At 70.2% G+C, this 57126-nt stretch carries 58 protein-coding genes and 1 pseudogene (2 of these 59 only partly in view); 43 read left to right on the forward strand and 16 right to left on the reverse strand.

The window, feature by feature from the left end; all coding sequences use genetic code 11:
* From NCG93_RS02060 to NCG93_RS02070, 3 genes and pseudogenes are all read left to right on the forward strand, one after another.
* On the forward strand, positions 1–257 hold the final stretch of the coding sequence (locus tag NCG93_RS02060) for a DivIVA domain-containing protein (protein ID WP_194415796.1). Its footprint begins 316 nt before the window's first position; the window shows 257 of its 573 coding nt (coding positions 317–573); its start codon lies off the left edge, out of view; its stop codon occupies positions 255–257.
* 3 nt (positions 258–260) lie between these two features.
* A pseudogene (gene lspA, locus NCG93_RS02065) lies at positions 261–788 on the forward strand (signal peptidase II); the annotation flags it as partial.
* A gap of 277 nt (positions 789–1065) precedes the next feature.
* On the forward strand, positions 1066–1986 hold the full coding sequence (locus tag NCG93_RS02070; protein ID WP_194415795.1) for an RluA family pseudouridine synthase: 921 nt from the start codon (positions 1066–1068) through the stop codon (positions 1984–1986).
* Positions 1987–2025: 39 nt separating this feature from the next.
* Here NCG93_RS02070 and NCG93_RS02075 read toward each other — a convergent pair whose 3' ends face one another.
* Positions 2026–2502 (reverse strand): NUDIX hydrolase, encoded by a 477-nt coding sequence (locus tag NCG93_RS02075; RefSeq protein WP_194415793.1) that lies wholly within the window; start codon positions 2500–2502, stop codon positions 2026–2028.
* Between the two features lie 103 nt (positions 2503–2605).
* Between NCG93_RS02075 and NCG93_RS02080 the strand changes: the two genes are divergently transcribed.
* From NCG93_RS02080 to NCG93_RS02110, 7 genes are all read left to right on the forward strand, one after another.
* Positions 2606–3175, forward strand: coding sequence for a GNAT family N-acetyltransferase (locus NCG93_RS02080; RefSeq protein WP_194415791.1), 570 nt, complete (start codon positions 2606–2608; stop codon positions 3173–3175).
* 9 nt (positions 3176–3184) lie between these two features.
* Positions 3185–3634: a DinB family protein gene (locus NCG93_RS02085; protein ID WP_194415789.1), complete on the forward strand. Its 450-nt coding sequence runs from the start codon at positions 3185–3187 to the stop codon at positions 3632–3634.
* Positions 3635–3823: 189 nt separating this feature from the next.
* Positions 3824–7294: a DNA polymerase III subunit alpha gene (gene dnaE / locus NCG93_RS02090; protein ID WP_206687974.1), complete on the forward strand. Its 3471-nt coding sequence runs from the start codon at positions 3824–3826 to the stop codon at positions 7292–7294.
* 119 nt (positions 7295–7413) lie between these two features.
* Positions 7414–8559, forward strand: coding sequence for an MFS transporter (locus NCG93_RS02095; RefSeq protein ID WP_241742209.1), 1146 nt, complete (start codon positions 7414–7416; stop codon positions 8557–8559).
* 30 nt (positions 8560–8589) lie between these two features.
* Positions 8590–9891 (forward strand): histidinol dehydrogenase, encoded by a 1302-nt coding sequence (hisD, locus tag NCG93_RS02100; RefSeq protein ID WP_194415785.1) that lies wholly within the window; start codon positions 8590–8592, stop codon positions 9889–9891.
* Positions 9892–9922: 31 nt separating this feature from the next.
* Entirely contained in the window at positions 9923–10414 is a 492-nt protein-coding gene (gene nrdR / locus NCG93_RS02105; protein ID WP_194415784.1) for a transcriptional regulator NrdR, read from the forward strand.
* 18 nt (positions 10415–10432) lie between these two features.
* The gene (locus NCG93_RS02110; protein WP_194415782.1) at positions 10433–11458 is read left to right on the forward strand and encodes a quinone-dependent dihydroorotate dehydrogenase; all 1026 of its coding nucleotides are present in this window, start codon (positions 10433–10435) and stop codon (positions 11456–11458) included.
* 21 nt (positions 11459–11479) lie between these two features.
* On the opposite strand, the gene NCG93_RS02115 is transcribed toward NCG93_RS02110, so the two are convergent.
* Complete coding sequence (locus tag NCG93_RS02115) at positions 11480–12076, reverse strand: DUF3043 domain-containing protein (RefSeq protein ID WP_194415780.1); 597 nt, start codon at positions 12074–12076, stop codon at positions 11480–11482.
* A 47-nt stretch (positions 12077–12123) separates the two neighbouring features.
* On the opposite strand from NCG93_RS02115, the gene NCG93_RS02120 reads away from it, so the two are divergent.
* From NCG93_RS02120 to NCG93_RS02145, 6 genes are all read left to right on the forward strand, one after another.
* Positions 12124–13524, forward strand: coding sequence for a dipeptidase (locus NCG93_RS02120; RefSeq protein WP_194415778.1), 1401 nt, complete (start codon positions 12124–12126; stop codon positions 13522–13524).
* Positions 13525–13650: 126 nt separating this feature from the next.
* A complete protein-coding gene (gene erpA, locus NCG93_RS02125) occupies positions 13651–14016 on the forward strand; it encodes an iron-sulfur cluster insertion protein ErpA (RefSeq protein WP_194415776.1) in 366 nt (121 codons plus the stop codon).
* Between the two features lie 169 nt (positions 14017–14185).
* Positions 14186–15088: an aa3-type cytochrome oxidase subunit II gene (ctaC, locus tag NCG93_RS02130; protein ID WP_194415774.1), complete on the forward strand. Its 903-nt coding sequence runs from the start codon at positions 14186–14188 to the stop codon at positions 15086–15088.
* A gap of 2 nt (positions 15089–15090) precedes the next feature.
* Positions 15091–16854, forward strand: coding sequence for an aa3-type cytochrome oxidase subunit I (ctaD, locus tag NCG93_RS02135; RefSeq protein ID WP_194415772.1), 1764 nt, complete (start codon positions 15091–15093; stop codon positions 16852–16854).
* A complete protein-coding gene (locus NCG93_RS02140) occupies positions 16855–17289 on the forward strand; it encodes a cytochrome c oxidase subunit 4 (RefSeq protein ID WP_194415770.1) in 435 nt (144 codons plus the stop codon). It begins immediately after the preceding gene.
* A gap of 55 nt (positions 17290–17344) precedes the next feature.
* Entirely contained in the window at positions 17345–18151 is an 807-nt protein-coding gene (locus NCG93_RS02145) for a PP2C family protein-serine/threonine phosphatase (protein WP_194415768.1), read from the forward strand.
* 60 nt (positions 18152–18211) lie between these two features.
* Here the strand turns inward: NCG93_RS02145 and NCG93_RS02150 are convergent, their stop codons facing one another.
* The 5 genes from NCG93_RS02150 to ctaE all read right to left on the reverse strand — a co-directional run bounded on the left by NCG93_RS02150 (position 18212) and on the right by ctaE (position 23207).
* A complete protein-coding gene (locus tag NCG93_RS02150; RefSeq protein ID WP_194415766.1) occupies positions 18212–18631 on the reverse strand; it encodes a rhodanese-like domain-containing protein in 420 nt (139 codons plus the stop codon).
* A 143-nt stretch (positions 18632–18774) separates the two neighbouring features.
* Entirely contained in the window at positions 18775–20580 is a 1806-nt protein-coding gene (gene qcrB, locus NCG93_RS02155) for a cytochrome bc1 complex cytochrome b subunit (protein WP_194416090.1), read from the reverse strand.
* Between the two features lie 44 nt (positions 20581–20624).
* On the reverse strand, positions 20625–21704 hold the full coding sequence (qcrA, locus tag NCG93_RS02160; RefSeq protein ID WP_194415764.1) for a cytochrome bc1 complex Rieske iron-sulfur subunit: 1080 nt from the start codon (positions 21702–21704) through the stop codon (positions 20625–20627).
* Positions 21705–21741: 37 nt separating this feature from the next.
* Positions 21742–22545 carry a cytochrome bc1 complex diheme cytochrome c subunit gene (gene qcrC / locus NCG93_RS02165; protein ID WP_194415762.1) on the reverse strand — a complete coding sequence of 268 codons (804 nt, stop codon included), beginning with the start codon at positions 22543–22545 and terminating at the stop codon, positions 21742–21744.
* A gap of 20 nt (positions 22546–22565) precedes the next feature.
* Positions 22566–23207 (reverse strand): aa3-type cytochrome oxidase subunit III, encoded by a 642-nt coding sequence (gene ctaE / locus NCG93_RS02170; RefSeq protein ID WP_194415760.1) that lies wholly within the window; start codon positions 23205–23207, stop codon positions 22566–22568.
* A gap of 187 nt (positions 23208–23394) precedes the next feature.
* On the opposite strand from ctaE, the gene trpD reads away from it, so the two are divergent.
* The 3 genes from trpD to NCG93_RS02185 all read left to right on the forward strand — a co-directional run bounded on the left by trpD (position 23395) and on the right by NCG93_RS02185 (position 26053).
* On the forward strand, positions 23395–24456 hold the full coding sequence (gene trpD / locus NCG93_RS02175) for an anthranilate phosphoribosyltransferase (RefSeq protein ID WP_194415758.1): 1062 nt from the start codon (positions 23395–23397) through the stop codon (positions 24454–24456).
* Between the two features lie 93 nt (positions 24457–24549).
* Entirely contained in the window at positions 24550–25038 is a 489-nt protein-coding gene (locus NCG93_RS02180) for an aromatic ring-opening dioxygenase LigA (RefSeq protein ID WP_194415756.1), read from the forward strand.
* Between the two features lie 19 nt (positions 25039–25057).
* Positions 25058–26053, forward strand: coding sequence for a PHP domain-containing protein (locus tag NCG93_RS02185; protein WP_194415754.1), 996 nt, complete (start codon positions 25058–25060; stop codon positions 26051–26053).
* Between the two features lie 43 nt (positions 26054–26096).
* Here the strand turns inward: NCG93_RS02185 and NCG93_RS02190 are convergent, their stop codons facing one another.
* The 4 genes from NCG93_RS02190 to NCG93_RS02205 all read right to left on the reverse strand — a co-directional run bounded on the left by NCG93_RS02190 (position 26097) and on the right by NCG93_RS02205 (position 29551).
* Positions 26097–26408 (reverse strand): SHOCT domain-containing protein, encoded by a 312-nt coding sequence (locus NCG93_RS02190; protein ID WP_194415752.1) that lies wholly within the window; start codon positions 26406–26408, stop codon positions 26097–26099.
* A 128-nt stretch (positions 26409–26536) separates the two neighbouring features.
* On the reverse strand, positions 26537–27199 hold the full coding sequence (locus NCG93_RS02195) for a response regulator transcription factor (RefSeq protein WP_194415751.1): 663 nt from the start codon (positions 27197–27199) through the stop codon (positions 26537–26539).
* Entirely contained in the window at positions 27196–28494 is a 1299-nt protein-coding gene (locus NCG93_RS02200; RefSeq protein WP_194415749.1) for a sensor histidine kinase, read from the reverse strand. The genes NCG93_RS02195 and NCG93_RS02200 overlap by 4 nt, the downstream gene beginning before the upstream one ends.
* A 133-nt stretch (positions 28495–28627) precedes the next feature.
* Positions 28628–29551, reverse strand: a complete 924-nt coding sequence (locus NCG93_RS02205) for a 5'-3' exonuclease (protein ID WP_194415747.1) — start codon at positions 29549–29551, stop codon at positions 28628–28630.
* Between the two features lie 174 nt (positions 29552–29725).
* On the opposite strand from NCG93_RS02205, the gene NCG93_RS02210 reads away from it, so the two are divergent.
* Genes NCG93_RS02210 through NCG93_RS02225 form a run of 4 tightly spaced genes read left to right on the forward strand, consistent with a single transcriptional unit; the run spans position 29726 to position 34141 of the window.
* Positions 29726–30655, forward strand: a complete 930-nt coding sequence (locus tag NCG93_RS02210) for a hypothetical protein (RefSeq protein WP_194415745.1) — start codon at positions 29726–29728, stop codon at positions 30653–30655.
* Positions 30652–31905, forward strand: coding sequence for an acylneuraminate cytidylyltransferase (locus NCG93_RS02215; RefSeq protein WP_194415743.1), 1254 nt, complete (start codon positions 30652–30654; stop codon positions 31903–31905). Before NCG93_RS02210 ends, NCG93_RS02215 begins: the two co-directional genes overlap by 4 nt.
* Positions 31902–32774, forward strand: a complete 873-nt coding sequence (locus NCG93_RS02220) for an N-acetylneuraminate synthase family protein (RefSeq protein ID WP_194415741.1) — start codon at positions 31902–31904, stop codon at positions 32772–32774. Before NCG93_RS02215 ends, NCG93_RS02220 begins: the two co-directional genes overlap by 4 nt.
* On the forward strand, positions 32771–34141 hold the full coding sequence (locus NCG93_RS02225) for a DUF6716 putative glycosyltransferase (RefSeq protein ID WP_194415739.1): 1371 nt from the start codon (positions 32771–32773) through the stop codon (positions 34139–34141). The genes NCG93_RS02220 and NCG93_RS02225 overlap by 4 nt, the downstream gene beginning before the upstream one ends.
* Here NCG93_RS02225 and NCG93_RS02230 read toward each other — a convergent pair.
* Positions 34060–34539: a hypothetical protein gene (locus NCG93_RS02230; RefSeq protein WP_194415737.1), complete on the reverse strand. Its 480-nt coding sequence runs from the start codon at positions 34537–34539 to the stop codon at positions 34060–34062. The two genes, NCG93_RS02225 and NCG93_RS02230, sit on opposite strands and share 82 nt — an antisense overlap.
* A 299-nt stretch (positions 34540–34838) precedes the next feature.
* On the reverse strand, positions 34839–35375 hold the full coding sequence (locus NCG93_RS02235) for a hypothetical protein (RefSeq protein ID WP_194415735.1): 537 nt from the start codon (positions 35373–35375) through the stop codon (positions 34839–34841).
* Between the two features lie 368 nt (positions 35376–35743).
* Here NCG93_RS02235 and NCG93_RS02240 point away from each other — a divergent pair, with 368 nt between their 5' ends.
* The 5 genes from NCG93_RS02240 (at position 35744) to NCG93_RS02260 (ending at position 39305) form a co-directional block, all read left to right on the forward strand.
* On the forward strand, positions 35744–36109 hold the full coding sequence (locus NCG93_RS02240; protein ID WP_194415733.1) for a TraR/DksA family transcriptional regulator: 366 nt from the start codon (positions 35744–35746) through the stop codon (positions 36107–36109).
* Position 36110: 1 nt separating this feature from the next.
* The gene (locus NCG93_RS02245; RefSeq protein WP_194415731.1) at positions 36111–36551 is read left to right on the forward strand and encodes a YchJ family protein; all 441 of its coding nucleotides are present in this window, start codon (positions 36111–36113) and stop codon (positions 36549–36551) included.
* Between the two features lie 40 nt (positions 36552–36591).
* A complete protein-coding gene (locus tag NCG93_RS02250) occupies positions 36592–37368 on the forward strand; it encodes an isocitrate lyase/PEP mutase family protein (RefSeq protein WP_194415729.1) in 777 nt (258 codons plus the stop codon).
* Positions 37369–37443: 75 nt separating this feature from the next.
* A complete protein-coding gene (locus tag NCG93_RS02255) occupies positions 37444–38607 on the forward strand; it encodes an NAD(P)-binding domain-containing protein (RefSeq protein WP_194415727.1) in 1164 nt (387 codons plus the stop codon).
* Positions 38608–38660: 53 nt separating this feature from the next.
* Positions 38661–39305 carry an NAD(P)H-binding protein gene (locus NCG93_RS02260; protein WP_194415725.1) on the forward strand — a complete coding sequence of 215 codons (645 nt, stop codon included), beginning with the start codon at positions 38661–38663 and terminating at the stop codon, positions 39303–39305.
* Between the two features lie 3 nt (positions 39306–39308).
* On the opposite strand, the gene NCG93_RS02265 is transcribed toward NCG93_RS02260, so the two are convergent.
* Entirely contained in the window at positions 39309–39587 is a 279-nt protein-coding gene (locus tag NCG93_RS02265) for a DUF503 domain-containing protein (protein WP_425563546.1), read from the reverse strand.
* 184 nt (positions 39588–39771) lie between these two features.
* Here NCG93_RS02265 and NCG93_RS02270 point away from each other — a divergent pair, with 184 nt between their 5' ends.
* The 6 genes from NCG93_RS02270 (at position 39772) to NCG93_RS02295 (ending at position 46078) form a co-directional block, all read left to right on the forward strand.
* Complete coding sequence (locus NCG93_RS02270) at positions 39772–39939, forward strand: hypothetical protein (RefSeq protein WP_194415721.1); 168 nt, start codon at positions 39772–39774, stop codon at positions 39937–39939.
* Between the two features lie 2 nt (positions 39940–39941).
* Positions 39942–40718 (forward strand): PH domain-containing protein, encoded by a 777-nt coding sequence (locus NCG93_RS02275; RefSeq protein WP_194415719.1) that lies wholly within the window; start codon positions 39942–39944, stop codon positions 40716–40718.
* Positions 40719–41023: 305 nt separating this feature from the next.
* Complete coding sequence (gene rpsA, locus NCG93_RS02280) at positions 41024–42472, forward strand: 30S ribosomal protein S1 (protein ID WP_194415717.1); 1449 nt, start codon at positions 41024–41026, stop codon at positions 42470–42472.
* A gap of 139 nt (positions 42473–42611) precedes the next feature.
* On the forward strand, positions 42612–43181 hold the full coding sequence (locus NCG93_RS02285; protein WP_252787414.1) for a GIY-YIG nuclease family protein: 570 nt from the start codon (positions 42612–42614) through the stop codon (positions 43179–43181).
* A gap of 60 nt (positions 43182–43241) precedes the next feature.
* The gene (locus NCG93_RS02290; protein ID WP_194415715.1) at positions 43242–44915 is read left to right on the forward strand and encodes a sensor histidine kinase; all 1674 of its coding nucleotides are present in this window, start codon (positions 43242–43244) and stop codon (positions 44913–44915) included.
* Positions 44912–46078, forward strand: coding sequence for a hypothetical protein (locus tag NCG93_RS02295; RefSeq protein ID WP_194415713.1), 1167 nt, complete (start codon positions 44912–44914; stop codon positions 46076–46078). The genes NCG93_RS02290 and NCG93_RS02295 overlap by 4 nt, the downstream gene beginning before the upstream one ends.
* A 47-nt stretch (positions 46079–46125) precedes the next feature.
* On the opposite strand, the gene NCG93_RS02300 is transcribed toward NCG93_RS02295, so the two are convergent.
* A complete protein-coding gene (locus NCG93_RS02300) occupies positions 46126–46869 on the reverse strand; it encodes a response regulator transcription factor (RefSeq protein WP_252787423.1) in 744 nt (247 codons plus the stop codon).
* Positions 46870–47373: 504 nt separating this feature from the next.
* Here NCG93_RS02300 and coaE point away from each other — a divergent pair.
* From coaE to uvrB, 3 genes are all read left to right on the forward strand, one after another.
* On the forward strand, positions 47374–47997 hold the full coding sequence (coaE, locus tag NCG93_RS02305; protein ID WP_194415711.1) for a dephospho-CoA kinase: 624 nt from the start codon (positions 47374–47376) through the stop codon (positions 47995–47997).
* 85 nt (positions 47998–48082) lie between these two features.
* A complete protein-coding gene (locus tag NCG93_RS02310; RefSeq protein WP_194415709.1) occupies positions 48083–48766 on the forward strand; it encodes a hypothetical protein in 684 nt (227 codons plus the stop codon).
* Between the two features lie 80 nt (positions 48767–48846).
* Positions 48847–50928, forward strand: coding sequence for an excinuclease ABC subunit UvrB (uvrB, locus tag NCG93_RS02315; protein WP_194415707.1), 2082 nt, complete (start codon positions 48847–48849; stop codon positions 50926–50928).
* Between the two features lie 40 nt (positions 50929–50968).
* Here the strand turns inward: uvrB and NCG93_RS02320 are convergent, their stop codons facing one another.
* Complete coding sequence (locus NCG93_RS02320; protein WP_194415705.1) at positions 50969–51223, reverse strand: hypothetical protein; 255 nt, start codon at positions 51221–51223, stop codon at positions 50969–50971.
* A gap of 43 nt (positions 51224–51266) precedes the next feature.
* On the opposite strand from NCG93_RS02320, the gene NCG93_RS02325 reads away from it, so the two are divergent.
* From NCG93_RS02325 to NCG93_RS02350, 6 genes are all read left to right on the forward strand, one after another.
* Positions 51267–51710 carry a MarR family winged helix-turn-helix transcriptional regulator gene (locus NCG93_RS02325; RefSeq protein WP_252787415.1) on the forward strand — a complete coding sequence of 148 codons (444 nt, stop codon included), beginning with the start codon at positions 51267–51269 and terminating at the stop codon, positions 51708–51710.
* 175 nt (positions 51711–51885) lie between these two features.
* Entirely contained in the window at positions 51886–54348 is a 2463-nt protein-coding gene (locus NCG93_RS02330) for a 5'-nucleotidase C-terminal domain-containing protein (protein ID WP_194415701.1), read from the forward strand.
* Positions 54349–54429: 81 nt separating this feature from the next.
* Positions 54430–55158: a DUF4129 domain-containing protein gene (locus NCG93_RS02335; RefSeq protein WP_194415699.1), complete on the forward strand. Its 729-nt coding sequence runs from the start codon at positions 54430–54432 to the stop codon at positions 55156–55158.
* Positions 55155–55628, forward strand: coding sequence for a hypothetical protein (locus NCG93_RS02340; protein ID WP_206687847.1), 474 nt, complete (start codon positions 55155–55157; stop codon positions 55626–55628). The genes NCG93_RS02335 and NCG93_RS02340 overlap by 4 nt, the downstream gene beginning before the upstream one ends.
* The gene (locus NCG93_RS02345; RefSeq protein WP_194415695.1) at positions 55628–56617 is read left to right on the forward strand and encodes an AAA family ATPase; all 990 of its coding nucleotides are present in this window, start codon (positions 55628–55630) and stop codon (positions 56615–56617) included. Before NCG93_RS02340 ends, NCG93_RS02345 begins: the two co-directional genes overlap by 1 nt.
* On the forward strand, positions 56614–57126 hold the 5' end (the start) of the coding sequence (locus tag NCG93_RS02350; RefSeq protein WP_194415693.1) for a DUF58 domain-containing protein. 804 nt of this gene lie beyond the right edge of the window; the window shows 513 of its 1317 coding nt (coding positions 1–513); it begins with the start codon at positions 56614–56616; the stop codon falls past the right edge of the window. The genes NCG93_RS02345 and NCG93_RS02350 overlap by 4 nt, the downstream gene beginning before the upstream one ends.

Raw genomic sequence — 57126 nt, forward strand, 5'->3', positions numbered from 1 at the left:
CACAGCGCGACCAGCTCATCTCCGACGCCAAGTCGCAGGCCGCCTCGATCGTGTCCGAGGCGGAGACCCGCGGTCGCGAAGAGCTCGCGAAGCTCGACCGTGAGCGTGTCGGCCTCGAGAGCAAGATCACCGAGCTGCGCAACTTCGAGCGTGACTACCGCGCACAGCTGCGCAGCTACATCGAGGGCAAGCTGCGCGACCTCGAGACCACGGCGACGCAGTCCGGCGCACAGCCGGTCTCCGCGCTGGGCCTCTAGGCCTTGACGCGTCGACCTCCCCTTCGTCAGGCGGCGGCCGGCACCATCATCGCGATTCTCGCGGTGCTGGTGCTGGCCGCCGACCAGTTGGCGAAGTATCTTGCGCTCGAGAATCTGCCGTTCCAGGAGCCTGTCGAGGTTCTCGGCGACTTCCTGAGCTTCTACCTGACGCGCAATCCCGGCGCCGCCTTCTCGCTCGGCGAGGAGGTCACCTGGATCTTCACCATCGCGCTGGCCGCCGTCGCCGGCGTCATCGCCTGGCTCGCCGCGACACGGGTGCGCTCCCGGCTGTGGGCGGTCGCTCTCGGACTGCTTCTCGGCGGCGTCCTGGGCAACCTCACCGACCGGCTCTTCCGCGACCCTGGATTCGGCGTCGGCCACGTGGTGGACTTCATCAACACGCCGTGGATGTGGTTCTTCCCCGGTATGTCGCCGGCGATCTACAACGTCGCCGACATCTTCATCGTGTGCGACATGATCGCGATCGCACTGCTGGTACTCGTGGGGGTGCATATGGACGGTACGCGTGACAGCGGCCGCAAAGACCGCGAAGGCGGCCGCAAGGAGAACGAAGAGACGCTGCTGGGCGAGGACGGCGACCAGTTCGCGCCGGGCGGCGCCGTGGCCGGCTTCGGGAGCGAGTTCCCCGTGGCGGACGCCGAGACCGGGATCCCCGCCGACGAGCGCGGCCTGCCGCCGCTGAGCGAGCGCGAGCAGCTCGAGGTCGAGGAAGAGGCCGAGCGCGAGGCGGAGGAGTACGAGGCCGACCCGAAGCCCCGCCACCCCGGGCGCGACGCCGAGATCTGACGTGGAGTCGCGGAGCCTTCCCGTTCCCGACGGGCTCGACGGCACGCGCGTCGACGCCGCACTCGCGAAGATGCTGGGGTTCTCACGCACCTTCGCGGCAGACGTGGCCGATGCCGGCGGCGTGTCGATGGACGGGCGGACGCTCGCGAAGTCCGACAAGCTCCGCGGCGGAGCCTGGCTCGACGTGGCATGGATCCCCAAGGAGGAGCCGCGCGTCATCCCCGTCGAGGTGCCCGACCTCGGTGTCGTCTATGACGACGACGACATCGTCGTGGTCGACAAGCCCAGCGGTGTCGCCGCTCATCCGTCGCTCGGGTGGGAGGGGCCGACCGTGCTCGGCGCGCTGGCCGCCGGCGGGTATCGCATCGCGACGACCGGCGCGGCGGAGCGTCAGGGCGTGGTGCACCGCCTCGACGTCGGCACGAGCGGGCTCATGGTGGTCGCCAAGACCGAGTCGGCCTACGTCGCCCTGAAGCGCGCGTTCAAGGAGCGTGAGGTCGAGAAGATCTACCACGCCGTCGTGCAGGGGCATCCGGACCCGCTGGCCGGCACGATCGACGCGCCCATCGGGCGGCATCCTGCGCACTCCTGGAAATTCGCCGTCACCCCTGACGGCAAGGACTCCGTCACGCACTACGAGACGCTCGAGGCCTTTCCCGGCGCCTCGCTGCTCGAGATCCATCTCGAGACCGGCCGCACCCACCAGATCCGCGTGCACATGGCCGCGCACCGGCATCCGTGCGTGGGCGACCCGCTCTACGGGGCCGACCCCACGGTGTCGGCGCGGCTCGGCCTCACCCGCCAGTGGCTGCACGCGCACGAGCTGTCGTTCGCGCACCCGTCAACGGGGGACTGGGTCACCTTCACGTCGCCCTATCCCGCCGATCTCGCCCACGCGCTCGAAGTGCTGCGCGGCGACTGACCGCTGCTCTCGCCGCCGTCGGCATCCGGGCCGCTGAGATCAGCGGCCGCCCTCGAACCGGGCGACGGCCTCGTCGCGGAGCGCGTACTCGATGCGCCGACGCATGTCGGGCAGCTCGAGCTCCGGGAGCGAGCGGGCGTCGTACCAGCCGACCTCGGTCATCTCCCCGTCGGCCGGGTACGGCTCGCCCGACACCCAGCTGCAGCGGAAGACGAGGTCGAGGTAGTCGGACTGGTCGCCGTTCGGGTAGGTCACGCGGGGGATCTGGTGCACCCAGGCCAGCCGCTCCACCCGGCACACGACGCCGGCCTCTTCGAGCGTCTCCCGCGCGGCGGCGTCCGCCGGCTCCTCGCCGGGGTCGACGATTCCGGTCACCGGGGTGAGATGCCCGTTGTCGCTCCGACGCCCCAGCAGAACGTTGCCGTCTCGCACGACGACAGCGGTGACGCCGACCAGCGGCAGAGGTCGCGTGCCGACGAATCGGCGCAGGTCCAGGATGAAGTCGGGTGTCGGCATGCACTCACCGTATGGGCAGGTGGGTGCGTACCGCGTCCTCGCCCGCCGAGACGCGCCCATTCGGACGGTCGCGGATGTCGGATGCCCCGGCCACACTGAGCGCATGGTGATCGAGGTGCGCCCGGCCACGGTGTTCGAAGATGTGGCGGCGGTCATCGGGCCGAAGAAGCCCGAGTCGAGCGTGTGCTTCTGCTTGAGCTACCGCATCCCGGCGAAGGAGGCGACGGCTCTGCGCGGGCCGGAGCGGGCCGATCGGGTGCGGCGCCTCATGGACGAGGAAGGACCGATCGGGGTGCTGGCGTACGACGGCGAGGAGCCGGTCGGCTGGGCCGCGGTCGCGCCGCGCACCAGCACGCACTTCGCCACCTTCCGCAAGATCCCGCACGTCGACGACCTCGACGTGTGGTCGCTCTGGTGTTTCCGCGTGCGGCCCGGTCATCGTAAGAAGGGCGTGATGCATGCCCTCGTCGACGGGGCCGTCGACTTCGCGCGCGAGCGGGGCGCGCCGGCGGTCGAGGGCTATCCCGTCGACAACGGCGACCAGCGGGTCGACCTCACGATGGCGTACGTCGGCACGCGACGGCTCTTCGAACAGGCCGATTTCGTGAAGGCGGCCGACACGGACTCGGTGCTGTCGGGATTCCCGCGTGTGCTCATGCGGCGCGAGCTCTAGCGTGGACGCGTGCATCACCTCCTGCGGCGACGTCTCGAACTGGCCAACATCCTCTACCTGGACTTCCTCGACACGATCCCGCCCGAGCACCTGGGCTCGCACCTGCGCGATCTGCCGTCCGACACGATCGGGCACCAGCTCTGGTGCGTGCTCGGCGCCCGCGAGAGCTATCCGAAGGCCGCGCGCGCGGGGGAGTGGCAGGGCTTCTCGAGCCCCGTCGCGCGGGACGGATCATCGGATGCCGCGGCGGTGCGTGGCGCATTCGTCGCTACCGCCGCCGACGTCGACGAGTGGGTCGCCGGCGTCGACCCGGCGGACGAGGATTCCCTCCGCTACGTCCTGGCGCTCCTCGAGCACGAGACGATGCATCAGGGCCAGCTGATCCTCTATCTGTACGGGCTCGGCATCGACCGGCCGCACACCTGGCAGCAGCAGTACGCGCTCGATGAGGACTTCTGAGAGACCGGCTTCATCCGCGGCACCGTCGTTCGTGCCGCAACCGTGACGTTCAACGTCAAGGTCAGACGACCTCGGCCGTCGCTCTTGGCGACACCCAGCCGACCGGGCTCCGGTGTCCGTGACGATCCATAGACTCGATGCGTGGCATCCGACTCCTTCGTTCATCTGCACGTCCACAGCGAGTACTCGATGCTCGACGGCGCCGCCAAGATCGGCGCCATGACCCAGGCGGCGGCCGACTACGGCATGCCGGCGATCGCTGTCACCGACCACGGCAACACCTTCGCCGCGTTCGAGTTCTACAACGCCGCCAAGGGCGCGGGTGTGAAGCCGATCATCGGACTCGAGGCGTACGTCACGCCCGGCACGCATCGCAGCGACAAGTCGCGCGTCCAATGGGGCTCGCCCGAGCAGAAGAGCGACGATGTGTCGGGCTCGGGCGCCTACACCCACATGACGATGTGGAGCCAGAGCACGGAGGGCATGCACAACCTCTTCCGGCTGAGCTCGCTGTCGAGCATGGAGGGGTACTACTTCAAGCCGCGCATGGACCGGGAGCTGCTGGAGACCTACGGCAAGGGGCTCATCGCGACGACAGGGTGCCCGTCCGGGGAGGTGCAGACGCGCCTGCGGCTCGGTCAGTACGATGCCGCGCGCGCGGCGGCCGCGGAGTTCCAGGACATCTTCGGCAAGGAGAACTACTTCGCCGAGATCATGGATCACGGGCTCTCGATCGAGCGCCGCGTGATGACCGACCTGATCCGCCTCTCGAAGGATCTCGGCATCCCGCTCGTCGCCACCAACGACTCGCACTACACGCACCAGCACGAGGCCGACGCGCACGCCGCCCTCCTCTGCGTGCAGTCCGGCTCGACGCTCGACGACCCGAACCGATTCAAGTTCGACGGCGACGGCTACTACATCAAGACCGCGCAGGAGATGCGCCAGATCTTCCGGGAGCACCCGGAAGCCTGCGACAACACCCTCCTCATCGCCGAGCGATGCGAGGTCGAGTTCAACACGAGCGCGAACTACATGCCGCGCTTCCCGGTGCCGGACGGCGAGACGGAAGACAGTTGGCTCGTCAAAGAGGTCGAGACGGGACTGCACTACCGCTACCCCGACGGCATCCCCGACAAGGTTCGCAAGCAGGCCGAGTACGAGACCGGGATCATCCTCCAGATGGGCTTTCCCGGCTACTTCCTCGTCGTCGCCGACTTCATCAACTGGGCGAAGGACAACGGCATCCGAGTCGGTCCCGGCCGCGGTTCCGGCGCCGGCTCGATGGTGGCCTACGCGATGCGCATCACCGATCTCGACCCGCTCGAGCACGGCCTCATCTTCGAGCGGTTCCTGAACCCGGACCGCGTCTCGATGCCCGACTTCGATGTCGACTTCGATGACCGTCGCCGCGGCGAGGTGATCGACTACGTCACCGAGAAGTACGGCTCCGAGCGCGTCGCGCAGATCGTGACCTACGGAACGATCAAGTCGAAGCAGGCGCTGAAGGACGCGGGGCGTGTGCTCGGCTTCCCCTTCAGCATGGGAGAGCGTCTCACGAAGGCGATGCCGCCGGCGGTGATGGGCAAGGACATGCCGTTGAACGGCATGTTCGACCCGCAGCATCCGCGGTTCAAGGAGGCGAGCGAGTTCCGCGCCCTCATCGACACCGACCCGGACGCGAAGACGGTCTTCGACCGCGCGCTGGGGCTCGAGGGACTCAAACGTCAGTGGGGCGTGCACGCCGCCGGCGTCATCATGTCGAGCGAACCCCTGCTCGGCATCATCCCGATCATGCGCCGTGAGCAGGACGGCCAGATCGTCACGCAGTTCGACTACCCGTCGTGCGAGACGCTCGGGCTCATCAAGATGGACTTCCTGGGGCTGCGAAACCTCACGATCATCTCCGACGCGCTCGACAACATCCGGATGAACCGGGGTGAAGAGCTCGACCTGGAGCACCTCGCGCTCGATGACCGGGATGCCTACGATCTGCTCACCCGCGGTGACACCCTCGGCGTGTTCCAGCTCGACGGCGGCCCGATGCGGTCACTCCTGCGCCTTCTCAAGCCCGACAACTTCGAAGACATCTCGGCTGTCATCGCGCTGTACCGACCCGGACCGATGGGTGCCAACTCACACATCAACTACGCCCTGCGCAAGAACGGTCAGCAGGACATCACGCCGATCCACCCCGAGCTCGAAGAGCCACTGAGGGACATCCTCGACACCAGCTACGGCCTGATCATCTATCAGGAGCAGGTGATGGCGATCGCGCAGAAGGTGGCCGGCTTCTCGCTCGGTCAGGCAGACATCCTCCGCCGCGCGATGGGCAAGAAGAAGAAGTCGGAGCTCGACAAGCAGTACGAGGGCTTCTCCGGCGGCATGAAGGAGCGCGGCTTCGGCGACGACGCCATCAAGGCGCTGTGGGACATCCTGCTGCCGTTCTCCGACTACGCGTTCAACAAGGCGCACTCGGCCGCGTACGGCCTGGTGTCGTACTGGACCGCGTACCTCAAAGCCCACTATCCCGCCGAGTACATGGCGGCGCTGCTGACCAGCGTGGGCGACTCCAAAGACAAGATGGCGGTCTACCTCAACGAGTGCCGCCGCATGGGCATCCGGGTATTGCCGCCGGACGTGGGCGAGTCGATCCGGTACTTCGCGGCAGTGGGGGAGGACATCCGATTCGGGCTCGGCGCCGTCCGCAACGTCGGCGCGAACGTCGTCGACGGCATCGTCACCGCACGCAAGGATGCGAAGTTCGCGTCGTTCCACGACTTCCTGGTCAAGGTTCCGATGCATGTGGCCAACAAGCGCACCATCGAATCGCTCATCAAGGCCGGTGCGTTCGACTCCATGGGCGATACCCGGCGAGCTCTGCTCGAGGTGCATGAGGACGCGACCGAAGCGGCCGTCGACCGCAAGCGCAACGAGGCGCAGGGCGCCATCGGGTTCGATTTCGACAGCCTGTACGACGCTGTCGAGGAGGTGGCGCCGCCGAAGGTGCCGCCGCGTCCGGAGTGGACGAAGAAGGACAAGCTCGCCTTCGAGCGCGAGATGCTCGGACTCTACGTCTCGGACCACCCGCTCGCGGGTCTCGAGATCCCCCTCGCCAAGCACGCGTCGACCAGCATCCATGATCTGCTCGCCTCGGAAGACCTCGGCGATGGAGACCAGGTGACGATCGCGGGGCTCGTGACGAGCGTGCAGCACCGCGTCGCCAAGCAGAGCGGCAACCCCTACGGCATGATCACCGTCGAGGACTTCGACGGTGAGATCACCGTGATGTTCATGGGGAAGACCTACACCGAGTTCCAGCACATGCTGGTGGCCGACTCCATCCTCGTGGTGCGCGGACGGGTGTCGCGACGCGACGACGGCATGAACCTGCATGCCCAGTCCGCGTTCACCCCCGATCTGGGGACGGTAGACGACTCGAGCTCGCTCGTGCTCGTCATGCCCGAGCGGCGCGCGAGCGAGGCGCTCGTCGGCGAACTGCTGCAGACCCTGACCCGCCACGCCGGCGACACCGAGGTGTCGCTCAAGCTCCACAGCGGCTCGGTGGCGAAGGTCTTCGAGGTGCCGCACACGGTGCGCATCACCCCTGACCTGTACGGCGAGCTGAAGGGTCTTCTCGGGCCGCAGTGCCTCGGGTGACGTCGGATCGCATGAGTCTCGGCTGATCCGGCCGCGGCGGGCGTGGTCTCATCGCCGTCTCATACGGCGTAGGTAATATCGGGTCGACGCGGGCCTCGGGGCCGCCGGAAAGGACGATCGTGACGGACGAGATTCAGGACGGGAACATCGACGAGGCGGTTGCGACCGAAGAGCCGCCGCAGTACGGAGTGGGGCCCTTCTCGATCCGCGAGGTCGCCCTCGCGGGCACGTGGCTCGTCGCGTTCGTCGTGTCGTTCTTCCCGATCTACGGAGACCTGGGCGAAGGCCCGTCCGTGTGGAGCAGCGGGATCGACTGGGTCCTCACCATCGGCGTGCCGACCGTGGCGGTGTTCCTCATCGTCCTGCGTCGCCTCTCGCCGCAGGGTATCCGCCGAGTCGGCTCCCTCGGAATCGACCAGTTCGCGTCGGTCGCCTTCTCGGTCGCCACCGTGCTGTGGCTGACGATCCTCTGGACCTCGTTCGTCCGGCTCGCGAGCGGGGCCATCTTCCTTGCGACCTGGGTGGTGTGGGTCGAGTTCTTCCTCATGCTCGCCGGCGTGCTGCTGACCGTCCTGGCGCCCTTCATCGCACCGTTCGCGCAGGACTTCCGCGGGCGGCCCGAGATCCCGGCGCACCGCAGTGCTCGGCCCGTGCTGCCGGTTTCGCCTCGCCCCGCCTTCGTGCGGCCCGAGCCGGCCGCCGGCGAGGACACCCCGTACGCCGATGACACCGCGGACGCGCCCGGCGCCGCGCCCGCGTACGGCACCGATGGTCCCTACGACACCGACGCCCCGTACGCCGCCGCGCCCGCGTCTCGCGCAGACGCGGAGGCGCTCCGCGACTCTGAGGTCGACGCCCAGGGAACGCCTGATGCGACCGCGGACGACGCCGCGACCACCGTGATCCCGCTCGACCAGCAGGATCTCGACGACAGCCCCCAGACAGCGGCCGCCGCCGACGAGCCCGTCCCTGCCGCCGAGACGGCGGTCACGGAGCCCGCCCACGCCCGCGAGTCATTCGAGCACGTCGAGAACCCGTCCTCGACGGTCGAGCCGGCTGCGGCGACCGCGCCGCAGCACCAGGCGTTCTGGGCGCTCGTCCCCGAGGAGCGCGACATCGTGGACGAGATCGGGATCCCGGTGTTCCGCATCGGGCCGACCGCGTGGGCCCTCGTCATCGAGGATCGCGGCGACGTCTTCGTCGTCCGCCACGAGGACGGCCGCATCGGCTACCTGCACGACGTCTCCGGCGTCACGCGCGGCTGAGCTCCCGCGCCCGCGCGGTACCGTAGACGGATGCTCCGGACGATCGATCTGCGCGGGCGCACGCTCTCTCCCGCCGAACTGCTTGCGACCGTTCCCCGTGCCGTGGCGGCACGCGAGGAGGCCCTCGCGACGGCGGCGCGCATCGTCGACGACGTCGCGGTCCGCGGCGAGACGGCCCTCCGCGAGCAGGCGGAGAAGTTCGACGGTGCGACGGGTCACGACATCCGCGTTCCCGCCGCGCACCTCGACGAGGCGCTGACCGCGCTCGACCCTGCTGTGCGCGCCGCCCTCGAAGCGGCGATCGCGCGCGTGCGCCAGGCCTCCGCCGCCCAGGTGCCCGCGCCCACCGTCACCGACCTCGGGCCCGGTGCCCGCGTCACGCAGCGCTGGCAGCCGGTGCGCCGGGTCGGTCTCTACGTGCCCGGCGGCAAGGCCGTGTACCCCTCGAGCGTCGTGATGAACGTCGTGCCGGCCCAGGTCGCCGGCGTCAGCGAGATCGCTCTCGCGTCGCCGCCGCAGCGCGAGTTCGGCGGCCGCGTGCATCCCGTGATCCTCGGAGCCGCACGGCTCCTCGGCGTCACCGAGGTGTACGCGATGGGCGGGGCAGGGGCGATCGGCGCCCTCGCGCACGGCGTCGCGTCGCTCGGCCTCGAGCCGGTGGACGTCGTCACCGGCCCGGGCAACAACTTCGTCGCTGCGGCCAAGCGCGCTGTCGCCGGGCTCGTCGGGACGGATTCCGAAGCCGGCGCCACCGAGATCCTCGTCGTCGCCGACGACAGCGCCGACGCACGGCTCGTCGCCGCCGATCTCATCAGTCAGGCCGAGCACGACGAGCAGGCTTCCGCGGTGCTCGTGACCACCTCCGAGCGTCTCGCCGACGACGTGCGGGCGGCCATCGCGCCGCGCGCCGCCGCGACCCGGCACGCGGAGCGCGTCGCCGCGGCCCTCGCCGGCCCGCAGTCCGCGATCGTGCTCGTCGACGACCTCGCTGCGGCCACGCGGTTCTCCAACGCCTACGCGCCGGAGCACCTGGAGCTGCACCTCGCCGATCCCCGCCCCGAGGAGTTCGTGCACGCCGGTGCCGTGTTCGTGGGGCCGGATTCACCTGTCAGCCTCGGCGACTACCTCGCCGGCAGCAACCACGTGCTCCCGACGGGCGGTCAGGCGCGGTATGCGGCGGGTCTGTCGGCCGCGACCTTCCTGCGCCCGCAGCAGGTCATCGAGTACGACCGCGACGCCCTCGCGGTGGTCCGCGACGCCATCGTGACGCTCGCCGAAGCCGAGGCGCTTCCCGCCCACGGCGAGGCGATCACGGCCCGGTTCCAGGGCTGAGGCCGGATTCCCGGCGTAGGCTGTCTCTGCCATGCACTGCCCGTTCTGCCGCCACGCCGATTCGCGCGTCATCGACTCGCGCACCAGCGACGACGGTCTCAGCATCCGTCGCCGTCGCCAATGCCCGCAGTGCGGAGGCCGCTTCACGACGATCGAGACCGCCAGCCTCAACGTCATCAAGCGCTCCGGTGTGATCGAGCCGTTCAGCCGTGAGAAGGTCATGTCAGGCGTGCGCAAGGCCTGCCAGGGACGACCGGTGACCGAGGCCGACCTGGCAGTGCTCGCGCAGACGGTGGAGGAGAGCGTCCGCCAGACCGGTGCGTCGCAGCTCGACGCCAACGAGATCGGGCTCGCCATCCTCGGACCCCTGCGTGAGCTGGACGAGGTCGCGTACCTGCGGTTCGCCAGCGTCTATCAGGCCTTCGACTCGCTGGACGACTTCGAGTCGGCGATCGAGCAGCTGCGCGTCGACCACGGCCGTGCGCGCGCACAGGACGAGACGACCGCAGCCGCCGCGGAGTGACCGGATAGCCTAGGAGGGATGTATCCCCTCCTCTTCCGCACCGTGCTGTCGCGCATGGATCCCGAGTCCGCCCACCACAGCGCGATGGTCGTGATCCGGATGCTGGGGGTCCCGCCTTTCTCGTGGGTCGCGCGCGCGATCACCCGTCCCGCCCCGCAGCTGGCGACGAGGGCCCTCGGGCTCGCGTTCGACTCGCCGTTCGGCGTCGCCGCAGGGTTCGACAAGGATGTGACGGGCGCCGCGGGCCTTCATGCGCTGGGATTCGGCCACGTCGAGGTCGGCACGGTGACGGCGATCCCGCAGGACGGGAATCCTCGTCCGCGCCTGTTCCGCCTGATCCCGGATCGCGCCGTCGTCAACCGGATGGGCTTCAACAACCACGGCGCCGAGGCCGCCGCAGGGCGGCTGCGCAGACTGCGCCGGCGCACGCGTCGCACCGTGCTGGGAGTGAACATCGGCAAGAGCCGCGTGGTCGACGTCGCCGACGCGACCGCCGACTACGTGCGCAGCGCCACGCTGCTGGCCCCGCTCGCCGACTATCTGGTCGTGAACGTGTCGTCGCCGAACACGCCCGGTCTGCGTGGACTGCAGGCGGTCGAGACGCTGCGGCCGCTGCTGGACGCCGTGCGAGAGGCGGCCGGCACCACGCCGCTGCTGGTCAAGATCGCCCCCGATCTGTCCGACGACGAGGTCGTCGCGATCGCACGGCTCGCCGTCGACGCGGGACTCTCCGGAATCATCGCCACGAACACCACGATCTCGCGTGACGGACTCGTCACCGATCCCGCGGTCGTCGCGGGCGCCGGTGACGGCGGTCTGTCCGGCGCCCCCCTGAAGAAGCGCGCGCTCGAGGTGCTGCGACTGCTGCGCGCGACGGTGCCCGCAGAGTTCTGCGTGATCTCCGTCGGCGGGATCGAGACCGCCGCGGACGTACAGGAGCGGCTGGATGCCGGCGCCACCCTGGTGCAGGGCTACACGGCCTTCCTGTACCGCGGTCCGCTCTGGGCCCGCCAGATCAACCGCGGACTGGCGACGCAGCGCTGAGGGCGTGCGTCGCCCGGCGGCTCAGGCCGGCTTCTGACCGCGCTTGACCTGCGGCTTCGGCAGGCGCAGGAACCGCATTTGCACCGTCCGCATCGCCGCGTACCAGCCGAGGCCCTTCTCCACCCGGCCTTCGCCGAACTTCTTCTTGACGGCCCGCTTGACCGTGATCGAGGTGATCACCATGTCGCCGATGACGAAGAAGATGAAGATCCACAGGCCCACGAACGCGTAGTACTGCACGGCCGGGAGCGGGAGGAAGGTGGCGAGGATCACGACGACCATGGCGGGCATGACCGCCTCGCCGAGGTGCCAGCCGGCATCGACCCAGTCCCGCACGAACTTCCGCTGCGGGCCCTGATCGCGCGCGGGCAGGTAGCGCTGGTCGCCGTTGGCCATGCCGATGCGGGCCTTCTCACGCTGGGTGGCGAGGTCGGCCTTGGCGCGTGCCTTCGCCTCCTTCGTGTCGGCGACGAGGGGGCGCTTGCGCGCAGCCTCCTGCTCGGCGCGGGAAGGAGTGGGGCGTCCCTTGGGCGAAGGACCGCCGAGGGGGACGCCGTTCAGCGCGGTGCCCTCCGACGGTGCGTCGTTGGACGAAGGTGCTGCAGGTGTCTTGGCCACGGATGATCCTCGATGTACGGAGTAGGGGTGCACTTAAGATTACCCGCATGACCTCTGACCTCTCCCGACAGGATGCTGTGCGCGAAGCCGCGGCATCCGGCATCCCTTCCGCCCTCGCCGATCTCGGGACGCTGGTGCGCATCCCGTCCGTCGCATTCCCCGGGTTCGACCCCGCAGAGGTGCAGCGCAGCGCCGAGGCGGTCGCCGGGCTGGTACGCGACACCGGACTGTTCGACACCGTCGAGATCCGCTCGGCCGCGATCCCGGGCACGGGGGAGCAGGGCAGCCCCGCCGTGCTCGCCACACGCGCTGCCCGCAACGGTCGCCCGACGATCCTGCTGTACGCGCACCACGACGTGCAGCCGGTCGGCGACGAGTCGCTGTGGGAGTCGTCGCCGTTCGAGCCGACGGTCCGCGGCGGCCGCCTGTACGGTCGCGGCGCCGCCGACGACAAGGCCGGCATCATGGGGCACCTCGCCGCGCTCCGGGCGCTCAAGGAGGCGCTCGGCGACGACTTCGACCTCGGCGTCGTGCTGTTCTTCGAGGGCGAGGAGGAGGCCGGGTCGCGCTCGTTCGCGCAGTTCCTCTCCGACAACGCCGACGCGCTCCGCGCCGATGTGATCGTCGTCGCGGACTCCGGCAACTGGGATGCGAAGACGCCCGCGCTGACCGTCTCGCTGCGCGGCAACACGCGCTTCACGCTGCGCGTGCGCACGCTGGAGCACGCGTCGCACTCGGGCATGTTCGGGGGAGCGGTGCCCGACGCCATGATGGCGACGGTCAAGCTTCTCTCCACACTGTGGGACGACGACGGCGCGGTCGCGGTGGCGGGACTCACCGAGCGGGATGCCGAGACCCCGCCGTACAGCGAGGAGACGCTGCGCGACGAGGCGGGGCTTCCCGCGGGCGTCTCGCCCGTCGGCCGGGGCACGATCCTCGGCCGCATCTGGAACAAGCCGTCCATCACGGTGACCGGCATCGACGCGCCCAGCGTGGTCAACGCCTCGAACACGCTGAGCCCGGAGATCTCGGTGGTCATCAGCGCCCGTATCGCCCCCGGTCAGGCGGCCCGCGACGCGTACGGCGCGATCGAGGCCCACCTGCGCGCGCACGCGCCGTTCGGCGCGCAGCTCGACTTCAGCGACCACGACTTCGGCGATGCGTTCCTGGTGGACACGTCGGGATGGGCCGTCGAGGCCGCGCGCGAAGCGCTGCACGAGGGGTACGGCGTGGAGTCGGTCGACATCGGCGTCGGCGGGTCGATCCCCTTCATCGCCGACCTGGTGCGCGAGTTCCCGGGTGCGCAGATCCTCGTCACGGGCGTCGAGGACCCGCACGCGAAGGCGCACAGCCCGAACGAGTCGCTGCACCTCGAGACCTTCCGCAACGCCGTCCTGGCCGAGGCGCTGCTGCTCGAGAAGCTCGACGCGCGCACCTCGCAGGCGTAGGCCGTCTCCGGGATCGGCGTGCACACGCCGGTCTCGGAGCCTCCTCCCGGCGCGCACGCGTAGAATCGAGGCATCCCGCCGCCTGCAGTGGATGATCGATCCGGGCGGCCCTTCCGGAGGAGTGCCATGACCGACACCGCACTGACGACCGAGCAGACCGCCCGCGAGCATGGTGTGCTGCTGACCGACGCCGCCGCCGGCAAGGTCAAGAACCTGCTGGAGCAGGAGGGCCGCGACGACCTGCGTCTGCGCGTCGCCGTGCAGCCCGGCGGCTGCAGCGGCCTGATCTACCAGCTGTACTTCGACGAGCGCTACCTCGACGGCGACAAGACCGTCGACTTCGACGGCGTCGAGGTGATCATCGACGACATGAGCGTCCCGTACCTCGACGGCGCCACCATCGACTTCAAGGACACCATCTCGGAGCAGGGGTTCACGATCGACAACCCCAACGCGGCGGGCTCGTGCGCCTGCGGCGACAGCTTCCACTGACGGGTCGGCGATCCAACACTTTTCCGGCGGGTCCGGCGTGCCACGAATGGCCGCCGGGCCCGCCTTTTTCAGCGGGCCGGACACGATCCAACCTGGGCGGATGGCCTGAATCCCCTGGACGCTTGCCCTAGACTGGCGGGAGTCCTGTTCGTGATCGGAAAGGTGCACAGTGCCTTCGAAACGCCGTATCCGCTGGGCCGTTCTCCCGCTCGGGATCGCAACGGCAGCAGTCCTCGCCGGATGCACCCCGACCGAGCTGCACGGCTTCCTCCCCGGGTTCACCGAAGACGGCCAGGCAGCCACCAACCACACCGACATGGTCGCCGGTCTCTGGGTCAACTCCTGGATTGTCCTGCTGGCCGTCGGCATCATCACGTGGGGCCTGATGGGCTGGGCCGCGATCGCCTACCGCCGGCGCAAGGGTCAGATGGGTCTTCCCGTCCAGCTGCGCTACAACATGCCGATCGAGATCTTCTACACGATCGTCCCGCTCATCCTGGTGATCGGGTTCTTCGCCTTCACGGCGCGTGACCAGACGGTCCTCGAGACCCAGTACGACGAGCCGGACGTGTCGATCACGGCGATCGGCAAGCAGTGGGCGTGGGACTTCCAGTACAACGGCGAGACCGATGACGACACCGTCTGGAGCATGGGCGTCCAGGCTCAGCCTGCTCCGAACGGCGACATCGACCAGGCGGCGCTGCCGACCCTGTACCTTCCGGTCGACCAGACGGTCAAGATCAAGCTGCAGTCGCGTGACGTCATCCACTCGTTCTGGATCATCGACTTCCTGTACAAGAAGGACATGTACATCGGCAGGGACAACTACTGGTCCTTCACGCCGACCCGGGAGGGCACGTACGCCGGCAAGTGCGCCGAGCTGTGCGGCGAGTACCACTCGGCGATGCTCTTCAACGTGGAGGTCGTGAGCGAAGACGAGTACGAGGACTACCTCGACTCGCTCCGCGACGCCGGCCAGACCGGTGACATCGACGACGCCTACGACCGCCTGCAGAACTACCCGGGTACGGGTGCCTCCGGCGAGGCGTCAGACGAAGAGGGAGACCACTGATCATGGCGACGACGCTTCCGCTCCAGGAGACGACGCAGGGTCGCCCGACGACCCTGCCGCCGCGTCAGGCCGCACTGCTCAGCGCATCGCGCGTCGAGCAGAAGGGCAACATCATCGTCAAGTGGATCACCTCCACCGACCACAAGACGATCGGCTATCTGTACCTCATCTCGTCCGTCGTGTTCTTCATGCTCGGCGGCGTGATGGCGCTGATCATCCGTGCCGAGCTCTTCGAGCCCGGCATGCAGATCCTGCCGACGAAAGAGCAGTACAACCAGCTCTTCACGATGCACGGCACGATCATGCTGCTCATGTTCGCGACCCCGCTGTTCGCGGGTTTCGCGAACGCGATCCTGCCACTGCAGATCGGTGCGCCCGACGTCGCGTTCCCGCGTCTGAACGCGTTCGCGTTCTGGCTGTTCCTCTTCGGTTCGACGATCGCCGTCGCCGGCTTCCTCACCCCGCAGGGTGCGGCGGCGTTCGGATGGTTCGCCTATCAGCCGCTCGCGAACGCCAGCTTCTCGCCCGGCGCCGGCGGCAACCTCTGGATGCTCGGCCTCGGCATGAGCGGGTTCGGCACGATCCTCGGCGCGGTGAACTTCATCACGACGATCATCACCATGCGCGCGCCCGGCATGACCATGTGGCGCATGCCGATCTTCTCCTGGAACACGCTGATCACCAGCATCCTGGTCCTGATGGCGTTCCCGGTGCTCGCCGCCGCCATCCTCGCCGCCGCCGCGGACCGCGTGCTCGGCGCGCACATCTACGACCCGGCGAACGGCGGCGTGCTGCTGTGGCAACACCTGTTCTGGTTCTTCGGTCACCCTGAGGTGTACATCATCGCGCTGCCGTTCTTCGGCATCGTCTCGGAGATCTTCCCGGTCTTCAGCCGCAAGCCGATCTTCGGCTACAAGACCCTGGTCTACGCGACGATCGCCATCGCGGCGCTGTCGGTCGCGGTGTGGGCTCACCACATGTATGTGACCGGCGCGGTGCTGCTGCCCTTCTTCGCGCTCATGACGATGCTCATCGCGGTACCCACCGGTGTGAAGATCTTCAACTGGATCGGCACCCTCTGGCGAGGGTCGGTGACGTTCGAGACGCCGATGGTGTTCGCGCTCGGCTTCCTCGTGTCGTTCGTCTTCGGCGGTCTCACCGGCGTCATCCTCGCCTCGCCGCCGCTCGACTTCGCCCTGTCGGACTCGTACTTCGTCGTCGCGCACTTCCACTACGTCGTGTTCGGCACCGTCGTGTTCGCCATGTTCGCCGGGTTCTACTTCTGGTGGCCCAAGTGGACGGGGCGGATGCTCAACGAGCGGCTCGGCTACGTGCACTTCTGGATGCTGTTCATCGGCTTCCACATGACCTTCCTCATCCAGCACTGGCTGGGCGTCGACGGCATGGTGCGCCGCTACGCCGACTACTCCGAGGCCGACGGCTGGACCTGGCAGAACCAGGTGTCGACGATCGGCGCCGTCCTCCTCGGCGCCTCGATGATCCCGTTCCTCTTCAACGTGTGGATCACGTCGCGCAAGGCGCCCCGGGTGACCGTCAACGACCCGTGGGGCTACGGCGCGTCGCTGGAATGGGCGACCTCGTGCCCGCCGCCGCGACACAACTTCACGTCGATCCCGCGCATCCGCAGCGAGCGGCCGGCATTCGACCTGAACCACCCCGAGGCGGGGATCCCGGTCGGCGTCGGCCCGGCGAAGGACGCTCCCGAAGCCCCGGTCTCCGATCTCGCCGATGGAGAGGTGAAGTAAGTGCGCACCAACACCGGACTCTGGTGGCTGCTGTCCACGTTCTTCCTGTTCGTGGCGATCGTCTACACCGGGTGGAACATCATCGCCCACCCCGACGTGCCGTGGTACCACGGCGTGGAGTGGGTCGGCAGCGTCGCGCTGCTCTTCACCGCGCTCATGGGCGCGCTCATCGCCTTCTACATCGGTCGCGTGCACCACGCGCAGGGCGGGGAGCTGCCCGAGGATCTTCTCACCGCGGACATCGACGACGGTGACCCGGAGCTCGGCGAGTTCAGCCCGTGGTCCTGGTGGCCGATCGTGCTCGCGTTCTCCGCGGCCCTCGGCATGATCGGCCTGGCGGTCGGCGCGTGGCTCATGCCGATCGGAATCGGCGTCTTCGTCGTCGCGATCGTCGGCTGGGTCTACGAGTACTACCGCGGGTACTTCGCTCGCTGATCAGCCAGCTGACGCCTCGCGTGGCCTGCCACGTCGCCTGCCCGGGTTCCCGTCTATGACGGGCGCCCGGGCGCGTCTGCGTGCGGCCGCCTTCTCCGACATCGGTCCGCATCGCGCCACCAACCAGGATGCCGCCTTCACGGCCACCTGGGGAGCAGCCGTCGCGGACGGGGTGGGCGGTGGACCCGCCGGCGATCTGGCGTCCTCGACGTTCGTCCATCGTCTCGCGGCGGGACGACTCGATGGACTCGAGCCCATCCAGCTCGCGGACAGCGTGCGGTCCGCGAACTGGGACCTGCGCGCCCACGTCGAGCGCGACCCGTCGCTGCGGGGCATGGCGACCACCTTCACGGGACTGTTCGTCGACCGCGACGGCGGCATCCTGCTCGCGCACACGGGCGACTCGCGCGCGTACCGGCTGCGCGACGGAACCCTGACGCAGATGAGCCGCGACGACTCGCTCGTCCAGGCGCTGGTGGATCAGGGACTGGTATCGATCGCGGAGGCGGCTTCGCATCCGCGCCGCAACCTCATCACCGCCTCCCTGAGTGGTGCCGAGCGCGACGCCGCGACGGTGACAGCCTTCGACGCTCCGGTCGGGGACCGCTGGATGCTCTGCAGCGACGGGCTCACCGACTATGTTCCGGATGCCGACATCCGCGCGATCCTGACCGGCATCGACGACGCGGAGGAGGCCGCGGAAGCGTGTGTCAGCCGGGCGCTCGACGCCGGCAGCCGCGACAACGTCACGGTCGTCGTGTGCGACGTCGTCGACGCGGGGATCCACGGTGACTCGTCTGCGCCGACGTCCTTCTACGGTGCGGCGGCGGCTCGCTACATGGAGGGCCTCGAGTCGGCCTGAGCCGGCGTCACATGGCGTTCAGCCGGGGTCACGCGGCGTTCAGCCGGGGTCACGCGGCGTTCAGCCGGCGACCCTCGAGCGCACGACCATGACCTGCGGGTCGAACACGCGGGGGAGTGCGCCCTCGTCGTTCTCGGTCGGCTGGCCCTCGCGCACCCAGTACTCGTAGCCGCCGATCATCTCCTTGACGGCGTAGCCGAGCTTCGCGAACTCGATGGCGCCTTTCGCGCCCGCGTTGCAACCGGGGCTCCAGCAGTACACGACGACGCGGGTCGATGGATCGATCTCGCGCGGTGCGCGCTCCGCGATCTCGCGGTATGGCATGTGGATCGCGCCCTGGATGCGCCCCTGCGTCCACGCGTCGTCGCCGCGCACGTCCACCAGCACGAACGGCTCGCCGTCCTTCTGCGCGGCGTACACGTCGGAGGCGTCGGTCTCGAGGGCGAGTTTGGCGGAGAAGTACGCGAGCGCATCGGTCATGAGTCAACGCTACGTCGGGGCGGGAGATCCGCCCCCTGGATCCTCGGTCACACCGCGTACGATTCCTGCCGATGCCGAATGAGGGATGCCCCGGCACGATCGTCAAGATCGTGCCGGGACATCCCTCGGTGAAGGACTGCGACCTACTGGTCGGTCTCCTTCTCACGGTTCTTCGCCGGCTTGGTGCCGGCCTCGGGCTCGGGCACGATCACATTCGAGGGGCGCACCGGCACCTCGCTGTTCCTGCCGTCGTCGATGGGCGTGTGCGGCGCGTCCGGCACACCGGCGCGCTCGTGGGCACCCTGCAGCTCGAGATCCTCTTCCTCGGCGATGTGGCCGAGCTCGTGGTGCTGGTGAGCCAGTGCCGCGTCGAGCTCGCCCTGCGAGACCGGCGTGAGGCGGTCTTCGAAGAACCAGCGCGAGATCGAGGCCCGCACGTTCTCGTGCCAGGGGATGCGACCCTTGGCGTTCGGGCGCACGACGAGCGGCTCGTAGGTGTCGAAGTCGGCGAGCTTGAAGCGCTCGTACTCGTCGACGGGCTGGTGGACCTCGATGTACTCGCCGCCGGGGAGACGGACGATGCGGCCCGACTCGTAGCCGTGCAGGACGATCTCGCGATCCTTCTTCTGGAGCGCGACGCAGATCCGCTTCGTCACGAAGTACGCGATGATCGGGCCGATGATCAGCAGCGCCTGCAGCGTGTGGATCACGCCCTCCATCGTCAGCCAGAAGTGCGTGGCGATGATGTCGGAGGACGCAGCGGCCCACATGACGGCGTAGAACGTGACGCCGGCAGCGCCGATCGCCGTGCGGGTGGCGGCGTTGCGCGGACGCTGCGCGATGTGGTGCTCGCGCTTGTCGCCGGTCACCCACGCCTCGATGAACGGGTAGATCAGGACCAGCACGATGAAGATGCCGATGACGATGAGCGGCACCAGGATGTTGAACGACCACGTGCGGTCGAGGAACACGACCTCCCACCCGGGCGGGATCAGGCGCAGCATGCCGTCGGCGAAGCCGATGTACCAGTCGGGCTGGGTGCCCGCCGACACGGGGGACGGGTCGTACGGGCCGTAGTTCCAGATCGGGTTGATCGTGAACAGCGATGCGATGAGCACGATCACGCCGAACGTGATGAACAGGAAGCCGCCCATCTTCGACATGTAGACCGGCATCATCGGGTAGCCGACGACGACGCTGTTGGTGCGCCCCGCGCCCGCGAACTGGGTGTGCTTGTTGATCACCATCAGCATGAGGTGGACCACGAGCAGTCCGACGAGGATCGCCGGCAGCAGCAGGATGTGCAGCGTGTACAGACGGCCGACGATCGCCGAGCCCGGGAACTCGCCGCCGAACAGCAGGAACGAGGTCCAGGTGCCGATCAGCGGGATGCCCTTGATGATGCCGTCGATGATGCGGAGGCCGTTGCCCGAGAGCACATCGTCAGGCAGCGAGTAGCCGGTGAAGCCCTCGCCCATAGCGAGGATGAACAGGATGAAGCCGATCACCCAGTTCAGCTCGCGCGGCTTGCGGAACGCGCCCGTGAAGAACACGCGCAGCATGTGCACGCCGATGCCGGCCACGAAGACCAGGGCGGCCCAGTGGTGGATCTGGCGAACCAGCAGGCCGCCGCGCAGGTCGAACGAGATCTCGAGGGTCGACGCCATGGCGGCCGACATCTCGATGCCGCGCATCGGGAGGTACGCCCCGTTGTAGTGGGTCTCGACCATCGACGCCTGGAAGAAGAACGTGAGGAAGGTACCCGTCAGCAGGATGACGACGAACGCCCAGAGCGCGATCTCGCCGAGCATGAACGACCAGTGGTCGGGGAAGATCTTGCGGCCGAGCTCCTTGACGAAGCCCGAGAGGCTCGTGCGCTCGTCGATGTAGTTCGCGGTGGCGCCGATGAAGCGCCCGCCGAGGGGCTTGTCGCGCCCGTTCGGCGACACGGGTGCACCGGGAGCCTCAGGCTGCTCGGTGACGGTTGAGGTGCTCAATGACGCTCCCAGAAGCTCGGGCCGACGGGCTCGTTGAAGTCGCTCCTCGCGATGAGGTAGCCCTCGTCGTCGACGGTGATGGGCAGCTGCGGCAGCGGACGCGCGGCCGGGCCGAAGATGACCTTGGCGTGATCCGTGACGTCGAACTGCGACTGGTGGCAGGGGCACAGCAGGTGATGCGTCTGCTGCTCATACAGCGCCACCGGGCAGCCGACGTGGGTGCAGACCTTGGAGTAGGCGACGATGCCGTTGTAGGACCACTCCTTGCGCTCCTCCGACTCCACCAGATCCTCCGGCAGCAGGCGGACGAGAAGCACGATGGCCTTGGCCTTCTCTTCGAGGTAGCCCTCGCTGTGCGACACCGCGGCCAGGGCCTCGGGGATGACGTGCACGGCGGAGCCGAGGGTGAGGTCGGCGGCGCGGATGGGCTCGCCCGAGGGGTCGTGCGCCAGGCGCATGCCCTTCTTCCACATGGTGTGCTCGAGGAGGTACACGGGGTCGCCCGCGTGCGGCTTCTCGGGAGAATCGAACGGCGCGAGGCCGCGGAACAGCACGACGCCCGGGACGACCGAAGCCACGAGGGCGGCGATCATCGAGTTGCGGACCATGACACGGCGCCCGAAGCCGGACTCCTCGTTCGCGTCTGCGAACGCCTGGATCGCGGCCTCACGGGTCGTGTCGCGGCCGCGCGTGGCGTGCCGGGGCTCGACGAACTCCTTGTCGGACACGACGGCCTTCGACCAGTGGATCGCGGCGACGCCGATGGCCAGCAGCGCGAGCGCGATGCCGAGTCCGATGAAGAGGTTGTTGTTGCGGATGTCGACGATCCGCCCGCTCTCGATCGGGAACAGCATGTACGCCGCGATGGCCCAGATGCTGCCGGCGATCGAGAGGTAGAAGAGCGTGTAGACGCCGCGCACGGCGCGCTTCATCGAAGCGGGGTCCTGGTCGGTCATCCGCTCGCGGTGCGGGGGGAGGCCAGGGTTGTGCACCGGGTCGGGGACCGCGACGGCGAGCCCGGGGGAGGGCTTCCAGGAAGCCCTCTCGTGCTCGAGCGGGTCGTCCTCGTGGGCCATGCTGCTCCTCGTCAGTGTTGCGTGTGTCGTACGTAGATCAGTTGGACTTCGCCGTGATCCACACGGTGATGGCGATCAGCGAACCGATCCCGAAGATCCAGATGAAGAGGCCCTCCGAGACGGGGCCCAGCGAGCCGAGCGTGAATCCGCCCGCCGACTCGTTGTCCTGCAGGTAGAGCAGGTAGGTGATGACGTCGCGCTTCTCTTCGGTGGTCAGCGTCATGTCGTTGAACACCGGCATGTTCTGCGGGCCCGTGACCATGGCCGCGTACATGTTGAGGGGACTCGTCGTGTGCAGGTTCGGCGCGTACTTGCCTTCGGTGAGCGCACCGCCGGCGCCGGCGACGTTGTGGCACATCGCGCAGTTGATGCGGAAGAGCTCGCCGCCTTCAGAGGCGCTGCCGCCGCCGTCGAGGACTTCGTCGTCGGGGTAGGTCGGGCCGGGCGCGATCGACTGCACGTAGGCGCCGACGGCCGCGATCTGCTCCTCGGTGAACTGCGCCGGCTTCTGCGGCGCCTGGGGCCCCTGCATCTGCAGCGGCATGCGACCGGTGCTCATCTGGAAGTGCACCGCGAGCTCACCGACGCCGTACAGCGACGGGCCGTCCTCGGTGCCCTGCACGTTCAGGCCGTGGCAGGTGGCGCAGTTCGCCTGGAACAGCTTCTTGCCGTCCTCCACCGTGAGCGCGGAGTTCGTCACCGTCTCGGGGGTCGTCGCCGCCATCGCGGCGGATGCCCCGGCGTAGACGCCGCCGGTGATGAGCAGGCCGATGCCGATCAGTGCGGCTGCGGCCCAGGGGCTGCGGCGGCCTTTTGAGCGGCGCGTGGTCTCTCGTGCCATGTCGGGTTACAGCTCCGCTCTCACTTGAGGAAGTAGATGACGAGGAAGAGGGCGATCCAGACGACGTCGACGAAGTGCCAGTAGTACGACACGACGATCGAGGAGGTCATCTCCTTGCGCCCGAAGTTCTTGACGGCGTACGCGCGACCGATCACGAGGAGGAAGGCGATGAGGCCGCCGGTGACATGAAGGGCGTGGAACCCGGTGGTGAGGTAGAAGGCCGACGCGTAGGAGTTGGCGCTGATCGGCATGCCCTCGGTGACGAGCTGGGCGTACTCCCACACCTGGCCCGAGACGAAGATCGCGCCGAGCGCGAAGGTGAGCCAGAACCACTCGACCATGCCCCAGCCGAGCCAGCCGCGCTCCTTCAGCGAGTAGGGCTGGAAGCGCTCGGCGGCGAACACGCCCATCTGGCAGGTCACGGACGACAGCACGAGGATGATCGTGTTGGCCGTCGCGTAGGGGATGTTCAGCAGCTGCGTCTCCTGCGCCCACAGTTCGGGCGAGGTGCTGCGCAGGGTGAAGTAGATCGCGAACAGGCCCGCGAAGAACATCACCTCGCTGCCGAGCCACACGATGGTTCCGACAGCAACCGGATCCGGCCGCTTGACGGACCGCATGGCCTGGGAGTAGGTCGCTGTCGAGGTCGTCACGCTCCCCATTATGGCCGATTCAGGGCCGCGATTTTCGCATCGGAGGGCATGTCTTCGGCCGTGCGGGAACTTAGGGGAGCCTAAGAGGACGCTGCGACTCTGCCGTGAACACGTGGTGAAGACGCAGAATCGCCCGACGTGGGACGCCGTGTCACGAAAACGTTCCGATTCGTGCGCGCGGCTAGGCTTCTCGGTTATGGCGGAGCTGTACACCTGGCCGGGAATCCTCACCACACTGCTCGAGCGGCGCGATCTCAGCGTCTCGGAGTCGACGTGGGCGATGCGCCAGATCATGTCGGGCAGCGCGACGCCGTCCCAGCTGGGCGGATTCCTGGTCGCGCTGCGCGCCAAGGGCGAGACCGTCGACGAGATCGTCGGCTTCCGCGATGCGATCCTCGAGGCCGCCCTGCCCCTTCCCGTGGACGCCGCGGTGCTCGACATCGTCGGCACCGGCGGCGATCGCTTCGGCACGGTCAACGTCTCGACCATGGCGGCACTCGTGGCCGCGGCATCCGGGATCCCCGTCGTCAAGCACGGCAACCGGGCCGCGAGCTCGTCGTCGGGCTCGTCGGACGTGCTCGGCGCCCTCGGCATCGACCTCGCGCTGTCACCGGACGCGGTGGCCGAGACCCTCTCGCGGGCGGGCATCACGTTCGCGTTCGCCGCGGCGTTCCACCCCGGCTTCAAGCACGCCGGCGCGACGCGGAGCGAACTCGGCGTGCCGACGGTGTTCAACTTCCTCGGACCGCTGTGCAACCCGGCCCGCGCCGAGGCGAACGCCGTCGGCGTCGCGCACCTCGACAGGGTGCCGCTCATCACCGGCGTGTTCCAGACGCGTGGTGCGACGGCGCTGGTGTTCCGCGGCGACGACGGGCTCGACGAGCTGACCACGACCGGACACAGCCGCCTGTGGGAGGTGAGCCGGGGGGACATCCACGAGCACGACCTCGACCCGCGCGATCTCGGCATCCCGCTGGCCGACATCGACGACCTCCTCGGCGGTGATCCCGCGCACAACGCCGCTGTCGTGCACCGCGTGCTCGGCGGCGAGCAGGGGGCGGTCCGCGACATCGTGCTGCTGAACGCGGCGGCCGGGATCGTGGCCTATCGGCTGTTCCGCGACGCCACGGAGGTGCAGCGGCCGATCCTCGAGCGCCTCGCCGAGGCGCGCGACGACGCGGCCGCGGCGATCGACTCGGGTGCAGCCACTGCCACACTCGAGCGCTGGGTGCAGGCGACGAAGGCGCTCGCGGGCTGAGGCGGGTCCGCCGCTGCGCGGCGCGCTCTCTTCCGCCGCACCGGCGGGCGCCGATAGCGTGTGCCACGACGCACCCGTGAACGAGGAGGACCCATGAGCGTGGAAGAGCCCCGTACCGCCGACGTGATCGAGCCGCCCGAGAAGAAGGTCGGCCTGGTGAAGGCGATCGGCATCCTCGGGATCGTGGGCGGCATCCTGCTGATCCTGGTCGGTGTGATCGCGTGGATCGGCGTCACCAACCAGCTGACGGCCGAGAACATCACGATCCCCGACGACGCGGCGGCGTTCCAGGGTCAGCAGGTCACCGGCCCGTTCACCGCATTCGTGCAGGCCGACATCATCAACCATCACGCGCTCGAGGCATCCGACGGCAAGACCTACGCCGAGCTCGACCAGGACGACCCGGTGCGCGCGACGGTGATGCAGGCATCGTTCCTGCGCGCCTCGCTGTTCACCTCGGTCGTCGCGTACGGCGTCGCCCTGTTCGCGGCCGGCATGGGCGTGCTCGCGATCCTCTTCGGCTGGGCGATCCACCGACTCGCGAGCGTGCCGGTGGTGATCAAGCGGGCGAACGTCGTCTGACCAGGCGGCCGCACACGCCGTGAACCCCCACGACGCCCTCACCGAGATCGCGACGCTCCTCGAGCGGGAGCGGTCGTCGCGGTACAAGTCGAAGGCCTTCCGGGCGGCCGCGGACGCCATCGAGGGACTCACCGACGCAGAGCTGCGGGATTCCGCCGCACTGCGGCGGCGCAAGGGCATCGGCGAGTCCACCTTCGCGGTGATCCAGCAGGCGCTGGCCGGCGACGTGCCCGGCTACCTGGTCGATCTGCGCGAGCGTGCGGGCGTGCAGCGCGCCTCGACGCTGCGCCCGCTCCTGCGGGGCGACCTGCACGCCCACAGCGACTGGTCCGACGGCCTGACCTCCATCGATCTCATGGTCGAGGCCGCCCGCGCGCTCGGCCACGAGTACCTCGCGCTCACCGACCACTCGCCGCGGCTGCGCGTGGCGAACGGGCTCTCGTCGGAGCGGCTGCGCGCGCAGCTCGACGTGGTCGCGGGGATGAGCGGTGACGGTTTCACGCTGCTGTCGGGGATCGAGGTCGACATCCTGGAGGACGGCTCGCTGGACCAGGAGCCCGAGATGCTCGATCGGCTGGACGTGGTCGTCGCCTCCGCCCACTCGAAGCTGCGGATGGAGCGCGGGCCGATGACGCGACGGCTGGTGGCCGCGGTGTCGGATCCGCACACCGATGTGCTCGGCCACGTCACCGGACGCCTCGTCGAGGGCTCCCGCGGCACGAGGCCGCCGTCGACCTTCGACGCGCGGGCGGTGTTCGAGGCGTGCGAAGCGCACGGCGTGGCAGTCGAGATCAACTCCCGGCCCGAGCGTCAGGACCCGCCCGATGAGCTGATGACCCTCGCGCTGGAGATCGGATGCCTCTTCTCGATCGATTCGGACGCGCATGCGCCTGGGCAGCTGTCGCTGCTCGACTACGGCGCGGAGCGGGCCGAGCGGCTCGGAGTGCCACCGGAGCGGATCGTGACGACCTGGCCTCTGTCGCGGCTGCGAGAGTGGACCGGACGCGACCGCTGAGCTCCCCGAGGATCAGGGCTGTCGCAGCCGCGTCCGGCCGGCGTCACTGCGCCGCGTTGGCGCGGAGAACCTCCAGCCGCGCGCGGTACTCCGTCTCGTCGATGTCGCCCTGGGCGAAGCGCTCGGCGAGGGTGGTCTCGGCCCGGCGCGCCGGCGTCCGCCCGTACGGGCCGTAGCCGTTCTCGGCGGCATTGCGGCGCCAGCGACGCCCGAAGACGCCGAACAGCAGGGCGATGAGCCCGATCCAGAACAGCGGGATCAGCAGGAACCACCATCCGAAGCCCCACGGGCCGATGGGGTGCGCGGCGACGATCCCTGAGCCGGCTTCGAGTGCGGTGGCGAGTGCAGTGGACATGCGGGTTCCTCTCTCGGGCCGGCCGCGCCGGATGGGCGACCGGATGCCTCGAGTCAACGCGGGACGCGGCATCCGCGAATCTGCCCGGGGGAGTGAGTCCGACTGCTCTTGCGGGAGTACTCCGTGCTCTATGCGGGCCCTGAGCCGACCAGACCGGACTCGTACGCGACGATGACGAGGCGCACCCGGTCGCGTGCCGAGAGCTTCTGCATGATGCGCGAGACGTGGGTCTTCGCCGTGAGGGGTGAGAGGAACAGGCGGGCCCCGATCTCGTCGTTCGTGAGTCCCTGGGCCACCAGTCGCAGCACCTCGACCTCGCGGTCTGTGAGCGGCGCGAGCAGCTGCGGATCGGCGACGGCGCGCAGCTGGGGTGCCACGCGATCGAGCAGCGTCCGGGTGACGCCGGGGGAGAGCAGCGCATCGCCGGCCGCGACGGCACGGACGGCGCGGATGAGCTCCGCGGGCTCGGTGTCTTTCACGAGGAACCCGCTCGCGCCGGCGAGCACCGCGCGGACCACGTACTCGTCGAGCTCGAACGTGGTCACGATGACCACGCGCACGCCTGTGAGCGCGGGGTCGGCGGCGATCCGCTCCGCCGCCCACAGCCCGTCGCCGTCGGGCATGCGGATGTCGACGAGGGCGACGTCGACCGGAGTGTCGCGGAGAGCCGTGAGCAGCTGCTGTCCGCTGGATGCCTCGGCGACGACCTCGATGTCGGGCTCGGAGTCGAGCAGGGCGCGGAAGCCGCCGCGCACGAGCTGGTGGTCATCGGCCAACGCGACGCGGATCATGCGGCACCCCGCCACGGAAGACGCGCCACGACGGTGGTTCCGCGCGGCCCGCTTTCGACGGTCAGCCGCCCGCCCGCGAGCTCGGCGCGCTCGCGCATTCCCCGCAGGCCACCGCGCTCCGCAGCGGTCGCAGGGATGCCGGCGCCGTCGTCCGTGACCGTGAGCACGAGATCGCCCTCGTCATCGGCGACGCTGGCGCGCGCGACACCCCCCGGCTCGACGGTCTCGCGTTCCACGGTCTCGCGTTCCACGGTCTCGCGTTCCAGAGTCACCGTCGCGTTCGACGCCGCGGAGTGACGCACGACGTTCGTGAGCGCCTCCTGCGCGATCCGGTACGCCGTGGTCTGCACCGCACTGGGCGGTGCGTCGCCCCGCAGGCGGTCGTCGAGCACCACCGCGAGGCCGAGCCCGCTGCGAGCGGCGATCAGAGCGGGCAGCTGCGCGAGCTGCGGCTGCGGCGTGAGCGGCGCGGTGTCGGGCGCGCCGGTCTCGTCTCCCCGCAGGAACGCCAGCACACCGCGGACCTCGTCGAGTCCGGTCGCGCTCAGGCCGCGGATGTTGGCGAGCGCCTCACGCGCGCGCTCGGGCTCCCGATCGAACAGGTGCAGTCCCACACCGGACTGCACGGCGATCTGGCTCAGCGAGTGCGCGAGCACGTCGTGCAGCTCGCGGGCGATGCGGGTGCGCTCCTCCTGCTCGACGGTGCGGCGGCGGGCCGCGAGCTGAGTGCGGCGCTCCTCGACGCCCCGCTGACGGGCGCGCACTCCCTCGCCGATCACGAAGCACAGGGCGAGGCCGACCGTCGCGAGCGCGATGCGAGCGGGATGCCAGTCGACCCCGACGAACTCGGCGCCCACCACGACCGCGAGCCACACGGCGCCGACCGACACGAGCGCCCACACGCGGGCGCCGCGCGCCACCGCGCCGACGATCGCGAACACGAGCGCGACGGGAGGGGGCCCGCCGAATGGCGCGATCAAGAGGTCGGCCCCGGCGAGCACCGCGACAGCGGCGACGGTGGGACCCGGCAGGCGTCGTGCCGCCAGGAGGACCAGAGCGGATGCCGCGGCCAGCGCGACGCTCGCCACAGCCGCGGCGAGCGGGACGCGCTGCCACCACGACAGGGCGATGGTGCCCGGCACCTGCACGAAGAAGGAGACGAACACCGGGACCAGCAGTACGACCGCCGCGGGTGGCCGATACCGCGGCCAGGCGTCGTCCGCCGGCATGGTGCGGCCGCCGGGGTGGCCGAGGGGAGGCCGCGTCGCGGGGTCGTCGCGCGCGGGCCGTGTCATGCGCCCGATGCTACGCCGCGGGCCACTGTGAGGAATCTGACCGCGGGAGCCCTCGCCGTACTCCCGGGGGAGTATGGCGCCTGGGTCAGACGGCGCCTCGGTCAGACGGCGACCGGGTCGGACCGTGACGGCGTCAGACGGCGTCGAGCGCGTCGATGATCCGGGTCATCGCCGTGCCCAGCGCCCACCGCTCGGCGAGGGCTGCGGCATCCGTCTTCGCCTGCTCATCCAGCGCACGCAGCCGCGCATCGGGCACGTCCAGCGGCAGGTCGCGGACGACGGCGACGACCTGCGGCGCGACGGCGAGATACGGCAGCCCGGCGAGCACCTTCGACCGGACGCCCGCCGTCATGCCCTCGCCCTGCTCGGCCGCCGCGATGATCCCGGAGAGATCGCCGAACGTCGCCAGCAGACCGGCCGCCGTCTTCTCGCCGATGCCGGCGACGCCCGGGAGGCCGTCGGATGAGTCGCCGCGCAGCGTCGCGAAGTCGGCGTACTGCGACGGCAGCACACCGTACTTGGCGACGACCGACGCGTCGGTGAGCGCCTCGAGGTTGCTCATTCCGCGCGCCGTGTAGATCACCCTCACATCGCGCGCGTCGTCGACGAGCTGGAACAGATCCCGGTCGCCGGTGATGATGTCGACGGGCATGGTGGCGGTGCTCGCCAGCGTGCCGATGACGTCGTCGGCCTCGTGCTCGGCGGCACCGACGATGCGGATGCCGAGCGTGTCGAGCGCCTGGCGGATGACGGGCACCTGCACCTCGAGCGGATCGGGCACCTCTTCGACGTCGGGTCCCACGGCCACGACCTCCGCGACGCGGTGCGTCTTGTAGGTGGGGATGAGATCGACGCGCCATTGCGGCCGCCAGTCGTCGTCCCAGCACGCCACGAGGTGCGTCGGCCGGTAGGTCGTCACGAGCCGCGTGATGATGTCGAGTAATCCGCGGACCGCGTTGACGGGCGTGCCGTCGGGGGCGCGAACGGTGTCGGGCACGCCGTAGAACGCGCGGAAGTACAGGGATGCGGAATCGAGCAGCATCAGGCGGTCGGTCACGCGTTCATCCTGGCATGCGGCTCCGACCCCCGCCGAGGCGGGATGCGACATCCGCCGTTCACCTGCGCGACGGATGCCGGTCGCCCGGCGGGCCCCGTCGCGTTCACATCTCGCGCCCACCGTGGGGAGACAGCAGTGAGCCGTCCGCACGGCACCGCTGGGAGAGGAGGCGTCATGGGTCGCGAAGACGTGCTGGCGTGGGTGGAGTCGCCCCTGCAGCTGATCGGAGCCGCAGAGTGGGCCGCCGCCCACCGCACCACCGTGCCGGTCGCCGGGCGCCTGACGCCGCAGATCTCCGCCACCGCCGACGAGCTGCTCGCGCGCGGCGCGCGCTTCGGCGAGTTGGAGCCCTACCTCGGCATCCCGTGGAACCTGCTCGCCCGCCATGGCCACTGGCTCGTGGGCGACGGGTTCTCCGGCCAGTTCCGCCTCGCAGCCGCAGTGCTCCGGCCGCATCGCCTCACGTTCCTCGACGACGGGGCGTATGCGATCGCCTACGCCGACGCGCTCCTCGGCCGCCGCCCCTACGCTCGCCCGCACGTCGCAGAGCGGGGTCTGACCACGCTCGTCGCCCCGTTCGCGGCCGAACTCGTCCACCGCCGCGCCGCCGCCCGCAACGTCGAGATGTTCACCGCATTCGACCTGGGCGCCGACCGTCTCGAGGCTCTCGCCGACCGCGGGTTCGGCGTCCGTCGCCATGATTTCTCGTGGACGCGCGCCACCGCGCCCGCGGCGGCGACGCTGGGCCGGCGCATCGTGCTCGGCAGCGCGCTGCCGGTCGACGGGCGCATGATGCTGCTCGACTACGTGCGATGGGTGAGGGATGCCGCGGCCGGCGGTGCCGTGTACCTCCCGCACCGCCGCGAGACGCCGGAGCAGCTGGACGCGGTCGCAACGGTGCCCGGGCTGCGGATACACCAGACCGGGCTGCCGGTGGAACTCGTGCTGGCCGGGGCGCGGCATCCGCTCGATGTGCACACACTGCCGTCCAGCACCACCACCACCCTCCCGCTGGTGCTCGCGGGGACCGGTGCGACCGTGTTCACCGACGTCGTCGGGGCGAACGGGCGCGCACGCCGCTCGGCGCGGACGGCGGCCGCATGAGCGAGGTGGTGGCGATCATCCCGGCCCGCGGCGGTTCGAAGGGCATCGCGCGCAAGAACCTGCAGCGGGTCGGGGGTGTGCCGCTCGTCGCGCGCGCGGTCGACGCCGCTCGCCGGTGCCCGGCGATCGACAGGGTCGTGGTGACGACCGACGACGCCGAGATCGCGGCTGTCGCCGCCGAGTGGGGCGCCGAGATCGTCGATCGGCCGACCGGCCTTGCGGGCGACGAGGCGCGCAGTGAGACAGCACTGCTGCACGCCCTCACCACCCTCGAAGCGCGCAAGGTCGACGTGAGCGTGGTCGCCTTCCTGCAGGCCACCTCGCCCTTCATCGACGTCGAGGCGCTCACCACCGCGGTGCAGCTGGTGCGCTCGCGACGCCGCGACAGCGTCTTCTCGGCGGTCGAGACGTACGGCTTCCTGTGGGAGAAAGGCCTCGGCGGCGCCGCCGAGCCCGTCAACCATGAGATCGACGTGCGCCCGCGCCGGCAGGACCGCGAGCCCCACTACCTCGAGACCGGCGCGTTCTACGTCGTGCGCGCCGCCGGCTTCCGCGCCGCCGAGCACCGGTTCTTCGGCAGCGTCGGCATCGCCGAGGTCGACCCGCGCACGGCGATCGAGATCGACACGCCGCACGAGCTGGACCTCGCGCGGCGCCTCGCTCCTCTCGTCGACGGCGGCGCTCGTGACCGCGCGATCTTCGTGGACGCGGTCGTGACGGACTTCGACGGCGTCCACACCGACGACACCGTCCGCGTGGACCAGAACGGCCTCGAGTCGGTGACGGTGAGCCGATCGGACGGCATGGGGGTCTCACTGCTGCGAGCCGCCGGCATCCCGTTCCTCATCCTCTCGACGGAGGCCAACCCCGTGGTCGCCGCGCGTGCCGGCAAGCTCGGCGTCGATGTGCGGCAGGCCGCCACCGACAAGGCCGCGGTGCTGTGCGAATGGGCCGCGGACCGCGGCATCCCGCTGTCGCGCATCGCCTACCTCGGCAACGACGTCAACGACCTCGCCTGCCTCGAGCTCGTCGGCTGGCCCGTCGCCGTGCCCGACGCCCACCCGCTCGTCCTGTCCGCCGCACGCACCGTGCTCGACAGCCCGGGGGGCGAGGGCGCCGTGCGCGATCTCGCCGAGCGCGTGCTGGCCGGAGCGCCGTCCGCGGCCACGGGTGCCCAACGGGCCGGCGAGCCCGCCGGGCGACGAGTCGCAGCATCCGATCACCCCACCGCACCACTGGAGGCCTCATGACCGTCACCATCGGATCCCGCGTCGTCGGCGGCGGACGCCCCGCGTACGTCATCGCCGAGATCGGGCTGAACCACAACGGCGACGTCGAGCTCGCCAAGCGCCTCATCGACGTCGCCGCGGATGCCGGTGCGGACGCCGTGAAGTTCCAGAAGCGCACGCCCGAGATCGCCACCCCCGAGCACATGCGCGACATCCCGCGCGACACGCCCTGGGGACGCATGACCTACCTCGAGTACCGCCGCCGCGTCGAGTTCGACCGGGATCAGTACATCGAGATCTCGGATCACGCGCTCCTGCGCGGGCTCGAATGGTTCGCATCGCCCTGGGACGTGCCGAGCGTCGCCTTCCTCGAAGACCTGGGTGTCGCCGCCCACAAGGTCGCGTCGGCGTCGCTGACCGACGTCGAGCTGCTCGAGGCGCTGCGCGACACCGGCAAGCCCGTCATCCTGTCGACCGGGATGTCGACGAGCGAGCAGATCGATGCGGCCATCGAGGTGCTGGGCACCGACCGCCTCGTCCTCATGCACGCCACCTCGACGTACCCGATGGAGCCGGAGGAGGCCAACATCCGGATGATCCCCGTGCTGCGCGATCGCTACCCCGGGGTGCCGGTCGGGTACTCGGGACACGAGCGGGGCCTCCAGATCTCGCTCGCCGCCGTCGCGCTCGGCGCCGTGGCCGTGGAGCGGCACATCACGCTCGACCGCACGATGTGGGGCTCGGACCACGCCGCATCGCTCGAGCCAGCCGGCCTGCAGCATCTGGTGCGCGACATCCGCGTCATCGAGGCCGCGCTGGGCGACGGCGTCAAGCGCGTGTACCCCGGTGAGCTCGCCCCCATGGCGAAGCTGCGCCGCATTCCCGCGTGAGGGCGCCTGCGGGCGGCGACGCCAGGCTGCGTGTCGTCGCGATCGCCGACACCGACTCGTATGTGAAGTGGTCGGCGGCGATCCTCGGCGGGCTGATGGTCCGCGACGGATCGGAGCGGTGGGATGCCGCACTGCTCGTGCTCGAGACACCCCTGGTGGTCAGCGACGGCCAGCTCGCCTCGGCGCTCAGCGGCAGCCGCCTGCCACGGGATCGGGTGGAGCGGATCGCGTACAGCCGGCTGATCGCACGGCTGACGGAGCTGCGCGCCGATGTCGTCGTCATCGGTGCACGGGGACCGCTGGTGCGCGTGCTCGCCCGCGACATCGCCGCCATGCCCGGGCGGCCGGTCGTCGTGACGGGACTCCCGGGCATCTCGATCCCGGCGACGCGCCGGGCCGTCGTCTACCGGCTTCAGTGCGACCTGTTCGTCGTGCACTCGAAGCGCGAGGTGCGGGAGTTCCGGGCGCTGTCGGCGCGCACCGGCTACGCCCACCGCTACGCCCTGGCCACCCTTCCCTTCGCGCGGGGCGCCCGGGTGACGGGGTCAGGCACCGCCGCGAGCGCCGAAGGTGGCGGCGACCTCGTGTTCGCGGCGCAGGCGAAACTGCCGGCCGAGCGCGCGGACCGCCTGGCCGTGGCACGGATGCTGGTGCGCGCGGCGGAGGCGGATCCGTCGCGGCGCGTCGTGGTGAAGCTCCGCGCCGCGACCGGCGAGCACCAGACCCACGTCGAGCAGGACGGCTACCCGGAGCTCCTCGCGTCGCTCGGCCCGCTGCCGCCGAACCTCGTCACCTCGACCGCCCCCATGCGGAAGGCTCTCGCGACCGCGGAGGGCCTCGTCACGGTAAGCTCCACCGCCGCGATCGAGGCGATCGCCCGCGGCATCCCCGTCATCGCGCTCGACACGTACGGCGTCTCGCCGCAGCTCATCAACGAGACTCTCGCCGACGCCGATCTGCTCGCAGGCGAGGCGGATGTCGTCGCGCGCCGGTTCCGGCATCCCGATCCGGAGTGGCTCGACGAGAACTACTTCCACCCGCCCGAGGACGACGACTGGACCGACCAGCTGGCGGATCTCACGGCCCAGCGGTCTGCCGGCCGGCTGCCGCCACGGACCGGGTTCGTCCGGCGCGGCGGCGCGCTGCGCGACGCGTGGGAGCGCCGGGTCGCCCTCGGACGCGCCGACACGTCGGCGGCGGGCGCGATCGCGTTTGCGGTGGGGGTGCCGCTGCGGACGGTGGCGCGGCTGGTGCACCGGGTGCGCCGCGTCGTCGCGGGGGAGGCTCAGCAGCCGGGACCGGTGGGATCCTCGACGCAGGTGCGATCGACCAGCGCGGTCCGCACCTCGACCACACGCACGTCGTAGCCCGCAGCCTGGGAGCGAACAACGCCCGCCACAGGGCGCCACGTTCCGCTGCCGAAGTCGACGGATGCCGCGTACTCGACGGTCACCGACACCGGGTAGGTGCCGCGGTCCCGGTAGGCATGGCTGGTGGGCGTCGGGGTGAACTGCCCCTGACCGAGGCTCGTCCACGACGACCCGCCGGTCGCTGACCGGGTGGTCGTGCCGTCGCCGTTGTCGAACACATACGCGACCGGGACGAAGCGCACCGTGACGTCCCAGCCGAGCACCGTGCCCGGAATGCGCTCCTCGGATGCCGCCGCCAGCAGATTCGTCGGCATGCCGACGACGCCGAACCCGGCCGGCTCGCCCGCGACCGTCGGCGGTGTCGGACGGAAGGAGGCGAGGTCGGCGAGCGTCACGTCAGGCGCCGCATCGGTGACGACGGTGAAGCCGCCACAGCGGTTGAGGGGGCCGCAGTCCCTGGGTGAGGGGGTCGGGGTCGGCCGGTTGGAGGTTCCCAGGTCGACTGCAGGTCCACCGCCATCCCTAGTCTCGGACCCGGCCTCCGTCTGAGTCCCTGCGACGTCCACACCACTGCCAGAATCGTCGATTGTGCAGGTCCAACCGGCGGGATCCGCGCAGCCCGGTATGGCAGCTATTGCCTGTGACGCAGTCGAGGCGATCATCGTTGCGAGAGCCGCCGTGATCAAAGATTGTGCTACCCGCACCCGGGTTCTCCATTTCGTCCGCTGATCTCTTCGATCGCCCAGCCGAATGATGACTCCGAGGTGGGCGAGAGGAGGATTTTCAGGCTCTGGACGGGAACCCTGTCCGGATCAACTGCTGATGCACCGGTCGAATCGACAACTTGGACTTGAGACACGTCGAGGCAGACAGCTAGCTCGGCGGCCTCAAAGTCGGAGTCGATAGCCAAAGGCTCAAGCGCCGAGATTGTGCTGCTGCCAGTCACGACCATTCCCTCAGCGTGCATGTTCGAAAACGACTCGCGAAAGTCAGCATTCGCTTCCCCGGTCGTCAGGTCGTAGACAGGCTCGAACGTCTCAGGGTTGCTCAGGTCGACCTGGTTCAGCGCGTCCACGTACGCCCGGTACGTCGCCTCCGCGGCCGCGAACGCCTCCTCCTCGGAGGAGAACAGGGGCGTCGGTGTCGGCTCCGGCGGTTCGGGCGTGGTGCAGCCGGTGAGCGCCAGCACCAGGAGGGCGCTGACCGCCGCTGCCGTGATCCGAGTCCTCACGCCCCCACGGTAACCGGTGGCGCCGACCCGCCGGCCGAGTTATCCACAGTCCTGCGAGCGAGCCGGCGATCGCGCCCGGGGGTTGCGGATCGCCGGCTCCGGGGCGGGGCCGATGGGACCGCCCCTCGTGCCCTTCGGGGAGGGCACGAGGAGGGGTCCCGGCGATCCATCGCCCTGGGGAGCGCGAGCGAGATCGGGTGCTCGCTGCGCCGTGCACCCAGGTTCCCCATCACACCTGGGAGATCCCTATCGCCGGCCCGCGTGAACGCCCCATGCCGGCCGTGGAGCCGCTGTACTGCCACGACCCGGGCCCCGACATCCGGGGCCGGCTGCGGCGCGGCGCTGACACGCGGGCGTATCCTCATGCGATGACCACCGCCGCGAGCCGCACCGAGCTGCGAGCGCTCCTGGACGAGCTGCACGACGCGGCGACGGCGCGTGTCGCGGCGATCGACGAGAACCTCGCCGGACTGCGCGCCGACCGTCGCGGCGACGTCGCCGACGACGAGCACGATCCCGAGGGAGTGACGCTGTCGGGCGAGTGGTCCCGCGCGATCGCGCTCGAAGAGGCCGCGCGCCGCGAGATCGTCGAGATCGACGAGGCAGTCCGTCGCTGGGAGGACGGCACCTACGGGGTCTGCGTGGACTGCGGCCGCGGCATCCCCATCGCGCGTCTGCGTGCGCGCCCGTTCGCGACCCGCTGCGTGACCTGCGCGGAGAAGGCCGGCGTCTGACGTGTCGTTCGGTCCCGCGGCCTCGCGCGCCGCGCCGGAGGGGTTCCCGCGCATCGCGGACGGTGATCCCTGCCCCTGCGGCAGCGGAGCACGCTTCGACGGATGCTGCGCCCCTGCGCTGCGCGGATCACCACCGTCGACGGCCGAGGCGCTGATGCGGTCGCGCTACACGGCGTTCGTCGTCGGCGACGAGCGGTACCTGGAGGAGACGTGGCATCCCGGCACGCGTCCGGACGAGCTCGCCCTCGACGCCGCCCAGCGGTGGACCGGACTGGAGATCCTCGACGTCGATGCGGGCGCGGAGGGCGACACGCGCGGGGTCGTGGAGTTCCGCGCGACCTGGCGCCACGGACGCGAACAGGGCGCCCTGCATGAACGCAGCGGGTTCCTGCGACAGAGCGGACGCTGGTGGTACCTGGACGGCGAGATCCGTCCGTCCTGACCGGCCCTCGGCCATGCGCAGCGCCGATAGCGTGACAGGCATGACCACTGAGGCTGAGAAAGCACAGACCCTCGCGCGGCTCCACGCCGCGCCCGAGATCCTCCGCGTCGTGAACGTCTGGGACGCCGTGTCGGCCCGCGCGATCGCCGCCCTCTCCGAGACCCGCGCCATCGCGACGGCGGGCCACGCGATCGCCGCGACGTTCGGCTACCCCGACGGCGAGATCCCGCTGGACATCACCCTCGACATGCTCGGCCGGATCGTGGAGGCCGCGGGCGACCTGCCCGTGACGAGCGACCTCGACGACGGATACGGGGACGCGGGCGAGACGGCGCGGCGGGCGATCGGCACGGGCGTCGTGGGGGCGAACGTCGAGGACCGGCTGCGGCCGCTCGACGAGGCAGTGGCGGCGGTCGAGGCGATCGTCGCCGCCGGCGCCGCCGAAGGCGTGCCCTTCGTCCTGAACGCCCGCACCGACGCCTTCGTCCGGGCCGGCAAGCGCCCGGTCGAGGAGTCGATCGCCGACGCGATCGAACGAGGCCGCGCGTACCTGGCCGCAGGTGCCGATCTGGTGTTCGTGCCCGGCATCCTCGATGCCGACATCACCCGGCGCCTGGTCGAGGGCATCGGCGAGCGCAAGATCAGTGTCATCGGTCTGCCGGGTGCGCTCACGGCGGGGGAGTACGAGGCACTCGGCGTCGCCCGCGTCTCCTACGGTCCGCTGCCGCAGCGCGTCGCGCTCACCGCGCTGCAGGACGTCGCCGCCGACCTCTACCGAGACGGCGTGATCCCGGCATCCACGCGCGCCCTCAACTGAGCTCCGCGCACACCGCGCCGATCCTCGCGTCCGGCCCGCGGGAATCACCGCGGGCCGGACGCTGTTGAGGCCGGCATGGAGCCCGCAGCCGTCGATGTCATCGTGATCGGCGGGGGACAGGCGGGCCTGTCAGCCGCCTACCACCTTCAGCGCCGCGGCTTCGTGCCGCTGCGGCGGGCGACCGGCGCGGAGCCGACGTTCCTCGTCGTGGATGCCGCTCCCCGTCCCGGCGGCGCCTGGCAGCACCGCTGGCCGTCGCTCAGGATGGCCACGGTCAACGGCATCCACGAACTGCCCGGGTTCGCTGTTCCGCCGGCCGATCCGCGTTCGGCGAGCCGCGACATCCTGCCGTCGTACTTCGCCGACTACGAGGCGCGCTTCGCACTGGACGTGCTCAGGCCCGTGGACGTCACGGCGGTGCGTCGTGTCGACGACGACCCGCACGGGAGGCTCCTGGTCGAGTCCGACCGAGGACGCTGGTCGGCGCGGTTCGTCATCAATGCCACCGGCACCTGGACCCGACCGTTCTGGCCGCACTATCCCGGACAGGAGCGCTTCCGGGGCCGGCAGCTGCACGTCGCCGACTACGGCTCGGCGGAGGAGTTCCGCGGACAGCGCGTCGTCGTCGTCGGCGCCGGTGTCTCGGCAGTGCAGCTGCTCGATGAGATCTCGCACGTCGCCGACACGTTCTGGGTGACGCGGCGGGAGCCGGAGTGGGTCGAGGCCGACTTCGACATCCCGGCTCGCGTGGCCGCGATCGCCGGCGTCGAGGATCGCGTGCGCCGCGGCCTGCCCCCGGGGAGCGTCATCTCGGTGACGGGCATGCACTGGACGCCCTGGGCGCGGGCGGCGCAGGCGCGCGGCGTGCTGGTGCGGCATCCGATGTTCGCCTCGATCGAGGCGGACGGCGTGCGGATGCCGGACGGCTCGTTCGAGCCGGCCGACGCGATCCTGTGGGCGACCGGGTTCCGGCCTGCGCTCGACCATCTGGCTCCGCTGCGCCTGCGCACGCCCGCGGGCGGCTTCCGCGTCGAGAACGGGCGCTCCATCGACGAGCCGCGGCTCTTCCTGATCGGCTACGGACCCTCGCAGTCGACGGTCGGCGCGAATCGCGCCGGTCGGGACGCGGTCCGCGCGATCATGGCCGATCGGACCGCCTCGCCCTCCGCAGGCGCCCCCGTCGCCGCAGGCGCTGCCCACACGGTTGCCGCGGAGATGCCGGAAGAGCTGGTCGCCTGATGCGCGGCGACCCGACCGCGGCTAGCGTGGATCGTGCGACGGAAGGAGCCCCCATGGCGCGCATCCTGATCTTCGGCGGACACGGCAAGGTCGCCCTGCTCCTCGAGCCCCTGCTCGTCGCGCAGGGCCACACCGTGACCGCCGTCATCCGCGACTCCGCACAGGAGGCGGAGGTCGCCGCGACCGGGGCGCAGCCGGTGGTCGCCGACGTCGAGATCCTCGACCTCGACCAGCTGACGAACCTCATCGCCGGCAACGACGTCGTGGTGTGGTCCGCCGGCGCGGGCGGCGGCAGCCCCTCGCGCACGTACGCCGTGGACCGCGACGCCGCCGTGCGCTCGATGGACGCGGCGGCCGCAGCCGGGGCGCTGCGGTATGTCATGGTGTCGTGGATCGGCTCGCGCGCCGACCACGGCGTCGCCGCGGACGCGTCGTTCTTCCCCTACGCCGACGCCAAATGGGCGGCCGACGCCCACCTCGCCGGCAGCGCGCTGGACTGGACGATCCTGGCGCCCGGCACGCTCACGCTCGATCCGCCGACCGGCCGCATCGCGCTCGATCCGGCGGACGACGGGGCGGTGCCGCGCGCGGACGTGGCGGCGGTGGTAGCGGCGACGATCGCCGACGACAGCACGATCGGGCGCACGATCAGGTTCGGCGGCGGCGACGAGCCGATCGGCCACGCGATCGCGGGCTGAGCCTCAGTCGTCACTCGAGTGCAGCCCGCGCCGCGCAGACAACAGGGTGACCTCGGGACGCTCAGCGACAAGTCGTTCGGCGTGGTCCAGCACGTCGCGCACGTGCGACGACTCCGCGGCGACGATCGACACGCCGATGCCGGCCCGCCGGTGCAGATCGTGCTCGCCCACCTCGGCGGCCGCCGCCTCGGTGCGCCGGCTGAGCTCGGCGATGATCGGCCGCAGCACGCTGCGCTTCTCCTTCAGCGAGCGGATGTCGCCGAGGAGCAAGTCCAACTCCATCCACCCGATCCACATGGCTGCATGGTGCCACCGCTGCGGGCGGACGCTCCGGGTACGAGCCCGGTTTCCGCGGGAGGCGCGGGCGGGCGATCGACCCGCCGCAGGATGGCGACGCGCCCGCGCGCCTGCGCACATACCGCTCGTCGTGCGGTAGAACAGCAGAAGTCGAAGGGAACCCCGGACCGTGAAGCTCGTGAAGCGCATCGTCGTCGTGCTCGTCATCGCGTTCGCGGCGTTCTACCTCATCACCCGCCCGCACGATGCGGCGAATGCGGTGCAGGGCGCCATCGGCGCCGTCTGGGGCGCCGGCGCCGCCGTGGTCGATTTCTTCATGGCTCTCGCCGCGGGCTGAGCATGTTCGATCCGCGGATCGACAAGCACCTGATCACCGATCAGGGCGAGCACGTCGTCGACGAAGTCCGCAAGCACTGGGCCGCCACGGTGTCGGCGGTGCTCGAGATGTTCGGCGGAATCGTCGTGCTCCTCTTCTCGTTCTTCGTGCCCGCCCAGGCGTGGTGGGTGCCGGCCCTCCTCGGCGCCGCGGTGACCGGCCACGCGATCTGGCGGTACTTCGAACAGCACACCGACCGCTTCGTCATCACCAACATGCGGGTCTTCCGCGTGCACGGCATCCTCTCGCAGCGCATCGCGACCATGCCCCTCGCGCGCATCCTCGACATCTCCGTCTACAAGCCGGTCGTCGGCCGGGTCTTCGGCTACGGCCACTTCGTCTTCGAGTCGGCCGCGCAGGAGCAGGGTCTCCGCGAGATCCGCTACGTGGGTGATCCCGACGAGCGCGGACTCACGATCCAGCGGGTCATCCAGCAGGCCGGGCTCCGCGGCGCCGCAGGGCGGGCGGATCAGTTCGGTGGCGCGCACATCGTGCCGCCGATGGCGGCCCAGCCCGCGGCATCCGTCACGACGACCGACGTGGGCCGGGACGACAACCCCACGGCGCCGGTGCCGGACGTGCGGCCGGTGGCGACCTCGTCCGGATGGGACTGGCTCGCCGACGCCCAGCGACGCGAGGACGAGCGGCTCGCGCAGCTGCGGGGGGAGCCCGCCGCTCCCAGCGAGACGCCGTTCGATCCGGACCGCACGAACACGGCGCCGATCCAGCTGCCCCGCTGAGCGCACTCCGCGGCGGCCGCCATGGCCCGCGTCACCTACCGCGCGCGGCCCGCCATGGCGCCGATTCCCGGTCCCGCGGGAACATCGCGGGCGACCCGCGCGTTCTGTTACCCTGGAGTGTCACTCGTGTGGCTGTTTCGCCACGCTCAGGTCTCGGTTCGCACCGGCCTTCCGGATCCGCAGGATCCGGGTGACATCGCAGAAAAATCCGCTTCGCCTCGGCTCGAGGCATCCGTTCGCCCTTGCGCGAGGGAAGCCGCTGAAAGCCGGAGCCCGACACCACCCCAACAAGGACAACCCACTACATGACTACCGCAACGACCGCCCCGGCCACCAAGCAGGTCGCGATCAACGACATCGGATCTGCCGAGGACTTCCTGGCCGCGGTCGAGAAGACCCTGAAGTTCTTCAACGACGGCGACCTCATCGAGGGCACCGTGGTCAAGATCGACCGCGACGAGGTGCTCCTCGACGTCGGTTACAAGACCGAGGGCGTCATCCCCTCGCGCGAGCTCTCCATCAAGCACGACGTCGACCCCAACGAGGTCGTCAAGGTCGGCGACGAGGTCGAAGCCCTCGTTCTCCAGAAGGAGGACAAGGAAGGCCGCCTCATCCTGTCCAAGAAGCGCGCTCAGTACGAGCGTGCCTGGGGCGACGTCGAGAAGATCAAGGAGAACGACGGTGTGGTCACCGGCTCCGTGATCGAGGTCGTCAAGGGTGGTCTGATCGTCGACATCGGCCTTCGCGGCTTCCTCCCGGCTTCGCTCATCGAGCTGCGCCGCGTCCGCGACCTGACGCCGTACCTCGGCCAGGAGATCGAGGCGAAGATCCTCGAGCTCGACAAGAACCGCAACAACGTCGTGCTGTCGCGCCGCGCCCTGCTCGAGCAGACGCAGTCCGAGTCGCGCACCACGTTCCTCAACAACCTGCACAAGGGCCAGGTCCGCAAGGGCACGGTCTCGTCGATCGTCAACTTCGGTGCGTTCGTCGACCTGGGCGGCGTGGACGGCCTCGTGCACGTCTCCGAGCTCTCGTGGAAGCACATCGAGCACGCGTCCGAGGTCGTCGAGGTCGGTCAGGAAGTCACCGTCGAGATCCTCGAGGTCGACCTGGACCGCGAGCGCGTCTCGCTGTCGCTCAAGGCGACGCAGGAGGACCCGTGGCAGGTCTTCGCCCGCACGCACGCGATCGGACAGGTCGCTCCGGGCAAGGTCACCAAGCTCGTCCCGTTCGGCGCGTTCGTGCGCGTCGCGGACGGCATCGAGGGCCTCGTGCACATCTCGGAGCTGTCGGGCAAGCACGTCGAGCTCGCTGAGCAGGTCGTGTCGGTCGGTGAAGAGGTCTTCGTCAAGATCATCGACATCGACCTCGAGCGTCGCCGCATCTCGCTGTCGCTGAAGCAGGCGAACGAGTCGGTCGACCCCAACGGCACCGAGTTCGACCCGGCGCTGTACGGCATGGTCACGGAGTACGACGAGAACGGGGAGTACAAGTACCCCGAGGGCTTCGACCCCGAGACCAACGCATGGCTCGAAGGCTTCGACGAGCAGCGCGAGAAGTGGGAGCAGGAGTACGCCGCTGCCCACGCTCGCTGGGAGGCCCACAAGGCCGCCGTCACGAAGGCTCTCGAGGCCGAGGCTGCCGCCCCGGTCGACAGCGGCTCGTCCTCGTTCTCGTCCGACAGCGGCTCCGGTGGCACGCTTGCGGACGACGAGGCCCTCGCCGCTCTGCGCGAGAAGCTCTCGGGTCGCTGATCTGAGCTGAGTCCGCCGGTTCCCTGAACCGCTGGTTCCGAAAGGGCCGTCACCCCGACCGAGAGGTCGCGGGCGGCGGCCCTTTCGCGTACCCACGGCGCGGGCCGGCCACGTCGGTGGTGGCGGGTACTGTCGCGGTGTGGCTGCGAACCGACTCCCCGTGCACTGCGTGGTGGACGATGACGGATGCCTCGGCCCGGTGCCCGCGGACGCCCCCATCCCGCTCTGCGAAGGCCACCTGGCTGCGGCGGCGGACTGGGGTGCCGCGCACGACGGGCTGACCGACGTGCTGCCATCGCCGTGCCGCCTCTGCGGATCGCGGCTCGGCGTGCACTATGCGTCGGGGTGGCTCTGTGCGGTGTGCGAGTGGCGGCACGGCGAGATCCCGGATGCCGAGATCGCGCCGCCGCGAGTGGACGTGGTCTACTACCTCGGTTACGCCGACCGGGTCAAGATCGGCACGAGCGGGAACCCGCGGCAGCGCCTGGGAGCACTCTGGCACGACGAGCTGCTGGCGTTCGAGCGCGGCGGGCGCGCGCTCGAGCATCGACGGCACGTCCAGTTCGCCGCCGACCGCTATCCGCGCACCGAGTGGTTCCGCCGTTCGGAGGCGCTCATGGCGCACATCGCGGTGCTCGCGGCGGGCGTCGACGATCCGTGGCAGCTCCACGCCCGCTGGCGGAGCGAGGCGCTCGCGGCACAGGGGTGATCCGCGACGCCGAGCGCGCGATGCCTCGCACCGGGGCGCGGCATCCGTTACCGTCGCCCTATGACCGCCGCGATGCCGGGCGACTCGGGTGCGCCCGCAGCGCGCCCCCGCTACGGCGCGACCGCGCCCGAGGCCGCCGACCGCACTCGCGGCCGGACCGCGATGCTCAACCAGCTGCTGCTCGCCGCAGTGGTATTCGTGCTGGGCGTGCTGGTGGCGGTCGGCCCGTTCGGGGGGGAGCCGCTGCTGTTCTTCGTCGGCGTCGTGATCGTCGTCGTCGTCACCGCTGCGACGCTCGTCATCCCCTGGAGCCGACTGCCGTACGGCTGGGTCGCGGTCGTACCCGCGGTCGACATCCTCGCGATCACGCTCATGCAGATCGCGGCGCCCGACACGGTGCTCGGCCTCCTGTGGATCTTTCCCACGACGTGGCTCGCCGGCGGGTTCGGGCTGCTGGGCCTGTTCGGCGTCATCGTGGCCATCACGGGCATCGTGAGCGTGCTGACCGCCCTCAGTGCGGCGGAGGTCACGTACCGCACCCTCCTCCTGCCCCTCGTGCTGATCGCCGTCGCCGCAACCAGCAATCTCAATGCGCGCCGGTCGGATGCGCAGCGCATGCTGCTGGCGAAGCAGTCGCGGCTGCTTCAGAGCATCCTCGCGCGCACCCGGCGCCAGGAGCAGGTCGTGACCGAGGTACTCGATGCCGTCGATTTCGGCGTCGTCCGGATCAGCCCTGCCGGACGGGTCGCGGTGACCAACGAGGCTCACGGCCGGCTGCAGCTGGGCCTCGAGCCAGGGGATGACCGCGCCGAGGTGCGGGCATTCCGTGACGACGGCAGCTCGCCGCTGCCGACCGATGAGCTCCCGCTCGAGCGCGCCCGCCGCGGCGAGTCGTTCGATGACCAGGTGGTGTGGTTCGGAGTCGAGCCCGGTCCGCGACGCGCCCTCACCATCACCGCCCGCCGGCTCACCGATCCCGACGGCGCCGACGCCGGCGCGGTCGTCGTCTCGAGGGACGTCACGGCGGAGCTGACCGCCCTCCGCGCGCGCGACGACCTCGTCGCCTCGGTGTCCCACGAGCTGCGCACTCCGCTGACGTCGATCCTCGGCTACCTCGACCTCGCGATCGAGGATCCGGAGACGCCGGATGCCGTGCGCGCCAGCCTGAACGTGGCGGAGCGCAACGCGGAGCGGCTGCTGCGGATCGTCGGCGACATCCTCGCCGCGTCGAGCTCGTCGCCGTCATCGATCGAGCTCTCCCTCACCCCACTCCTCATCGATGCCCGCGAACTGGTGCAGGCCGCCGCCGCCGACGCCCTCCCTCGCGCCACGGCGCGCGCCATCACGATCGACCTGACCGGTCTGGAGCGGGCGGCGGCCTGGGCGGATCCGCTCCGGCTGCGGCAGGTGGTCGACAACCTCCTCTCGAACGCCATCGCCTACAACAAGGACGGTGGGACCGTCTTCGTCGGCACGACGACCGACGGCGCCTCGACCTGGATCCTGGTGCGCGACACCGGGGTCGGCATCTCGAATGCGGACCGCTCGCGTCTCTTCCAGCGCTACTACAAGGCAGGCGCCGAACGGCGCGCGGGCACGGGTCTCGGTCTCGCGATCACCCGCGACATCGTGCGCGCGCACGGCGGCGAGCTCGCCCTGCACAGTGCACCCGGGGTCGGTTCGACCTTCATCGTGAAGCTGCCCGCGACCGCCCCGGAAGGAGACGCATCATGACGCTGGATCTCACGAGCGTCCTGATCATGACGGCACTGGTCGTCAATGTCAGTGGCGTCCTGTTCATCGTCGAGACGCTGCTGCGGCGGGACGAGGGTGCCGGGCGCATCTGGTCCATCGGGTTCCTCGCCGCGATGCTCACCACGCTCGCGTACACCGTCTGGGTGCAGTCCGAGGCGGCCTGGTGGGCGATCGCGGTCGGCAACGGTGCGTTCGTCGCCGGCACCGGATGCATGTGGCTGGGATGCCGCCGATTCAACGGACGGCACATGCGGTGGTCGTCGATACTGGTCGCGGCTGCGGTCGCCGCAGCCTCGCTGGCCGTGGTGTTCGAGGGCCCCGGTGGGGGCGACTGGGCGGGCGCGCTGTGGATGTTCGTGCCGCTGCTGGGCTTCGCAGGTGCGGGAGCGGTCGAGTGCCTCCGGGGTGACATGCGCGAATCGCGGACGGCGTGGGTGCTCGGGGCGGTGCTCGGGTTCCAGTCGCTGTACTACGTGTCGCGCACCACCGCGTTCGTCACGTCGGGTCCCGACAGCGCGCTGTTCCAGGCGGCCTTCGGCACCGCGAGCACGAGCTTCCTCACGGTGACGCTGACGATCGTGGCTGTCGTCGTCACCTCGGTGCTGCGGGCGAGTCGCGCCCCCATGCGCGGCTATCTGCGCGATGCGCAACGGGTCGACGACGAACAGGGGATCGTCAGTGCCGAATCGTTCGCGACCGTCGTCGACGGCATCTGCCGGCGTGCCGCGCGACGCCACGAGGCGGTGGCCGTGACGGCGATCCGCCTCGACGATCTGGACCCCATCTCGACCGCCTTCGGCAGCGACGTGGCGGGATCGGTGTCGGCCACCTGGCGCACCGGCGTGCGCCAGTACGCTCCGACGAACGCCGTGGTGGGGCAGGACGGGCCGACCGGGCTCGTGGTCGGCGTCGCCGTCGCGTCCGCACAGGAGGCGCGACGCCAGGCCGGCGCCATCTACCGCGGCCTCTTCGACGACCTCGGCAAGGTCGGCGGGGGAGTGATCCCTGTGGTGGGCGTCGGCGTCGCGCTCAGCGAGACGGCCGGCTACGATCCCGCGGAGCTCATCCGCGCGGCCAGAGAAGCGGCCAGCCGTGCTGCTGACGACGTCGAGACGTCGGTGCTCGTCGACGACGGCGATTAGCGCCGGGGCCGGGAGCCCCCCGGCTCTCGGCGCCGACGGTCGCCGCGTCAGGCGGTCAGCCGGTAGCCGACGCCGCGCACCGTCTCGATCCAGCGGGGATTGGACGGCGATTCTCCGAGCTTCCGACGGAGGTTCGCCATGTGCACCTCGATGGCGCGCGCGTCGCTGTCGGAGACGAAGTCGTTGACCGCGTATTGGTCGCCGCGCAGCATGATGGCCAGATCGGACTTGGCACGCACGCGGCGGCCGGCCATCAGCAGGTCGGCGAGGATATCGAATTCGCTGCGCGTCAGCTCGACGTCGTGGCCGTCGACGGTGACGAGGTGCGTCGCGGCGTTGAGACGCAGTCCATGGTGCTCGAGCCACGACCCGTTCGAGGAGAGCGACGCGTCACCGGGCTCGTCCTCAGGCAGTGCGACATGCCGCGGACGTCTCAGCATCGCGTCGATCCGCGCACGCAGTTCGCGAGGGCGGAACGGCTTTGCGACGTAGTCGTCGGCGCCGGCTTCGAGGCCCTGCAGCGCGTCGATCTCCTCGGTGCGCGCGCTCAGCATCACGATGTAGGTCGAGCTGATCGCGCGGATGCGCTTGGCGGTCTCGAAGCCGTCGATGCCGGGCATGTTGACGTCGAGCGTGGTCACCAGCGGCCGGTGGGCACGAACCAGTTCGACGCCGTCGGCACCGTTGGCGGCACCGTGCACCTCGAAGCCCGCCTGGGCCAGGACCGTCGAGAGGAGGGAACGGATGTCCTCTTCGTCCTCGATCACGACGGCGACGCGCGCTTCTTCCACCGGTGCACCCTCCGGACCCGGGGGTGTCGACGGGTCCTGGACGTCGGTCAGGATATCCCAGAACACGGCGCGGAATGCGAATGGCGGCGCGTGGACGGTCACACCAGGCGTCCGGACAGGCGTGGCGCCCGAGCATCGAGGTCGCCCAGCGGGCCCGCCTCGGTGAAGATCCGGGCCGCGCGGAGGGCGGGAGAATTCCCCACATCCCGCCCTGCGCGCGTCCCCGGTGCTCGGACCCCGGCTGCCGTCGTCCCCACGTGGGCCGCCGGTCCGCACCTCTGGACGATCCGCCTGCTCCCGCCATCTCCACGATGGTGGAAGTGATGCATGCAACAGGACGCGGACCGGTTGTACGGCGTGTCGCGTCTTGCGTTCATCTGCGCCCCTCCCCAGTTGCAAGGGCGGAGCGTCCTTCGGGTGACCCGAGGCTATCGCCGCGGCCTCAGCCCGGGCTCAAGCCCGCCTCAGGAAGCCGTCAGGGAGTCTGCATGGCATGCTCGTTGCATGCCGCTCGTCGCCCTCACCGGAGGCATCGCCTCGGGAAAGTCCACGATCGCCCGCCGCCTTGCCGAGCGGGGAGCGGTCGTGGTCGACGCGGATCAGCTCGTGCGCGAGGTGCAAGCGCCCGGCACACCGGTGCTGGCCGCGATCGCCGACGCGTTCGGCGTGCGGATGCTGCGCCCCGACGGGTCGCTGGATCGTGCCGCCCTCGGAACGCAGGTGTTCGGAGACCCTGCCGCGATCGCCCGTCTCAATGCGATCGTGCACCCCGCAGTGAGGGCCGAGTCCGCTCGTCGCTTCGCCGCGGCGTTCGCCGCCGACCCCGATGCGGTCGTCGTCTACGACGTGCCGCTGCTGGTCGAGGCGCGGGTGGATGACCCGTGGCAGCTGATCGTCGTGGCGCACGCTCCTGCCGACGTGCGCGCCGAGCGCCTCGTCGCACTGCGGGGCCTGAGCCCGGCCGACGCGGCGGCACGTATCGCGTCGCAGGTTCCCGACGACGCGCGACTGCGGATCGCGGACGTGGTGATCGACACCGCGGGCAGCCTCGACGAGACGATCCGCCAGGCGGACCAGCTCTGGGACCGCCTCGACGAGCACGTGGCGCGGCGCGCGGCGCGGTCCTGACCGCCGGGCCAGCCGCCAAGCCCCGCCGCCGGCCCGCGCATGGGCGGTGCGGGCTACCCTGGAGTGAGACCGATGGAGGTGTCGCGTGGGTGTGCTCTCGTGGTTCCGGCGCCGTCGCGCCGTCCCGTACCGTGCCGGTTCGGACGAGGAGCGCATCGCGCGCTACGTCTATCTCCTCAATACCCTTCCGGCATCGGTGATCGAGAGCGCGCACGCCTCGGCGTTCAAGGATCTGCCGCCGCAGCGCCGCCGCGAGCTGTTCGAACAGCTGCGGCCGTTCCTCGCCGAGTCGGAGCGCGACGCGGCGGCGGAGGACCCCACGGTGATCGCGCGCCTCGTCCGCCGTGCCGACGAGCATCGTGCGGCGCGTGCGGCGAGGGCGCAGACGGATGCCGCGACCCGCGCTGCCGAAGATCCTGCGCGTACTGCGGTCGCCGTCGACGGTGATCCGATGGACCCCCGCGACCGCGTCGACGTCCAGGCCATGCTGCTGAACGCCGGCGTCATGACGATCGTCGCGCACCAGTTCCTGCTCTCGAGCTCCGTGGCGGCGTACTACACGGTCGGCGCCGGTTCGCTCGCCATCGGCTCGGAGCCGGCGTGGGTGGGCGACACCTACGATCCGGGCGCTTCGGGATTCGACGGCGGTGGAGGCGGCGGCTATGACGCCGGCGGAGGCGGGTTCGACGGCGGCTCCTTCGGAGGCATGGACGGAGGGGGCTTCGGCGGCGGAGGGTTCGACGGCGGAGGCGGGGGCTTCGGAGGCTGAACGCCCCGCGTGCGCAGGTCGCGGCATCCGCTCGTCGCGAACGCCGCCCCGATGTCGGAGGCGCAGCCTACGCTGGAACGGTGCAGACCACTCGATCCGTGCGGCCGTTCGAGGTCGTCAGCGAATTCGTCCCCTCGGGCGACCAGCCGCAGGCGATCGCCCAGCTGGCGGCCCGCATCAACGCGGGTGAGACCGACGTCGTGCTGCTCGGTGCGACCGGAACGGGCAAGTCGGCGACGACGGCCTGGCTCGTCGAGGCCGTGCAGCGGCCGACCCTCGTGCTCGCGCACAACAAGACGCTCGCCGCGCAGCTGGCCAACGAGTTCCGCGAACTCATGCCCCACAACGCGGTGGAGTACTTCGTCAGCTACTACGACTACTACCAGCCCGAGGCGTACGTCCCGCAGACCGATACGTTCATCGAGAAGGACTCCTCGGTCAACGCCGAGGTCGAACGACTTCGGCATTCGACGACCAACTCGCTGCTCAGCCGCCGCGACGTCATCGTGGTGAGCACGGTCTCGTGCATCTACGGCCTCGGCGCCCCCGATGAGTACCTGCGTGCGATGGTCGCCCTGCAGGTGGGGGAGGTCTACGACCGCGACGCGCTGATCCGCAAGTTCATCGCGATGCAGTACAACCGCAACGACGTGGACTTCTCGCGCGGCAATTTCCGCGTACGCGGCGACACCATCGAGATCATCCCGGTGTACGAGGAGTACGCCATCCGCATCGAGATGTTCGGCGACGAGATCGAGGCGCTGTTCATGCTGCACCCGCTCACCGGCGACGTGGTGCAGCGGCTCGACAGCGTTCCGATCTTCCCGGCGTCGCACTACGTCGCGGGGACCGAGACCGTGCAGCGGGCCATCGGCACCATCGAGGACGAGCTCGCCGACCGGCTGAAGGAGCTGGAGTCGCAGAACAAGCTGCTCGAGGCTCAGCGCCTGCGCATGCGCACCACGTTCGACCTCGAGATGCTGCAGCAGCTCGGCTTCTGCTCGGGCATCGAGAACTACTCCCGCCATATGGACGGCCGGGCTCCGGGCGAGCCGCCCCATACCCTGCTCGACTTCTTCCCCGACGACTTCCTCATGGTGATCGACGAGTCGCACGTCACGGTCCCGCAGATCGGTGCGATGTACGAGGGGGATGCCTCGCGCAAGCGGACGCTCGTCGAGCACGGCTTCCGCCTGCCGAGCGCGCTCGACAACCGGCCGCTGCGGTGGGACGAGTTCAAGAACCGCGTCGGGCAGACGGTCTACCTCTCGGCGACGCCGGGACGCTACGAGATGGGCATCGCCGACGGCGTCGTCGAGCAGATCATCCGTCCGACCGGCCTCATCGACCCCGAGATCGTGGTGAAGCCCTCGAAGGGTCAGATCGATGACCTGCTGGAAGAGATCCGCCTGCGCGCGGCGCGCGATGAGCGCGTGCTGGTCACGACCCTGACGAAGAAGATGGCCGAAGAGCTCACCGACTTCCTCGGCGAGCACGGCGTGCGCGTGCGCTACCTCCACTCCGACGTCGACACGCTGCGCCGCGTCGAACTGCTCAGCGAGCTGCGTGCCGGCGTGTACGACGTCCTCGTGGGCATCAACCTCCTCCGCGAGGGTCTGGACCTCCCCGAGGTGTCGCTGGTGTCGATCCTCGATGCCGACAAGGAGGGCTTCCTCCGCAGCGGCACCTCGCTGATCCAGACGATCGGCCGCGCGGCGCGCAACGTGTCGGGTCAGGTGCACATGTATGCCGACACGATCACCGACTCGATGGCGAAGGCGATCGAAGAGACCGACCGGCGCCGTGAGAAGCAGATCGCCTACAACACGGCCAACGGCATCGACCCGCAGCCGCTGCGCAAGCGCATCGCCGACATCACCGAGGTGCTCGCCCGCGAGGCCTCGGACACGGATCGGATGCTGCGTGGCAAGGCGGCCGCGAAGACCAAGTCCGGCATGGGCAAGAGCCCGACGCCGCAGCTGCGACGCGAGGGCATCGCGGCCGAAGGCGCGGAGCAGCTGGAGGCGACCATCGCCGATCTCAGCCAGCAGATGCTCTCGGCAGCCGGGGAGCTGAAGTTCGAACTGGCCGCGCGGCTGCGCGACGAGGTGCAGGATCTCAAGAAGGAGCTGCGGGCCATGGAGCGCGCCGGTCACGCCTGATCCGGCCGGCGTGCCTCGGACTGCCCGTGATCAGTGCTGATCAGGGGCAGTGCATGAGCGGCTTCGGGCCCGACCGATCGAACGTGTGCTGTGCGATCGGTGCACCGCACAGGGGACACGCCCGTTCGGCGCGTTCGGCAGCGGTGGGCGGCGGAGCTGTCTCGTACGGTCCCACCGCGGCCGGTCCCGCGACCCTGATCAGGTTCGCGTTGAGATAGGCATACCACCCACCGGCCTCGCGCACGCGGGCACGGAGCGAGCGGCGGGCGGCGGGCGCGGCATCCGATTCAGGCATGTTACTTAGTGTACTAACGATTCGTGCAGATAGGATATGCATCGTGACGGATGCCGACTTCACCCCCGACGACCTGCTGGCGCTCGACAACCAGGTCTGCTTCGCGCTGGTGACCGCTGCGCGCAACGTCGTCGGCCTGTACCGGCCGATCCTGGAGCCGCTCGGGCTCACGCATCCGCAGTATCTGGTGATGCTGGCGCTGTGGGAGCGATCGCCCCGGTCGCTGCGTGAACTCGCCAGCGAGCTGGCGCTCGAGCCGGCCACCCTCTCGCCGCTGGTCAAGCGCCTGGAAGCGCAGGATCTCGTCACACGCTCGCGCCGCGAGCACGACGAGCGCGTGCTCGACGTCGGGCTCACCGACGCCGGCCGCCGGCTGCGTGAGCAGGCTCTCGAGGTACCGGGCAAGGTGATGGCGAGTGCGGGAACCGACGCGCGCGCGCTCCTCGCCCTCCGCGACGCCCTGCGTCCCTTCGCCGGAGCCCGCTGACCCGTCTGCTCACCGCAGGAGGTCGTTTCCGAACCGTTGCAGGACCGTTCACGTTGGCTCTAGGCGAACGCCCAGGTTTCTCTTAGTCTCGAACTCGGTGCGATGCGGTCCTCCCCGAACCCGGCCCGACCCGGCGCACTGTCATGCATCGCATACGAGAAAGAAGCACGCACCCATGCGCTCCGATCCGCGTTCCGCACCCCCGTCTTTCCGTCGTCGCCTCGCGCTCGGCGCCTCGGCCCTCACGGTCGCCGCACTGACCACGGGCGGCCTCGCCGTCCCCGCGGCCTATGCCGCGACCACCGACGTCCAGATCCTCGCGACCAATGACTTCCACGGCCGCATCCTCGACAACACCAGCAACGGCGAGGCGGGCGCGGCGGTGCTCGCCGGCGCCGTCGAGCAGCTGCGCGCAGCCAACCCGAACACGGTGTTCGCGGCAGCGGGCGACCTCATCGGCGCATCGACGTTCGAATCCTTCATCCAGCACGACAAGCCCACGATCGACGCGCTGAACGCCGCGGGACTCGACGTCTCGGCGGTCGGCAACCACGAGCTCGACCAGGGCTACAACGACCTCGTGAACCGCGTGATGGCGCCGTACGACGCCACCACGAACCCGTTCGGCGGTGCGCAGTGGCAGTACATCGCCGCCAACCTCAAGATGAAGACGACGGGTGACCGGGCCGTTCCTGCGACGTGGGTCAAGGACGTCGGCGGGGTGCAGGTCGGATTCGTCGGCGCTGTCACCGAAGACCTCCCCACGCTCGTCAGCCCCGGCGGGATCGCCGACATCACGGTCGAAGACATCGTGACCTCGGTCAACACCGAGGCGGCCGACCTGGTCGCCGAGGGTGCGGACATCGTCGTGATGCTCGTTCACGAGGGCGCGACCTCGACCGACTGCGGGACCATGGACGACTCGGGCACGTGGGCCGACATCGTCAACAACGTCTCGCCCGACGTCGACGCGATCGTGTCGGGGCACACGCACCTGGCATACAACTGCTCGTTCCCCGTCGCGGCCTGGCAGTCCCAGGGCCGCGCGGTCACTGAGCGCCCCGTCGTCTCGGCCGGCCAGTACGGCACCAATCTCAACCAGCTGATCTTCTCGGTCGACGATGCCGGCACCGTCACGGCGAAGAGCCAGCAGATCCTCCCGCTGGAGGTCGGGGTGACGGTTCCTCCGGTGCCGCCGGCCACGACGCCGACGACGCGCTGGGACCCGCTGTACCCGGCCGACCCGACCGTCGCAGCGATCGCCAAGGCCGCGGCCGACCAGGCGAAGGTGCTCGGCGCCGTGCCGCTCGGCACGATCGCCGGCGCCTTCAACCGCGCGGTCGCCGTCGACTCCAAGGACCCCGCCAAGACGGTGGAGAACCGCGGCGGCGAGTCCACGCTCGGCAACCTCGTGGCCGAAGTCCAGCGCTGGGCTACCGAGGCGCCGGAGTCGGGCTCCGCGCAGATCGCGTTCATGAACCCCGGCGGTCTCCGACAGGACATGGTCGGCAGCAACGCCGCGGGCTATCCCGCGACGCTGACCTACCAGCAGGCAGCAGTCGTCCAGCCGTTCGCCAACACGCTGGTGAACATGCAGCTCACCGGCGCGCAGATCAAGACGGTGCTCGAGCAGCAGTGGCAGCGTGACAGCCTCAACAAGGTGGCGACGCGTCCGTTCCTCCGGCTGGGTGTCTCCGAGGGCTTCACGTACACGTACAGCCAGCAGGACGTGACCGAGTTCCAGAAGGACGACCCGAAGACCGCCGACGTCGACGAGTCGACGATCTCCTACACCGCACCCAAGGGCACGGTGACGGGCATGTGGCTGAACGGCGAGCAGATCGACCCGGCGGCGACCTACTCGGTGACCGTGAACTCGTTCCTGTCGACGGGTGGCGACAACTTCTTCGAGCTGGGGAAGGGCGCGAACAAGCGGGACACCGGCAAGGTCGACCTCGCTGCGATGGTCGACTACATGGCGACGTTCGCCGCATCGACGCCGCTGCCGGTCGACTACGCCCAGCACGCGGTCGAGGTGGCGTTCCCCGCCGGCGCGCCGAGCGCGTACGACCCGGGTGCGACCGTCGCCTTCGGCGTGAAGTCATGGGCGATGTCGACGGCCACCGACGTCAAGGACAGCGAGATCGCGGTCTCGCTGGACGGCGTGGCTCTCGGCTCGTTCCCAGTCGACAACACGATCGGCACCGCGGTGTACGACAACTACGGGACGGCCGCCGTGTCGGTGACGCTGCCGCGGACTCTGGCATTCGGCAGCGTCGCGCAGCTGACGCTCACGGGCGCGCAGACGGGCACCTCGGTCGTCGTGCCGGTCACGATCGACAAGGCAGACAGCTCCACCGTCGGACTGCCGAACAAGCTGATCGTCACGGGCAACGGCGCGCTGCAGTTCACGACCATCGTGGTCGCCGAGCGGCTGACCCGGGTGACGGGCGAGGTCACGATCTACGACGGAAGCACCGCGATCGCGACGGCCACCCTGACGGAACGCAGCCACGGCATCGTCAAGGTCAAGCTGCCCAAGCTGGACAAGGGCGTGCACAGGCTGTCGGTCGTCTACAGCGGCAGCGACACTGTCAAGTCGTCGACCAGCCCCAAGGTGACCATCGTGGTCAGGTAATAGGCACCCCGAGGCGGGGCCCCCGACATCCACGGATGCCGGGGGCCCCGTTCGCGTGTCGGGCGGCCCTAGGGTAGGGGCATGACCCCGCCCGTCCGCTCCCCACGGGAGCGGACCGGCCTCCTGCGGGGGCTGGTGGTCGCGGCGGGGGTCGTCCTGGTGTCGACGCTGCTCATGCTGCTCGCCGGCGTACAGGGCGTTCCCCGGTTCGGGGCGGTCCCGCCGCCCCAGGTGACGCGCAGCGCCGAACCCCTCCCGGAGCCGAGCGCCACCGGCGAACCGCTTCCGGAACCACCCGGCGACGCCGACCCCGCGGCCGCCGGCCAGCTGATCGTGATCCTTCTCTGGCTCGTCGCCGCCGCCCTGCTGGCACTCCTGGTCGTGGCCGTGGTCCGGGCGCTCCGCCGTGCCTGGCAGAGCCGGGCCCTGCGTGAACGAGAGGGCGCGGCCGTCACCTCCACGACGGCCACGGCGACCGCCGAAGCAGAGCCCGACGCCGCAGTGATCCAGCGGGGCATCGCGGCGGCCCTGCAGCGCATCCACGAGCCCGCGGCACCTGGCGACGCCATCGTCGCCGCGTGGTGGGGCGTCGAGGAAGCCGCCGCCGACTCGGGCGTCGTGCGCGGCGTCAGCGAGACGCCGGGGGAGTTCGCCGTGCGGATCATCGCCCGGCGGTCCGCCATCGGCGAGGACGCGCGGCGGCTGCTCGTGCTCTACGAACGGGTGCGCTTCGGCGGGTACGGCGCGACCGAGGCGGATCGAGCCGAGGCGCGGCGCCTGCTGGAGCGGATCGAACGGGAGTGGCGATGAGCGTGAAGCGGGTGCTGCTCATCGTGCTGGGCGTCGCCGCCGGCACGGGGATCGTGGCGGCCCTCGGCGCACTCGGGGTCCCGATCGCCTTCGCCCTCGCGTGGGTGCTGCTGATCGTCGCGGTCGGCCTGCTGAGCCGCGCCGTGCATCTCGACGATCACTCGTGGCCGCCGCCGCGTCCGGAGCGGCGGCCCCGCGGCTCGGAGGTCTCGCGCCTGAGCTGGAACATCAACGCCCGCACGGGTGAGGCAGGGCTGCTGATCGTGCGCCGCGTGGAGCGCGTCCTGCGCCACCGCCTCGCCCGCCTGGGAGTCGACCTCGACGATCCCGCCCAGAGCACCGCGGTGGACGCCCTGCTCGGTGCGGGCATCCGCGAGACCTTCCATCGTCCTGAGGTCACGCGCACCGACCTCGAACGCGTCATGAGCGCGATCGACCGCCTTCCGTCCCCCACGAACCAGGAGCGTTGATGCATCCCGAGCCCGTCCGATCCACCCCGGCCGCCGAAGACATCGCCGATCTCGGGCGCCGCGTCCTCGACAGCGTGCGCTCCGCGATCGTCGGGATGGACGAACCGCTCACGATCGCGCTGGCGGCCGTCCTGGCCGGTGGCCACGTGCTGTTCGAAGATGTCCCGGGTCTCGGCAAGACGCTCGCGGCGCGGAGCCTCGCGACGGCGCTGGGGCTCGACTTCCGGCGGCTGCAGTGCACACCCGACATGCTCCCCGGCGATGTCACCGGTTCGTACGTCTATGCCCCCGACACAGGCGAGTTCCGCTTCCGGCCCGGCCCGATCTTCGCCGGGCTGCTGCTGGCCGACGAGATCAACCGCACGACGCCCAAGACCCAGTCGGCGATGCTCGAGGCGATGGCCGAGCGGCAGGTCACCGTCGAAGGCACGCGGTTCGCACTGCCCGTGCCCTTCCATGTCATCGCCACCTCCAACCCGATCGAGTACGAGGGCACGTACGCGCTGCCCGAGGCCCAGCTCGACAGGTTCATGGTCCGCCTCTCGGTCGGATATCCGACCGCGGACGGCGAGACGCAGATCATCCTCGATCGCGTGAGGCGGCAGAGCCCGGATGCGGCGGTCGAGCAGGTGCTCGACGCCGAAGGGCTGCGGCAGCTGCAGCAGGTCGTCGAGACCATCCACGTCGACGCCGACATCGCGCGCTACTGCACGGATCTCGCCCGCGCCACCCGGACGGCGCAGCATGTGGCGGTGGGCGCGTCGCCGCGCGGTTCGCAGTCGCTGGTGCTGCTGGGCCGGGCGTTCGCCGCGCTCGACGGTCGCGCGTACGTCCGTCCCGACGACATCAAGCATCTCGCGGTGCCGGTGCTCGCGCACCGGCTCACGCTGACTCCCCAGGCCTGGGCGCAGGGCGTCGACCCGGCCTCGGTGGTGTCGGCTGCGGTCTCACAGGTGCCCGTTCCGCCGACCGTCGCGCAGCATCGATGAGCGACGGCGTCCGTACGAGCATCGAGGCGCCGCTGCGCTGGCGGCGAACACCCGTCACCGCCGTCGGGCTGATCGGTGCCGTGCTGCTGGGCGCCGCCGGTGTGGCGTTCTCGCGCCCCGACCTGGTGGCGGTCGGCATCCCCCTCGCACTCGCGACGGCGTGGGCGCTCGCACGGCGCCCGGCCGCCGGCATCCTTCACCTCACGGTGTCGGCGCATCGCGACGTCGACGCCGCGCAGACCGGTGTCGTGGTCGGAGAGATGGATGCCGCGCTGCCGGCGGACTGGGTGCAGCTCGCGATCGACCAGGGCGGTCTTCGGACCGGTCTCGCCGACACCGCGCCGGGCGGAGGGGTGCTGCGCACGCGCAGCCGGCTGCGGCACAGCGGTCCGTCCGAGATCGTGGCGGTGACCGCGCGCGGCGTCGACCAGGACGGCGCGTGGGTCACCGATCCGGGCCCGCGGACGGCGCTCACGTGGAACGGCGTGCCCGACACGGTGCCGCTGCAG

Origin of the sequence: Microbacterium yannicii (assembly GCF_024055635.1) — a bacterium.
Lineage (GTDB): Bacteria > Actinomycetota > Actinomycetes > Actinomycetales > Microbacteriaceae > Microbacterium > Microbacterium yannicii.

Coding starts and splice junctions, on each gene's coding strand:
- NCG93_RS02075 (WP_194415793.1), bottom strand. CDS start 2,502: ATGCCGACACCCGACTTCATCCTGGACCTGCGCCGATTCGTCGGCACG.
- NCG93_RS02080 (WP_194415791.1), top strand. CDS start 2,606: ATGGTGATCGAGGTGCGCCCGGCCACGGTGTTCGAAGATGTGGCGGCG.
- dnaE (WP_206687974.1), top strand. CDS start 3,824: ATGCTCGACGGCGCCGCCAAGATCGGCGCCATGACCCAGGCGGCGGCC.
- hisD (WP_194415785.1), top strand. CDS start 8,590: ATGCTCCGGACGATCGATCTGCGCGGGCGCACGCTCTCTCCCGCCGAA.
- nrdR (WP_194415784.1), top strand. CDS start 9,923: ATGCACTGCCCGTTCTGCCGCCACGCCGATTCGCGCGTCATCGACTCG.
- NCG93_RS02110 (WP_194415782.1), top strand. CDS start 10,433: ATGTATCCCCTCCTCTTCCGCACCGTGCTGTCGCGCATGGATCCCGAG.
- NCG93_RS02120 (WP_194415778.1), top strand. CDS start 12,124: ATGACCTCTGACCTCTCCCGACAGGATGCTGTGCGCGAAGCCGCGGCA.
- erpA (WP_194415776.1), top strand. CDS start 13,651: ATGACCGACACCGCACTGACGACCGAGCAGACCGCCCGCGAGCATGGT.
- ctaD (WP_194415772.1), top strand. CDS start 15,091: ATGGCGACGACGCTTCCGCTCCAGGAGACGACGCAGGGTCGCCCGACG.
- NCG93_RS02145 (WP_194415768.1), top strand. CDS start 17,345: ATGACGGGCGCCCGGGCGCGTCTGCGTGCGGCCGCCTTCTCCGACATC.
- NCG93_RS02150 (WP_194415766.1), bottom strand. CDS start 18,631: ATGACCGATGCGCTCGCGTACTTCTCCGCCAAACTCGCCCTCGAGACC.
- qcrA (WP_194415764.1), bottom strand. CDS start 21,704: ATGGCCCACGAGGACGACCCGCTCGAGCACGAGAGGGCTTCCTGGAAG.
- qcrC (WP_194415762.1), bottom strand. CDS start 22,545: ATGGCACGAGAGACCACGCGCCGCTCAAAAGGCCGCCGCAGCCCCTGG.
- ctaE (WP_194415760.1), bottom strand. CDS start 23,207: ATGGGGAGCGTGACGACCTCGACAGCGACCTACTCCCAGGCCATGCGG.
- trpD (WP_194415758.1), top strand. CDS start 23,395: ATGGCGGAGCTGTACACCTGGCCGGGAATCCTCACCACACTGCTCGAG.
- NCG93_RS02180 (WP_194415756.1), top strand. CDS start 24,550: ATGAGCGTGGAAGAGCCCCGTACCGCCGACGTGATCGAGCCGCCCGAG.
- NCG93_RS02190 (WP_194415752.1), bottom strand. CDS start 26,408: ATGTCCACTGCACTCGCCACCGCACTCGAAGCCGGCTCAGGGATCGTC.
- NCG93_RS02195 (WP_194415751.1), bottom strand. CDS start 27,199: ATGATCCGCGTCGCGTTGGCCGATGACCACCAGCTCGTGCGCGGCGGC.
- NCG93_RS02200 (WP_194415749.1), bottom strand. CDS start 28,494: ATGACACGGCCCGCGCGCGACGACCCCGCGACGCGGCCTCCCCTCGGC.
- NCG93_RS02210 (WP_194415745.1), top strand. CDS start 29,726: ATGGGTCGCGAAGACGTGCTGGCGTGGGTGGAGTCGCCCCTGCAGCTG.
- NCG93_RS02215 (WP_194415743.1), top strand. CDS start 30,652: ATGAGCGAGGTGGTGGCGATCATCCCGGCCCGCGGCGGTTCGAAGGGC.
- NCG93_RS02220 (WP_194415741.1), top strand. CDS start 31,902: ATGACCGTCACCATCGGATCCCGCGTCGTCGGCGGCGGACGCCCCGCG.
- NCG93_RS02240 (WP_194415733.1), top strand. CDS start 35,744: ATGACCACCGCCGCGAGCCGCACCGAGCTGCGAGCGCTCCTGGACGAG.
- NCG93_RS02250 (WP_194415729.1), top strand. CDS start 36,592: ATGACCACTGAGGCTGAGAAAGCACAGACCCTCGCGCGGCTCCACGCC.
- NCG93_RS02255 (WP_194415727.1), top strand. CDS start 37,444: ATGGAGCCCGCAGCCGTCGATGTCATCGTGATCGGCGGGGGACAGGCG.
- NCG93_RS02260 (WP_194415725.1), top strand. CDS start 38,661: ATGGCGCGCATCCTGATCTTCGGCGGACACGGCAAGGTCGCCCTGCTC.
- NCG93_RS02265 (WP_425563546.1), bottom strand. CDS start 39,587: ATGGAGTTGGACTTGCTCCTCGGCGACATCCGCTCGCTGAAGGAGAAG.
- NCG93_RS02275 (WP_194415719.1), top strand. CDS start 39,942: ATGTTCGATCCGCGGATCGACAAGCACCTGATCACCGATCAGGGCGAG.
- rpsA (WP_194415717.1), top strand. CDS start 41,024: ATGACTACCGCAACGACCGCCCCGGCCACCAAGCAGGTCGCGATCAAC.
- NCG93_RS02290 (WP_194415715.1), top strand. CDS start 43,242: ATGACCGCCGCGATGCCGGGCGACTCGGGTGCGCCCGCAGCGCGCCCC.
- NCG93_RS02295 (WP_194415713.1), top strand. CDS start 44,912: ATGACGCTGGATCTCACGAGCGTCCTGATCATGACGGCACTGGTCGTC.
- coaE (WP_194415711.1), top strand. CDS start 47,374: ATGCCGCTCGTCGCCCTCACCGGAGGCATCGCCTCGGGAAAGTCCACG.
- NCG93_RS02320 (WP_194415705.1), bottom strand. CDS start 51,223: ATGCCTGAATCGGATGCCGCGCCCGCCGCCCGCCGCTCGCTCCGTGCC.
- NCG93_RS02330 (WP_194415701.1), top strand. CDS start 51,886: ATGCGCTCCGATCCGCGTTCCGCACCCCCGTCTTTCCGTCGTCGCCTC.
- NCG93_RS02335 (WP_194415699.1), top strand. CDS start 54,430: ATGACCCCGCCCGTCCGCTCCCCACGGGAGCGGACCGGCCTCCTGCGG.
- NCG93_RS02340 (WP_206687847.1), top strand. CDS start 55,155: ATGAGCGTGAAGCGGGTGCTGCTCATCGTGCTGGGCGTCGCCGCCGGC.
- NCG93_RS02345 (WP_194415695.1), top strand. CDS start 55,628: ATGCATCCCGAGCCCGTCCGATCCACCCCGGCCGCCGAAGACATCGCC.